The sequence below is a fragment of the Mesorhizobium sp. Mes31 genome (genome assembly GCF_024519675.1).
In the GTDB taxonomy this organism is placed as follows: Bacteria; Pseudomonadota; Alphaproteobacteria; order Rhizobiales; family Rhizobiaceae; genus Mesorhizobium.
The window spans coordinates 281875-339545 of the sequence record NZ_JALJRL010000006.1 but is presented as its reverse complement, the minus strand read 5'-3'; the positions used below and the strand labels follow the sequence as shown (position 1 = coordinate 339545).

Annotated in this window: 51 protein-coding genes, 1 tRNA gene and 1 riboswitch (2 of these 53 only partly in view); of the genes, 18 read left to right on the top strand and 34 right to left on the bottom strand. The window is 63.7% G+C overall.

What is annotated here, in order from left to right; genetic code table 11:
* The 10 genes from NR193_RS13420 to NR193_RS13375 form a co-directional block, all read right to left on the bottom strand.
* Positions 1–756, bottom strand: the start of a protein-coding gene (locus NR193_RS13420; protein WP_256751296.1) for an FAD-dependent oxidoreductase. It extends 1806 nt beyond the left edge of the window; 756 of the gene's 2562 nt are visible here — the first part of the coding sequence; its start codon is at positions 754–756; the stop codon falls past the left edge of the window.
* 151 nt (positions 757–907) lie between these two features.
* Entirely contained in the window at positions 908–1666 is a 759-nt protein-coding gene (locus NR193_RS13415; protein ID WP_256751295.1) for an FkbM family methyltransferase, read from the bottom strand.
* The gene (locus NR193_RS13410) at positions 1663–2895 is read right to left on the bottom strand and encodes a hypothetical protein (protein WP_256751294.1); all 1233 of its coding nucleotides are present in this window, start codon (positions 2893–2895) and stop codon (positions 1663–1665) included. The genes NR193_RS13415 and NR193_RS13410 overlap by 4 nt, the downstream gene beginning before the upstream one ends.
* Positions 2896–2913: 18 nt before the next feature.
* Positions 2914–4344 carry an aspartate aminotransferase family protein gene (locus tag NR193_RS13405; RefSeq protein ID WP_256751320.1) on the bottom strand — a complete coding sequence of 477 codons (1431 nt, stop codon included), beginning with the start codon at positions 4342–4344 and terminating at the stop codon, positions 2914–2916.
* Between the two features lie 105 nt (positions 4345–4449).
* The gene (locus NR193_RS13400) at positions 4450–5457 is read right to left on the bottom strand and encodes an NAD(P)-dependent oxidoreductase (protein ID WP_256751293.1); all 1008 of its coding nucleotides are present in this window, start codon (positions 5455–5457) and stop codon (positions 4450–4452) included.
* Positions 5454–5885, bottom strand: coding sequence for an EamA family transporter (locus NR193_RS13395; RefSeq protein WP_091575504.1), 432 nt, complete (start codon positions 5883–5885; stop codon positions 5454–5456). The genes NR193_RS13400 and NR193_RS13395 overlap by 4 nt, the downstream gene beginning before the upstream one ends.
* Before the next feature lie 124 nt (positions 5886–6009).
* A complete protein-coding gene (locus NR193_RS13390) occupies positions 6010–7362 on the bottom strand; it encodes an FAD-binding oxidoreductase (protein ID WP_256751292.1) in 1353 nt (450 codons plus the stop codon).
* A gap of 2 nt (positions 7363–7364) precedes the next feature.
* Positions 7365–8798 (bottom strand): UbiA family prenyltransferase, encoded by a 1434-nt coding sequence (locus tag NR193_RS13385; protein ID WP_256751291.1) that lies wholly within the window; start codon positions 8796–8798, stop codon positions 7365–7367.
* Positions 8799–9026: 228 nt separating this feature from the next.
* Positions 9027–9290 (bottom strand): hypothetical protein, encoded by a 264-nt coding sequence (locus NR193_RS13380; protein ID WP_256751290.1) that lies wholly within the window; start codon positions 9288–9290, stop codon positions 9027–9029.
* Positions 9291–9510: 220 nt separating this feature from the next.
* On the bottom strand, positions 9511–12000 hold the full coding sequence (locus tag NR193_RS13375; protein WP_256751289.1) for a mechanosensitive ion channel family protein: 2490 nt from the start codon (positions 11998–12000) through the stop codon (positions 9511–9513).
* Between the two features lie 196 nt (positions 12001–12196).
* Between NR193_RS13375 and NR193_RS13370 the strand changes: the two genes are divergently transcribed.
* The 5 genes from NR193_RS13370 (at position 12197) to NR193_RS13350 (ending at position 19152) form a co-directional block, all read left to right on the top strand.
* Positions 12197–13456 (top strand): sarcosine oxidase subunit beta, encoded by a 1260-nt coding sequence (locus NR193_RS13370; RefSeq protein ID WP_256751288.1) that lies wholly within the window; start codon positions 12197–12199, stop codon positions 13454–13456.
* 89 nt (positions 13457–13545) lie between these two features.
* A complete protein-coding gene (locus NR193_RS13365; protein ID WP_256751287.1) occupies positions 13546–13842 on the top strand; it encodes a sarcosine oxidase subunit delta in 297 nt (98 codons plus the stop codon).
* The gene (locus tag NR193_RS13360) at positions 13839–16832 is read left to right on the top strand and encodes a sarcosine oxidase subunit alpha (protein ID WP_256751286.1); all 2994 of its coding nucleotides are present in this window, start codon (positions 13839–13841) and stop codon (positions 16830–16832) included. The genes NR193_RS13365 and NR193_RS13360 overlap by 4 nt, the downstream gene beginning before the upstream one ends.
* Complete coding sequence (gene soxG / locus NR193_RS13355; protein WP_256751285.1) at positions 16825–17412, top strand: sarcosine oxidase subunit gamma family protein; 588 nt, start codon at positions 16825–16827, stop codon at positions 17410–17412. The genes NR193_RS13360 and soxG overlap by 8 nt, the downstream gene beginning before the upstream one ends.
* A gap of 297 nt (positions 17413–17709) precedes the next feature.
* Entirely contained in the window at positions 17710–19152 is a 1443-nt protein-coding gene (locus NR193_RS13350) for an MFS transporter (RefSeq protein WP_256751284.1), read from the top strand.
* Positions 19153–19182: 30 nt separating this feature from the next.
* Here the strand turns inward: NR193_RS13350 and NR193_RS13345 are convergent, their stop codons facing one another.
* Complete coding sequence (locus NR193_RS13345) at positions 19183–19887, bottom strand: nitroreductase (protein WP_256751283.1); 705 nt, start codon at positions 19885–19887, stop codon at positions 19183–19185.
* A 204-nt stretch (positions 19888–20091) separates the two neighbouring features.
* On the opposite strand from NR193_RS13345, the gene NR193_RS13340 reads away from it, so the two are divergent.
* From NR193_RS13340 to NR193_RS13320, 5 genes are all read left to right on the top strand, one after another.
* Positions 20092–20655, top strand: a complete 564-nt coding sequence (locus tag NR193_RS13340; protein WP_256751282.1) for a helix-turn-helix domain-containing protein — start codon at positions 20092–20094, stop codon at positions 20653–20655.
* A gap of 95 nt (positions 20656–20750) precedes the next feature.
* Positions 20751–23204 carry an FAD-dependent oxidoreductase gene (locus NR193_RS13335; RefSeq protein WP_256751281.1) on the top strand — a complete coding sequence of 818 codons (2454 nt, stop codon included), beginning with the start codon at positions 20751–20753 and terminating at the stop codon, positions 23202–23204.
* The gene (locus tag NR193_RS13330; protein ID WP_256751280.1) at positions 23201–24106 is read left to right on the top strand and encodes a homocysteine S-methyltransferase family protein; all 906 of its coding nucleotides are present in this window, start codon (positions 23201–23203) and stop codon (positions 24104–24106) included. Before NR193_RS13335 ends, NR193_RS13330 begins: the two co-directional genes overlap by 4 nt.
* Positions 24099–25280 carry a pyridoxal phosphate-dependent aminotransferase gene (locus NR193_RS13325; RefSeq protein WP_256751279.1) on the top strand — a complete coding sequence of 394 codons (1182 nt, stop codon included), beginning with the start codon at positions 24099–24101 and terminating at the stop codon, positions 25278–25280. Before NR193_RS13330 ends, NR193_RS13325 begins: the two co-directional genes overlap by 8 nt.
* A complete protein-coding gene (locus NR193_RS13320; protein ID WP_256751278.1) occupies positions 25277–27736 on the top strand; it encodes an FAD-dependent oxidoreductase in 2460 nt (819 codons plus the stop codon). Before NR193_RS13325 ends, NR193_RS13320 begins: the two co-directional genes overlap by 4 nt.
* Positions 27737–27906: 170 nt before the next feature.
* Here the strand turns inward: NR193_RS13320 and NR193_RS13315 are convergent, their stop codons facing one another.
* Genes NR193_RS13315 through NR193_RS13285 form a run of 7 tightly spaced genes read right to left on the bottom strand, consistent with a single transcriptional unit; the run spans position 27907 to position 34463 of the window.
* Positions 27907–28494 (bottom strand): NAD(P)H-dependent oxidoreductase, encoded by a 588-nt coding sequence (locus NR193_RS13315; protein ID WP_256751277.1) that lies wholly within the window; start codon positions 28492–28494, stop codon positions 27907–27909.
* Positions 28494–29075: an NAD(P)H-dependent oxidoreductase gene (locus NR193_RS13310; RefSeq protein WP_256751276.1), complete on the bottom strand. Its 582-nt coding sequence runs from the start codon at positions 29073–29075 to the stop codon at positions 28494–28496. The genes NR193_RS13315 and NR193_RS13310 overlap by 1 nt, the downstream gene beginning before the upstream one ends.
* A complete protein-coding gene (locus tag NR193_RS13305; RefSeq protein WP_256751319.1) occupies positions 29075–30472 on the bottom strand; it encodes an FAD-binding oxidoreductase in 1398 nt (465 codons plus the stop codon). Before NR193_RS13305 ends, NR193_RS13310 begins: the two co-directional genes overlap by 1 nt.
* Positions 30472–31773 carry a cytosine deaminase gene (locus NR193_RS13300; RefSeq protein ID WP_256751275.1) on the bottom strand — a complete coding sequence of 434 codons (1302 nt, stop codon included), beginning with the start codon at positions 31771–31773 and terminating at the stop codon, positions 30472–30474. Before NR193_RS13300 ends, NR193_RS13305 begins: the two co-directional genes overlap by 1 nt.
* Positions 31774–31777: 4 nt before the next feature.
* Positions 31778–32629, bottom strand: a complete 852-nt coding sequence (locus tag NR193_RS13295) for an ABC transporter permease (RefSeq protein WP_256751274.1) — start codon at positions 32627–32629, stop codon at positions 31778–31780.
* Positions 32616–33446, bottom strand: coding sequence for an ABC transporter ATP-binding protein (locus NR193_RS13290; RefSeq protein WP_256751273.1), 831 nt, complete (start codon positions 33444–33446; stop codon positions 32616–32618). Before NR193_RS13290 ends, NR193_RS13295 begins: the two co-directional genes overlap by 14 nt.
* 12 nt (positions 33447–33458) lie before the next feature.
* Complete coding sequence (locus tag NR193_RS13285; protein WP_256751272.1) at positions 33459–34463, bottom strand: ABC transporter substrate-binding protein; 1005 nt, start codon at positions 34461–34463, stop codon at positions 33459–33461.
* Between the two features lie 265 nt (positions 34464–34728).
* Between NR193_RS13285 and NR193_RS13280 the strand changes: the two genes are divergently transcribed.
* Together NR193_RS13280 and NR193_RS13275 are read left to right on the top strand one after the other, a co-directional pair.
* Positions 34729–35112 carry a RidA family protein gene (locus tag NR193_RS13280; RefSeq protein ID WP_256751271.1) on the top strand — a complete coding sequence of 128 codons (384 nt, stop codon included), beginning with the start codon at positions 34729–34731 and terminating at the stop codon, positions 35110–35112.
* A gap of 54 nt (positions 35113–35166) precedes the next feature.
* A complete protein-coding gene (locus NR193_RS13275) occupies positions 35167–35970 on the top strand; it encodes a creatininase family protein (RefSeq protein WP_256751270.1) in 804 nt (267 codons plus the stop codon).
* A 6-nt stretch (positions 35971–35976) separates the two neighbouring features.
* Here the strand turns inward: NR193_RS13275 and NR193_RS13270 are convergent, their stop codons facing one another.
* Together NR193_RS13270 and cobD are read right to left on the bottom strand one after the other, a co-directional pair.
* Positions 35977–36486: a tyrosine phosphatase family protein gene (locus NR193_RS13270; RefSeq protein WP_256751318.1), complete on the bottom strand. Its 510-nt coding sequence runs from the start codon at positions 36484–36486 to the stop codon at positions 35977–35979.
* A complete protein-coding gene (gene cobD / locus NR193_RS13265) occupies positions 36486–37541 on the bottom strand; it encodes a threonine-phosphate decarboxylase CobD (protein ID WP_256751269.1) in 1056 nt (351 codons plus the stop codon). The genes NR193_RS13270 and cobD overlap by 1 nt, the downstream gene beginning before the upstream one ends.
* Here cobD and cbiB point away from each other — a divergent pair.
* Positions 37540–38511, top strand: coding sequence for an adenosylcobinamide-phosphate synthase CbiB (gene cbiB, locus NR193_RS13260; protein ID WP_256751268.1), 972 nt, complete (start codon positions 37540–37542; stop codon positions 38509–38511). The genes cobD and cbiB overlap by 2 nt on opposite strands.
* 39 nt (positions 38512–38550) lie before the next feature.
* Here the strand turns inward: cbiB and cobO are convergent, their stop codons facing one another.
* The 4 genes from cobO to NR193_RS13240 are packed head-to-tail and all read right to left on the bottom strand — an operon-like array spanning position 38551 to position 40673.
* Positions 38551–39165 (bottom strand): cob(I)yrinic acid a,c-diamide adenosyltransferase, encoded by a 615-nt coding sequence (gene cobO / locus NR193_RS13255; RefSeq protein WP_256751267.1) that lies wholly within the window; start codon positions 39163–39165, stop codon positions 38551–38553.
* A gap of 1 nt (position 39166) precedes the next feature.
* A complete protein-coding gene (cobU, locus tag NR193_RS13250) occupies positions 39167–39682 on the bottom strand; it encodes a bifunctional adenosylcobinamide kinase/adenosylcobinamide-phosphate guanylyltransferase (protein WP_256751266.1) in 516 nt (171 codons plus the stop codon).
* Positions 39675–40478 (bottom strand): CbtA family protein, encoded by an 804-nt coding sequence (locus NR193_RS13245; RefSeq protein WP_256751265.1) that lies wholly within the window; start codon positions 40476–40478, stop codon positions 39675–39677. The genes cobU and NR193_RS13245 overlap by 8 nt, the downstream gene beginning before the upstream one ends.
* Positions 40479–40493: 15 nt before the next feature.
* The gene (locus NR193_RS13240) at positions 40494–40673 is read right to left on the bottom strand and encodes a CbtB domain-containing protein (protein ID WP_091575531.1); all 180 of its coding nucleotides are present in this window, start codon (positions 40671–40673) and stop codon (positions 40494–40496) included.
* Between the two features lie 35 nt (positions 40674–40708).
* Positions 40709–40905, bottom strand: a riboswitch (cobalamin riboswitch).
* A gap of 138 nt (positions 40906–41043) precedes the next feature.
* Between NR193_RS13240 and NR193_RS13235 the strand changes: the two genes are divergently transcribed.
* Complete coding sequence (locus tag NR193_RS13235; protein ID WP_256751264.1) at positions 41044–42219, top strand: aromatic ring-hydroxylating dioxygenase subunit alpha; 1176 nt, start codon at positions 41044–41046, stop codon at positions 42217–42219.
* A 139-nt stretch (positions 42220–42358) separates the two neighbouring features.
* On the opposite strand, the gene NR193_RS13230 is transcribed toward NR193_RS13235, so the two are convergent.
* Positions 42359–43558: an MFS transporter gene (locus tag NR193_RS13230; RefSeq protein WP_256751263.1), complete on the bottom strand. Its 1200-nt coding sequence runs from the start codon at positions 43556–43558 to the stop codon at positions 42359–42361.
* A gap of 235 nt (positions 43559–43793) precedes the next feature.
* Between NR193_RS13230 and NR193_RS13225 the strand changes: the two genes are divergently transcribed.
* A complete protein-coding gene (locus NR193_RS13225; protein WP_256751262.1) occupies positions 43794–44792 on the top strand; it encodes a heparan-alpha-glucosaminide N-acetyltransferase in 999 nt (332 codons plus the stop codon).
* Positions 44789–45265: an isoprenylcysteine carboxylmethyltransferase family protein gene (locus tag NR193_RS13220; RefSeq protein ID WP_256751261.1), complete on the top strand. Its 477-nt coding sequence runs from the start codon at positions 44789–44791 to the stop codon at positions 45263–45265. Before NR193_RS13225 ends, NR193_RS13220 begins: the two co-directional genes overlap by 4 nt.
* A gap of 11 nt (positions 45266–45276) precedes the next feature.
* On the opposite strand, the gene NR193_RS13215 is transcribed toward NR193_RS13220, so the two are convergent.
* The 4 genes from NR193_RS13215 to NR193_RS13200 form a co-directional block, all read right to left on the bottom strand.
* On the bottom strand, positions 45277–45789 hold the full coding sequence (locus tag NR193_RS13215) for an HXXEE domain-containing protein (RefSeq protein WP_256751260.1): 513 nt from the start codon (positions 45787–45789) through the stop codon (positions 45277–45279).
* A gap of 69 nt (positions 45790–45858) precedes the next feature.
* Entirely contained in the window at positions 45859–46245 is a 387-nt protein-coding gene (locus NR193_RS13210; RefSeq protein WP_112618641.1) for a MerR family DNA-binding transcriptional regulator, read from the bottom strand.
* A gap of 152 nt (positions 46246–46397) precedes the next feature.
* Complete coding sequence (gene mgtE / locus NR193_RS13205) at positions 46398–47816, bottom strand: magnesium transporter (protein ID WP_256751259.1); 1419 nt, start codon at positions 47814–47816, stop codon at positions 46398–46400.
* A gap of 196 nt (positions 47817–48012) precedes the next feature.
* Positions 48013–48097: transfer RNA gene (locus tag NR193_RS13200), tRNA-Leu, on the bottom strand.
* Between the two features lie 236 nt (positions 48098–48333).
* Between NR193_RS13200 and lipB the strand changes: the two genes are divergently transcribed.
* Complete coding sequence (gene lipB, locus NR193_RS13195) at positions 48334–49077, top strand: lipoyl(octanoyl) transferase LipB (protein WP_256751258.1); 744 nt, start codon at positions 48334–48336, stop codon at positions 49075–49077.
* A 20-nt stretch (positions 49078–49097) separates the two neighbouring features.
* Here the strand turns inward: lipB and NR193_RS13190 are convergent, their stop codons facing one another.
* The 4 genes from NR193_RS13190 to proS all read right to left on the bottom strand — a co-directional run bounded on the left by NR193_RS13190 (position 49098) and on the right by proS (position 54161).
* Positions 49098–50348, bottom strand: coding sequence for a site-2 protease family protein (locus tag NR193_RS13190; protein ID WP_256751257.1), 1251 nt, complete (start codon positions 50346–50348; stop codon positions 49098–49100).
* Positions 50349–50860: 512 nt separating this feature from the next.
* Entirely contained in the window at positions 50861–51553 is a 693-nt protein-coding gene (locus NR193_RS13185; RefSeq protein WP_256751256.1) for an ABC transporter ATP-binding protein, read from the bottom strand.
* Complete coding sequence (locus NR193_RS13180) at positions 51550–52836, bottom strand: lipoprotein-releasing ABC transporter permease subunit (protein ID WP_091575540.1); 1287 nt, start codon at positions 52834–52836, stop codon at positions 51550–51552. The genes NR193_RS13185 and NR193_RS13180 overlap by 4 nt, the downstream gene beginning before the upstream one ends.
* Positions 52833–54161, bottom strand: a complete 1329-nt coding sequence (proS, locus tag NR193_RS13175) for a proline--tRNA ligase (RefSeq protein ID WP_256751255.1) — start codon at positions 54159–54161, stop codon at positions 52833–52835. Before proS ends, NR193_RS13180 begins: the two co-directional genes overlap by 4 nt.
* Positions 54162–54378: 217 nt before the next feature.
* Between proS and NR193_RS13170 the strand changes: the two genes are divergently transcribed.
* Positions 54379–56892 (top strand): caspase family protein, encoded by a 2514-nt coding sequence (locus NR193_RS13170; RefSeq protein WP_256751254.1) that lies wholly within the window; start codon positions 54379–54381, stop codon positions 56890–56892.
* A 503-nt stretch (positions 56893–57395) separates the two neighbouring features.
* Here NR193_RS13170 and NR193_RS13165 read toward each other — a convergent pair.
* Positions 57396–57671, bottom strand: the 3' portion of a protein-coding gene (locus NR193_RS13165; protein WP_256751253.1) for a DUF1467 family protein. Its footprint extends 9 nt past the window's final position; only the last 276 of its 285 coding nucleotides appear in the window; its start codon lies off the right edge, out of view; its stop codon occupies positions 57396–57398.

Genomic DNA, 57671 nt, shown 5'->3' with positions numbered 1-57671 from the left:
CAGCAGCGGCCAGCCGATCTCCTTGCCGGTGCCGGCGAACTCATTATAGGGCCCGAAGAAAGTCAGCGGATGGTCGATCGGCATGACCGGAAGGTCCTCGCCGACCATTTCCGCGATCAGCCGGCCCCAGATGCCGGCGCAGACGATGACATAGTCGGCCTCGATCGTGCCCCGATCGGTCACCACGGCGCTGATGCGGCCGTCCTTGACGACGAGTGACCTCGCCGGCGTGTTGGCGAAGGACTTCAGCTTGCCGGAGGCTTCCGCCTGGTCGACCAGCTTGCCGGCAACGGTCTGCGAGCGCGGGATGACGAGGCCGGCGTCGGGATCCCACAGGCCGCCCTGCACCATGTCCTGTTCGATCAGCGGAAATTTTTCCTTGATCTCGGCTGGTTCGATCAGGCGCGCGCGGGTGCCGAAGGCCTTCGCCGAGGCGATCTTGCGCTTGATTTCTTCCATGCGGCTGTCGTCACCTACGCGAGCCACTTCGAGACCACCGATGCGGGCGTAATGGCCCATCTTCTCGTAGAAATCGATGGAATAGAGCGTCGTCCAGCAGGACAGGAAATCGTGGCTGGTCGTGTAGCAGAAGTCGGAGGCGTGCGCCGTCGAGCCGATGTCGGTCGGGATGCCGGACTTGTCGATGCCGACAATGTCGTCCCAGCCGCGCTCGATCAGATGATGGGCGATCGACGCGCCGACAATGCCGCCCAGGCCAATGATGACGACCTTCGCCTTTTTCGGAAACTCTGCCATTGCCCGCGACTCCAAAGTGCTATTGCGGGCAGCGTCGGCGCCCGTTTGATCGGCGCACAATATGCAGGCGACGGGCACGACGCTACCGCCTGTTTGCGACACGCCGCAGGTGCGGCGCGACCCGATATGGATCCGGAAAAATCGCTGCTTGTCAGGCGAAGGCCCAGATGTCCTCGGCCTGGAAGCCGACCTGGTAGCCCGCGGTCTTCATCTTGACCACGACCTGGCCGATCTCCGCTGCCGGCAGCGCGCCGACCTCGACCTTGATCATGCCTGGACGGTAGCGCTTGAGGTCGAGCTGCTCGAAGACGATCCAGTCCGCCCCTTCGCAATCGACGAGGAAGGCGTCGATATGGGTGATGCCGTTGCGGTCGAGAAGCGTCTGCAAGGTCTCGGATGGCACCTCGATATCCCTGAGATGCGGTGCGAACTTGTTGAAGTTCGCGTCGGCCTCGCCCCAGGCATTCTTGCCCGACATCAGATTGGTGTCGGTGACCGACGAGCAGCCTATGAACTCGATGGGCAGCGTACCCGCCTCGAGCGCGGCGGCATCGAAGGTATGAACGGTGATCGTCCCCTTCGTCTTGGTGACAGCCACCGGCTCGATGATAAACCGGCTCGTGTCCGGATAGTTGGCGCGCAGCCGTTTCTGATTGTAGGGGATAGGCTCGACCAGCACGGCGCGAGCGCCAGCAATCCGGTGCAGCCATGGCGTGACGTCATCGAACAGCGCACCGTCGCAGGCCCCGACATTGACCATCTGGAACGGCCGTCCCGCCCCATTGAGGCGCGCCTTCAGCGCTGCCTTGGCCAGGAACTTTGTCCCGCGCAGCGACGGTCCACGATCGAGTACGCCCTCGGGAAGACCAAGCGACAGGGCAATGCGCGCCAGGCTGGATAAAGAACTCATGACTTGTCTCCAGGATTGACGTGCAAGGCGGCGCGCTGCTGGCCACGGGCCACTGTCGCCCACAGTGCCATCAGCGGCGTCGCCAGCAGCAGGAATGGCGGGATCAGATGCGGGAAATAGATGCGCGTGTCGTGGATCGGGAAGACAGCGAACTTCGCCAGCGCGCCGAGCACCAGCGCCGCAAACAGGATGCCGGCACGACGGTCGAGGCGGAAGCCGGCGCGGCCGGCCGCATACCAGCCGGCCAGTGCCAGCACCGACACGCCGACCCAGCTGTTCAGGCTGACGGCGCGCAGCAGCGACGTGGCAAACGCCCGGAGATAGGCGGTGACCGAGAATGGCGGCTCGAACCCGTCCATGTTGTAATGCTGCTCGATGCTGGAGAACCACAAATGCGGCCACCAGCCGGGATGATGGGCCCAGTGCGAGATGGCGAAGTAGGCGACGAAGGAAGCGGCAAAGCCGGCCAGCGCGCCCCATGCCTTCTGCCGGAATGCGACCAGCAGCACCGCGAAAACGGCAAGAAAAATAATAGTGTCCGGCCGCGCCATGAAGGCGAGGAAGAGCAGGACCGCGGTCGCCACCTCGCGGCCCCGGACATAGGCGTAGAGCCCGCCGAGAAACAGCGCCGAACACAACAGGTCGGGCGTCGAGGCACGCGCCGCATCGCCGAAATCGGCCATGATCAGCACAGCGCCAACCACAGGCGCCAACGCCAATGCCTTCTGCGAGCGCAGCCAGAGCAATGCGATCGCGCCGAACAGCAGGACGGAGAACACGGAGACGAGCCGCATCGCCTCGACCGGCGACATCACCGAACTCATCGTCGACAGGATCTCGGCGTAGAGGAACTTGATCCGGTACATGCCAAGCAGTGAGCGGAAGTCGGCGGCATTGTCCGTCATGTGGCTGCGGAACCCGCCACCATCATCAGTCAGGGTTTTATAGTCGCCTGCAGAAACACCTGATTTGACGGTGTTGTAGGCGTAGTCATGCAGCGCCTGCGCATCGGGATAGGTACCCTCCTCGGCGACAGCGAGATAGGGCAGCATGTCCCAGTTGGCGTCCGGCATCACCCATGCCGTAAACGCCGTCAAAAGAATATAGAGCGCGAACGCCGCCGCGCCGATCGGCGCGGCCAGCCGCGCATAAGTCCCCTCGCCCCACGCCAGACCGGCATCGGTGAGCCGGTCGAGCGGGTTTTTCGCGGCGGGAGACCTGGTCAGCATTGCTCAGCGAACTTCTATTTAGCGGACTTGGCTTTTGACGAAATCCTTCACGATCGACACGATGCCGCGCGACAGCAGGCTGTCGAAGGCATCGACGAAGCGATCGACATGCTCGCGCTGGCAGATCAGCGGCGGCTCGAGCCGGATGACGTTGCGGTTGTATTCGGTGAAGGCGACGAGCACGTCATAGTCGCGCAAGAGCAGCGCGCCGACGAAGCCGGACAGGGAGCCCTTCAGCTTGTCGTCGAGCACGCTGACGATCGGGCGCAGCACCATCGGCAAGGTCTGCGAGAAATCGTGGAACTCCAGGCCGACCATGAGGCCCTTGCCGCGCACATCCTTGATGATCTTCGGGTACTTGTCCTTCAGCGCCTGCAGCCGCTGCAGCAGATAGTCGCCAGTGACGGCGGCGTTGTCGATCAGCCCTTCGTCATAGAGCACGTTGAGCGCCTCGATCGAGGTGACACAGGCCTCGCCCATGCCGCCGAAGGTCGCCATCGCATGGATCATCGCCGTCTTCGGCGTGCCATAGGCCTTCATGTAGACCTCGCGCCGGGCGATCATCGCGCCGACCGCCGCCTTGCCACCGCCAAGCGACTTGGCCAGCGCCGTCACATCGGGAATGACGCCGTAATGCTCGAAGGCATAGAAGCGGCCCGAGCGGCCATAGCCGCACTGCACTTCGTCGGCGACCCACAGCACGCCATACTGGTCGCACAGCGCGCGCAGCTTCTGCCAGTATTCGGCAGGCGCCTGGATGATGCCGCCGCCGCCCTGGATGGTTTCAAGCACGATGACGCCGACCTCGGGGTCGGAGCGGAACAGGCGCTCGACCGCTTCGATGTCGGCAAAGGGAATACGGACCGTATTCTCCGCCATCTTGAAGTCGGCGCGATAGAGCTGGCCGTCGGTAATGCCCAGCACGCCCTTGGTCTTGCCGTGGAAGGAATTCTCGGCATAGACGATTTTCGGCCGCTTCGGGCCGGCGGCGCGCTCGGCGAGCTTCACCGCGGCTTCCATGGCCTCGGAGCCGGACGAACCGAGGAACACCATGTCGAGATCTCCCGGCGAGCATTTGGCAATGTTGTGCGCAAGTGCCGCCGCATATTGCGACATGAAGGCGATGGCAATTTCCTGCCGCTTCTCCTCCTGGAATTTTTTCCGCGCTTCCAGGATACGCGGATGGTTGTGGCCGAAGGCCAGCGAACCGAAACCGCCGAAGAAGTCGAGGATCTTGCGACCATTCTGGTCGATGTAGAACATGCCTTCGGCGCGCTCGATCTTGATCTTGTGGAAGCCGAGCAGCTTCATGAAATGCAGCTGGCCAGGATTGAGATGCGCCTTGAACAGGTCGGTCATGCGGGCGACATCCATCGACTTGGCCTGCTCGACGCTGATCAGGTCGGGCTTGGCGATGGTGGCGGGCGACAGCGCCGGCGCGCTGACCATGGTGCGCGCATTCGTCTGCTCGGGCTTGGCCATGACGGTCATTTCAATCTCCTGTCTGCGCGCACGAGCAGGATCGTGCGCAACGAAAGCTGTTTCGCGAGCCCGCTATTCGGCGGGCACATGTTTGGCGGCGACGGCGTGGCCGGCCTTCTTGGCGCGGTACTCGCTGTAGGCGGCGATCAGCATGTCCTCGTCGCGATACTGCGGCACCCAGCCGAGTTGGCGTTCGGCCTTGGACACGTCGAGCACGCACTCCTCGTCGGCGATCAGATATTGCTCCGGGTCCATGATCGGCATGTTCATGAGGTCGAGCAGGTCGAGCGTGCGCTTGACCGCCCAGCCTGGCGTAGGCAGCAGGATCGACTTCGAGCCGGCATGCCGGATCAGGTCGCCGAGCAATTTCTTCACCGGCGGCGGGTTGAGCGAGCCCAGATTATAGGCTTCGTTGGGCACGCCGGCCTTCCAGGCCGCGCGGGCAGCTTCCGCACAATCGAAAACAGAAATGAACTGGTAGGGGTTCCTGCCCGAGCCGATCATCGGCACGGGCAGATTCCAGTCGATCAGCTTGAACAGTTTTTCGAGAATGCCGAGCCGGCCGGGGCCGATGATCAGGCGCGGGCGAAACAGCGAGATCGACATGCCGCGCTTGCGCCATTCGGCGGCCAGTTCCTCGGTCTTCTGCTTCGACCAGCCATACTCGCCAAGCGGCGCGATCGGGTGCTCTTCGGTCATCGGCTGGGTGACCGTATGGCCGTAGATCATGTCGGTCGTATAGTGGACGAGCTTGGATGCGCCGGCTCTGTCCATGGCCTGCATGATGTGCTCGGTGCCGTGGAAATTGACCGGAAAGAAGAAATCATGCCGCTTGGCGCGCACCTGGATCGGCGACAGCATCTTGGCCGACAAATTGTAGACCATGTCGTCCGGCTTGATGCCGACACAGGCCACCGAGGCAGCCTCGGTCACGTCGCACTGGACGAAACGGACGGCGCGGTAGTGCGGCAGGTCGCTCTTGACGATGTCGGCGACAACAACCTCCTCACCATCGGCCACAAGCTTCGGGGCAAGGTGGCGGCCGACGAAACCGTCGCCGCCGAAAATCACATGTCTCATCGAACGGTCTCGCTGTGAATCTTGTCGGACGAAAGGGAAGCCGTTTCCTCGTCATGCCCGCGGCCACTTTGCGCGATCAGCACCGTGCCGACGCAGATGCAGGCGATGCCGGCGATACGCCAGCCATTGAGATCCTCGCGGAAGACGAAATAGGCGAAGATGGCGACGGCGACATAGGCGAGGCTGAGGAACGGATAGGCGAAGGAAAGCTCAACCTTGGACAGTACATAGAGGTGCGAGGCCATTGAGATGACGAAGGTGCACAGGCCAAGGAACACCCAGGGGCTGAAGACGATCTGCAACAGCTTGATGAGCGGGTTGACGCCCTCGAACGAGATCGGCCCGAGCGACATCATGCCTTGCTTCAGCATCAGCTGCGCTGCGGCATTGGTCATGACCGTAAAGAGAATGAAGACGATGTATTTCATGTTTTCCAAGCCACCCCTTCACGCTTCCTATTACAAACCCGCAAATATTTCGTGAAGTCAAAAGACTGTTTTGAGTGAACGGCAGGATTATCAATACGCTAACCAAGATTATTTCAAATTCTATCTATTCCGCTGCTTCGACAGCACCACGCCGCGTGTCGAGCTTCTTTGCCGTCCGCGCCCAGAAGCTTGACATGAAGGCTGGATCGCGAAGCGCCTCCAGCCGTGGCCATTCCGGAAAGGACGAAGCGAAGATATCGGCGCCCATGCGGGCGTCCTTGTAGGGATTGACCGCGCCGCCGGCCTCGACCGTGATGCGGTCGAGTTCCCGCAGCAAGGCCAGCGTCGCCGCTCCCCTGTTGGGGAAATCAAGCGTCAGTGTGTATCCGGGACGCGGGAATGAAAGCAGCGCCGGCGAGCGGACGCTGCCGAAGCGTTTCAGCACGGTGAGGAACGACCCCTGCCCGGCTCGCCTGGCGGCAGCGAGAAGCGCCGGCACGACGGTGCGCGCGGCCGCTTCCGGTATCACGCTCTGGTGCTGGAAAAGCCCTTTCGGCCCGTAAAGCCGGTTCCAGTCGCGCACGCCGTCAAGCGGAAAGAAGAAACTGTGATAACCGACCTGGCGCGGCGCCGTCGACCGCCCCTTCTTCCAACGGTAGGCGGCGTTGAATGCGGTCAGGAACGGCCGATTGAGTACATTGAACGGCGGCTGGACCGGTATCGAGAGATTGCCGCCGGCACGCGAGGCGGCATGCGAGCCGTGCTCGGCATGATTGCCGGTGAACAGCAACCCACGGCCGCTGTTGCGGCCGCCGGCAAGCTGGTCGATCCAGGCGACCGCATATTCATTGGCCTGATCGGCGGCCTCGGCCAGGCCGAAGAATTCGCCAAGGTCGCGAAACGGCGTCGCCTTCTCGACGATGTCGAGTGAAGGAACACGCATCAACCGGATAGAGGCTGACAGGATGAGGCCGGTCAGTCCCATGCCGCCGATCGTCGCCCGAAACAGCCGTGGATTGTCTGTCACCGAGCAGCGATGGGTCTTTCCATCGGACCGTAGCAGCGTGAAGGTCTCGACATGGCAGCCGAAAGTGCCGCGCCGATGATGGTTCTTGCCATGGACGTCATTGGCGATGGCGCCGCCGAGCGTGACGAATTGCGTGCCCGGAAGAACCGCCGGGAAGAAGCCGTAAGGCGCGGCATGGGCGATAATCTCGGACAGGAGCACTCCGGCGTCCGCCTCGAGAAGACCCGTCTCGGCGTTGAAGGCTCCGATACGGTTCAACGGCCGCATGTCGACGACCGTGCCGGCCTCGTTCTGGCAGGAATCGCCGTAGGAGCGCCCATTGCCATAGGCCAGCAGCGACGCCGGCTTGGCCTGGCCTGCCCTCAGCAGCGCAATGCCATCCTCGGCGCCGATCGCTCGTGGCGCTGGCGGTGTGGCAAGGCCAAAACTCTGGAGCCGTTCGCCAGCCATGCCTACCAGCCCCCGATGACCAGCAGCACAGCGCCGATCAGCACGACGATCTGGCTGCGCCAGTCACGGATGATGAAGACGACCGGGTCGTCATGCATCTCGTCGCGGCGGGCGAGGATCCAGACGCGCATGGTGAGATAGAGCACGATCGGCGCCAGCGGCCAGATCAGCCACGGATGCGGATAAAGCTCGCGCACCGAAACACTGTCCATGTAGAGCGCCAGAACCAGCGCCGAGGAGAAGGCCGAGGCCATGCCGGCCTGGGCGACGATCTCCTGGTCCTCGGTGCGATAGCCGCGGCCGGCAATGCGCTCGCCTGGCGGAATGGCGGTGGTGCGCAATTCGACAAAGCGCTTCACCAGCGCCAGCGAGAGGAAGAAGAAGATAGAGAAGGCAAGCAGCCAGAACGAGACGTCGACGCCGGTCGCGGCCGCACCCGCCAGGACGCGGATCGTATAGAGGCCGGCGAGCGTCAGCACGTCGACCAGCAGCATGCGCTTGAACGACAGCGAATAGGCCGTCGTGACGACCATGTAGCCGCCGAGCACAGCCAGGAATTCCACCGGCAAAAGCAGCCCGGTGCCGATGCCGATCACCAGAAGCACGACGATCGAGCCAAGGCCGAACGGGATCGACAGGGCGCCGCTCGCAAACGGCCTGTTGCGCTTGGTGACGTGCTTGCGGTCGAGCGCGAGGTCGAAGAAATCGTTGAGGATATAGATGGCCGACGCCACCGCGCTGAACGAGATGAACGCCAGCAGGCATTCCCAGATCATGTTGGAGTTGAAATATTCGTGCGAGAGCACCATCGGCACCGCGATCAGCGAGTTCTTCAGCCACTGATGGACGCGCAGCATCTTGACGATGGTCCGCAATGTCGGCTTCGGCGCCGGCATGGTCTCGGCGCCGTGTGCCGCCTGCCAGCGAGCGGCATGACGGTCGGGCGCCACGACGATCGCCGCGCGCGCGGCATCGAAGACCTGGAGGTCGTGGCGGCTGTTGCCGGCATAGTCGAAACCGCCGTCGCCATACGCCGCGATCAGCGAGGCGCGCTTCATGCCCGAAGTGAGATTGTCGAGACCGTCGGTTGCCAGCACCCGGTCGAAAATGCCGAGATGGTTCGCGATGGCGTCGGCGAACTTGCGTGGCGTGCCGGTCGCCAGCACGATCCTGCGGCCTTCGGCGTGCTCAGCACGAATGCGGTCGAGTAGCGGCTCGCGATAGGGCAGCGACGCCGGGTCGATGTCGATGCGTTGGGCGATCGCCTGCTTCAGCCGCGCCGGTCCGCTAGCGACCCAGAAAGGTACGAGGAAGATATAGAGCGGGTTCTTCTTGAGAAGGATGAACAGTCCTTCCCACAACAGGTCGGTCGCGATCAGCGTGCCGTCGAGATCGACCGCAAGCGGTATTGCGTTCCTGTCCGAGCGCGCATCCATGTCCGTCCTGCCCTGCCAGCGTATGATCCGGGAAACCGGAATCTCGTTGCGCGCCGCGTTTCGGCGTCTTGAAAGCTGGTATAGCGGGGGATGGCGTAGCGAACGTTAAAACGTCCGGTTGCAGGCGGCTGCCGCGGCTGTATTTCCGGCGTCATTGTTAAACAACTGCTACCGGAAACGATAAAAGGCCGAGCGAATGCCCGGCCTTCCCTGTCGTACCGTCGAGACTTACTTGATGCGGGCGACGCCGCCCGAGATCTCGACCGTTTCAGAGCCGGTCAGGGCTTCAAGGTCGCCGTTGGGCAAGGTGACGAAGCAGCCATTGGCGCAGAACTCGACGGTTTCACCGGCGGCCAGCGCAAGGTCGGTCTTGCTGCCGCCCTCCGTCACGACCAGCGTGCGGGTCTCGGCGTCCTTGTTGACCGCGCTCGCGGCATTGGCCGAGCCGATGGCAGCGACCAGGGCGACGGCAGCGACGAGAGACTTCCACATGTTGCAATATCGGTGTTCCCACCGCCTCTGTTGCATTTCGCAAGGCATTTTCGCCTTTGCATAGGAGCTTATATGAGATGGAAGCTGAACCGCAACTGAATGCCGCGTTCATGCCGCAATCGGCTTTGGCATCCTCCAATGCCGGTCAAGGCCCGGCGAGACCGATCTTCGCAGCACATAGTCCGCGCTGATCGCGAACAGCTGACAAAGGAACAGAAGCCTAGTCGGGATCCGGTTTACGAACCTTGCGCCCGGTCTTGGCCAGCCGCTTCTTCTCCGCCTCGGCTTCGGCCTTCACCTGTTCCTGTTCAGCGAAGTCGGCCTCGATCTTGTCGTCGTCGATCGGCCAGGCCTTGGGCTTCTTGATCTCGACGACGGCGCGCGGCGTCGAGGGAATTTCGATGTGCTCGTCGTTGAATTTTTCGAGGACGGCGAAGCGGACGTCGTTCTGCACGATGTTGCCGTTCATCACGTCGGCCAGGAAAACCCTGATTTCGAATTCGAGCGCGGCCGCGCCAAAATTGGAAAACAGCACGAAGGGTTCGGGGTTCTTCAGCACCAGCGGATGATTGCGCGCGATCTCCAGCAGGATGGCATGGACCTGCTTGACGTCGCTGCCGTAGGCGACACCGACCTTGATGTCGATGCGGCCGAGCTTGTTGCGATGCGTCCAGTTGCCGACGGAATTGTTGATCAGGTTCGAATTGGGCAGGATCACCGACTGACGCTGGAAGGTCTCGATCTCGGTCGCGCGCACGCTGATCTTCTTGACCGTGCCGCTGACATCGCCGGCGACGATCCAGTCACCGACCTTGAATGGCCGCTCGGCCAGCAGGATCAGGCCGGAGACGAAATTGGACACCACATTCTGCAGGCCAAAGCCGATACCGAGGGAGAGAGCACCGGCGACCAGCGCGAGGCTGGAGAGATCGATGCCAGCGGCTGAGATACCGACGAGCGCCGCAAGGGCAACGCCGGCATAGCCGACCGCCAGCCGGATAGAGTTGCGCACCCCGGTATCGACCTTGCCGCGCGCCATCACCGACCCGTCGAGCCAGCCCTGGAACCAGCGCGTCAGGAAATAGCCGATGATGAAGACGACGATGCCGGAGAGGATGCCGGTGACCGAAATCGTCACCGACCCGATATTGATCCCGGTTGCCAGCTTGTAGGCCCACGCCTGGATGTCGCCTGGCTGGAACCCCCACATCAGCAGGATCAGCGGCAGGAACACAAGCACGATCATCAGATTGATGGCGACGCTGACGACGAGGCCGAGCTGGTCGAGTGCCGTATCCTCGTAGCTGGAATTGGCCGACAGCCACCGCCCGACCGAGGTGTTGGCGAAAGCGCCCTCCTCGCCGATCGCCCGCGCTGACAGGAAGCCGATATAGGCGGTGATCAGGGCGGTGCCGGTAACCACGACCTGCAGCGACACGAACAGGGCAAGGCCAATATAGCCGAGCAGCGCCGTTATGATGGTGAACAGACCAAGCGCCAGGGACAGGTAGCGCAGCCATGCCGGCCATGGCCGCCAGCTTCCGTCGCGCGCCTTGAACGGGCGCAGCATCGCCATCAGGATCAGGATGATGCCGACGATGATTGTGGCGACGAAACTGCGGGCGATGGTCAGCGACAGCGGCGAGCCCATCTTGTCGTTGATGACCGACAGGAAAGTGTTGACGCTGATGACCACGGCCATGGCAGTAGCCAGGCGAACCAGCCAGCGCGCGGGCCCCGTTTCGACCGGGATAAGGCGCCAGTTCGGCAGCCGCGGCGATAGCGCCGCATTGGTCAGCCGGTTGACGCAGAACACCACCCCGATGACCGTCGCCAGCGCATTGAGGAACAGGCCTATGTCGCCGCGCAGCACATTGTAATAATTGAAAAAGAAGATGGTCGAGCCGAGAAAGGCGCCGACTGCCAGGGTCGGCAGCAATGTCGACCAGAAGGCCACCGACAGGCGGCTGAGATAGGACGGGTCTTCGTTGGCGGGGTCGGCTTCGAATACCCGCCCGAACAGGCGCCGGCCGCCGACCAGCAGCACCAGCGCTAGCCCGAGCGCCACGAAGGTTGCCGCGAGGATGGCCTGGAACTTGAACTTGACGGCGAAGCTCAGCCAGGACGACACCGCCTTGTAGAAATTGCCGAACTCGTCACTGGCATCCGAAAAGACCTGCGGACTTAGCGCATCGGACAGCACATAGCGCTTGGTGAGCAGATTGCGGAACAGCTCGCTGCGCATGTTGCCGATCTTGTCGATCAGCCCGCTGATGCGGATCGACAGATTCTGCGCGGCGGCGACGACCGCGTTGATCTCGGCCTTTTCCGACGCCAGCGCCTGGCGTTCGCCCGTCACAATGTCGGGCTCCTGCGGCTGGCCCGCCGCCGGCGGCGGGCCCAGCACCTCGATGCGATTGTTGATGTCGGTGAGGCGCGAACGGAACGCCAGTGCACTGGTCAGCGCCGCCCGCGACAGGTCCTCCAGTTGCAGACGGATATCCACGAGTGAGGCATCGTCATCACCGTCCTGCTGTATTTTCTTCTCGAGATCGTCAGTCTTGGCTGTCAGGCCCTGGATGACTTTCTGCTGATCGGTGATCAATCCGGCGGCGCCCTGGCCCAGCGCTTGCGCCATCGCGTCGAACGAAGGCGACGCCGAAACGACGAGCGTGAAAACCAAAATGAGGCGAAGCAATCTCAAAAGCATGATTTGTCGGCGACTCACGGGCGCAAAAAGCAGTTTGAAAGCCTGTCCTTGATAAAGACGGCCATATCATGGGGCAAGCCGTCGCATTGGGTCGTTGCCAAAGGCGTCGGCCAGTCGAAAGGCGATGGCGCAATACTGGCTTTGCGGATGCGGCCTGCCCTATAGTCTGCCGCATCGCCCGAACCGGATGACAATGATGGCAGAATACTCGGCCTTTTCGCTGCTCGCGAACGCGCTCAAGGGAAACAAGGACTGGAAGCCGGCCTGGCGCAAGCCGGATCCGAAGGCGTCCTACGATGTCATCATCATCGGTGGCGGCGGCCATGGGCTGGCGACCGCTTACTATCTCGCCAAGGAACACGGCATCACCAATGTCGCCGTGCTGGAAAAAGGCTGGCTCGGCTCAGGCAATGTCGGCCGCAACACGACGGCTGTGCGCTCGAACTATCTGCTGCCCGCGAACACCCGCTTCTACGAACACTCGATGAAGCTGTGGGAGAACCTGTCGCACGAGCTCAACTACAACGTCATGTTCTCGCAGCGCGGCTGCCTGAACCTGGCGCACACGCCGGCCCAGTTCGACGACTATGCAAGGCGCGGCAACGCCATGCGCCATCTCGGCGTCGACGCCGAATTGATGACGCCAGCGCAGATCAAGCATCTGATCCCGGCGCTCGATATCTCCGACAGCGCACGCTTCCCGGTGATCGGCGGCCTGATGCAACGGCGCGCCGGCACAGCCCGCCACGATGCGGTGGCCTGGGGCTATGCGCGCGGCGCCGACCGGCGCGGCGTCGACATCATCGAGAATTGCGAGGTTACCGGCTTCCTGCGCGATGGCGACCGCGTCACCGGCGTGTCAACCTCGCGTGGCGACATCCGCGCCAAGAAGGTAGCGGTTGCCGTGGCCGGCAGCACCGGACGCGTCATGCAGCTGGCCGGCATCGAGACGATGCCGATCGAGAGCCACGTGCTGCAGGCCTTCGTCACGGAATCGCTGAAGCCCTTCATCGACACCGTCGTGACGTTCGGCATGGGCCATTTCTACATGTCGCAGTCCGACAAGGGCGGCCTTGTCTATGGCGGCGACCTCGACGGCTACAACAGCTACGCCCAGCGCGGCAATCTGCCCATCGTCGACGAAGTGATGAGCGAGATGCTGGCGCTGTTCCCAGGCCTTGCCCGCGTGCGCATGCTGCGCTCCTGGGGCGGCGTCTGCGACATGTCGATGGACGGCTCGCCGATCATCACCGCCGGCCCCCTTCCCGGCATGTATCTCAACTGCGGCTGGTGCTATGGCGGCTTCAAGGCGACGCCGGCTTCCGGCTGGTGCTTTGCCTGGACCATCGCCAAGGATCAGCCGCACGACTTCAACGCCCCCTTCACGCTCGACCGCTTCCACCGCGGGCTGGTCATCGATGACAAGGGCCAGGGCGCGAACCCGCGGCTGCATTAGACCATGGTCCGGAACCGAAAGACCGCGCTAGCGAAAAGTGGAAAACCGGCTTTCCGACCGATCACGGTCAAACAAGAAGATAGAATTCAATGCTGATCACCTGTCCGTATTGCGGCCCTCGCGATGTCATCGAGTTCACCTATCAGGGTGACGGCAACCGCGAGCGCCCCGACCCCGCCTCGCAGAATTTCGAAGCGTGGAACGCCTATGTCTACGACCGGCTGAACCCGGCCGGCGACCACAACGAGATCTGGCAGCATTCCGGCGGTTGCCGCGCGCATCTGCGGGTCGTGCGCAACACGCTCACGCATGAGATTTCCAGTGTCGCCTTCGTGCGCGGCGATCACACATCGAGCGCGCGTCGCAAGGCCGAGGGCACGTCATGAGCCCGCGCCGCACCGACACCGGCGGCCGCGTCGACAGGCTGAAAACCATCCGCTTCACCTTCGACGGTGTGGCCTATACCGGCCATGCCGGCGACACGCTGGCATCGGCCCTGCTGGCCAAGGGCGTCAGCCTTTTCGGGCGCTCGTTCAAATACCACCGCCCGCGCGGCCTGCTGACGGCGGGTGTCGAGGAACCCAACGCCCTGGTGACGGTGTTGAAGGGCGAGGTTCGCGAGCCCAACATCCCGGCGACCATGGTCGAGATCCATGACGGGCTGGTGGCGATCAGCCAGAACCGTTTTCCGTCCCTTGCCTGGGACATCAACGCCGTCAACCAGCTCGGCGGCAAGCTCCTGTCGGCCGGCTTCTACTACAAGACCTTCATGGGACCGGTGGTCGGTCCGCTCAAAGGCACACGCTTCTGGATGGTCTGCGAGCATTTCATCCGCCGTGCCGCCGGTCTCGGCAGCGCCGGATCGGCGCGGGACCCGGCCCGTTACGAACGCATGAATGCCTTTTGCGACGTGCTGGTGGTCGGCTCCGGCCCCGCCGGGCTGATGGCCGCCAAGGCCGCCGCCGACCAAGGCGCCCGCGTCATGCTGGCCGATCTCGAGCCGCGTCTCGGCGGCTCGGCCAACTGGTCGGGCGAAACGATTGATGGCGCGCCGGCCTCCGACTGGGCGCGGCGCACCGTCGCCCAGCTCGAAGGACGCGACAATGTCCGGCTTTTGCCGCGCACCACGGTCTGGGGCTACTACGACAACAACACGCTTGCGGCACTCGAACGGGTCAGCGACCACAAGGAGCAGCCCGGCAAGGGTGAACCGCGCCATCGCTACTGGGCAATCCGCGCCAACTCTGTTGTTTTGGCCACGGGTGCTTTTGAGCGGCCGCTGGTCTTCCCGGGTAACGACAGGCCGGGCGTGATGCTGGCGCATGCCGCCGAGCGCTATGCCAATGAGTTCGGCGTGCTGCCGGGCGAGCGGATCGCGCTGTTCACCAACAATGACAGCGCCTATCGCGCCGCCCTTGCTCTGAAGAAGGCCGGCGCGGCGATCGTCGCCATCGCCGATGTCCGGCCGGAGCTTTCAGCCGAGATGCGCAAGCTGGCCGAGGAAGTCGAGGCCGAGATCCTTCCCGGCCATGCTGTCGTCGCCACCGAGGGCGGCAGGGCGCTCTCGGGCATCAAGGTTCAGCGTTTCGACATGATCACCGGGGCGCTCAGCGGTGATGAACGAAGCATCCATGCCGACTGCCTGCTGATGTCGGGTGGCTGGTCGCCCACCATCCACCTGGCCAGCCAAGCTGGCGCCAAGGCCGAATGGAATGCCGCGCGGCAAGCCTTCCTGCCGCCGAAGCCGACGCAGAAGTGGATTGGCGCCGGCGCCTTCACCGGCAGCTTTTCCACCGCCGAAGCCATCGCCGAAGGGCGCGCCGCCGGCCTTGCCGCCGCCGGTGGAACAGGCACGCCGACGGCATTGCCCACCGTCGAAGCCGCACCCGGAGATCCCGATCCGGCACCTGTCTTCGAGATCAGGGCCAAGGGCAAGAGCTTTGTCGATTTCCAGCACGACGTGACGGCGGAGGATGTCCGCCTGGCGCACCGCGAAGGCTTCGTCTCGGTCGAGCATCTGAAGCGCTACACCACGCTTGGCATGGCGACCGACCAGGGCAAGAGCTCCAACGTTCCCGGCCTTGCCATCATGGCCGAAGCGCTGGGCAAGCCGATCCCCGAGGTCGGCACGACGCGCTTCCGGCCGCCTTTTGCACCGGTGTCGATCGGCTCGCTGGCGGCGGAGCGCTTCGGCGACCTGAAGCCCGAGCGGCTGACGCCGATGCATGACTGGCATGTCGCCCATGGCGCAACCATGTATTCCGCTGGTCTCTGGTACCGGCCGATGATCTACGGGCTTTCAGGCGAAACGGTCGAGCAGGCCTATGTCCGCGAGGCCAAGGCGACGCGCGAGAGCGCCGGCATCGTCGACGTCTCCACATTGGGCAAGATTGCCGTACAGGGCCCCGATGCCGCGGTATTCCTCGACCGCGTCTACACCAACATGTTTTCGACACTCGCCGTCGGCAAGGCGCGCTACGGGCTGATGCTGCGCGAGGACGGCTTCGCCTTCGACGACGGCACCACCTGGCGGCTGGGCGAGCAGGATTTCCTGATGACCACCACCACGGCCAATGCCGGCAAGGTGATGCAGCACCTGGAATATTTCCTCGACGTCATCTGGCCGGAGCTGAAAGTCCACGTCACCTCGGTGACCGACGAATGGGCGGGCGCCGCGATTGGAGGGCCGAAGGCCAGGCAGATCCTCGCCTCTTGTGTCACCGGCACGGCAGTCGACAATGCCACCTTGCCCTTCATGGGCATCGTGCGCGGCGAAATAGCTGACGTGCCGGTGATGATCTGCCGGCTCTCCTTCTCCGGCGAAATGGCGTTCGAGGTTTATTCCGGCGCCGGCCATGGCACCCATGTCTGGGAGGCGCTGATCGAGGCAGGCAAGCCGTTCGGGCTGGTTACTTACGGGCTCGAGGCGCTGGGCACGATGCGCATCGAGAAGGGCCATGTCACCGGCGCCGAGATCGACGGCCGCACCACGGCGCGCGACCTGCATCTCGACTGGATGCTGTCGAAGAAGAAGCCGTTCATCGGTTCGGCGATGATGGACCGCGAAGGCTTGATCGCATCTGACCGCCTGGAGCTGGTCGGCCTGATCGCACTCGACAACCGGCCGCTCAACGGCGGCGCGCACATCGTCGAGGAGATTGACGAGGCCAATCCGCACGGCTCCATCGGCCACATCACCGCTTGCTGCTATTCGCCGGCGCTCGGCAAGCATATCGCGCTGGCGCTGGTCAAGGGCGGCAAGGCGCGGCGCGGCACGCGCGCCCACGTCTCCGATCCCTTGCGCAACCGCTTCGGGCCGGTCGAGATCGTCTCCAACCACTTCTTCGATCCGGAAGGGACCCGCATGCATGGTTGAGCGCCAATCCCCCCTCGAGCCTGAGTTTCACGTCGGCTCGCACGGCAATTTCGAGCATGGCGTCGAGATCATCCTGACCGAGACGCGGCCAGGCTCGATCGTGCAACTCGCCGCCTGGCCGGGCGAGGAGAAGAAGCTGATCGCCGGCATTCGCACCGTCACCGGGCTTGCGCTGCCCGATGGTGCCGGCGGTGGCTTGAGCGACGGCGTGAAGTCAGTGTTCGGCTTCGCGCCGGGAAAATTCACCGTCGCCGACGAAGCCGAAGGACTGGCCGCGGCATTCGCCAAGGTGGTGACCCCGGCCATCGGAACGGTGACCGATCTTTCGCATGGCCGCACCGCCATTCGCATTGCCGGGCCGAAGGCCGAGTGGGTGTTGGCGAAGTTCTTCGCCATCGACTTCGCGCTGCCGGCCTTCCCGGTTGGCGCCGGCCGCTCGACCACCCATCACGACGTCTTCGCCCAGATCCAGCGCACCGGCGCCGACCAGTTCGACATCTATGTGTTTCGCTCCTTCGCCCGCTCGTTCTGGAAGGCGCTCTGCCATGCCAGCGAGGAAGTCGGCTACGAGGTGCAATAGAGCAATTCCAGGAAAAGTGTGAAACAGTTTTCCCGGGAAAAGCGCTTGGCGCTTTCCCTGGGGAATTGCGTCAAACAAGGAGTTCGAGCGATTCGCCGCTTCCCTGAAAAGGTGAATTGCTCGAGGTGGCGCGGCCGGATGGTCGCTTCGCCTCTGCTTCTGGCATCAAGGCCAACCGGTTCTGCCGCTAGAGAATTCCGCCGCGGACGACCATGGTGGCAAAGCGTGGCCGTCTAGCCGGCCCAAGGGATAAATCCCGTCTCAGCGTCGGCACTTTCGTTTGGTTCGAACATCTCCATGACTGCAGAAATATCCGCCGGCGCCACGGATCGCGCCGATGTGTCGGCCAGAGCCATGTTCCTGCTGCCGCTGACGGTTGCCTGCGGCGTCTTCATGACCAGCCTCGACCAGAATGTCGTGGTGACGGCGCTGCCGGGTATTAGCGAAAGTCTCGGCCGCCCGCCCAGCCAGCTCGGCCTCTTGATCACCGTCTATGTCGCCAGCCTGATCATCTCGATGCCGCTTGGCGGCTGGGCCGCCGACCGCTTTGGCCTGCGCAACGTCTACTGTTTCGCCTTGCTGGTGTTCGCCACCTCGTCGGCCCTGTGCGGGCTGTCCGACAATATCTGGATGCTGGTCGGCGCCCGCGCGCTGCAAGGCTTCGGCGGCGCGCTGATGGGCACACTCGGCCAGGTCGTCATTCTGTCGACCTTTCCGCGCAGCCGCACGCTCAAGATCAACATGTACATCTCGCTGGCCGGTCAGTCCGGGCCGTTGGTCGGCCCGCTCGTCGGCGGCGCGCTGACCACCTACATCTCCTGGCGCTGGATCTTCTTCATCAATGTGCCCTTCGCGCTGACAGCGGCGGTGCTTGCCGCCTCGCTGTTTCCGACGATGAGCAAGCCGGTGCGCACGCCGTTCGATTTTCCGGGCTTCCTGCTGGTCGGCAGCGGCATGGTGCTGCTGGTCTTCGGCATGGACTCGCTCGCCGCGAAGGACGCGGCTGGCGGCATGATCGCGGCTGAGCTTGCGCTTGCGATCCTCATCCTGACGGCCGCCTCGTTCTACTGCCTGCGCGCCCGCAATCCCCTGCTTGACCTCAAGCTCTTGCGCATCCGCACCTTTCGCATCTCCTTCCTCACCGGCGGCGGGCTGGACACGATCGGCCTCAGCTCCGTCGTCTTCCTGCTGCCGCTGATGTTCCAGCTCGGCTTCGGCATGAGCGCGGTGCAGGCGGGATCGCTCACCTTCGTGGCGGCCATCGGATCGCTGGTGATGCGTCTGTTCATGCCGCGCATTCTCAACCGCTTCGGCTTTCGCCGCGTGCTGGTCTTCAACACGCCCATCGTTGCCTGTCTGGTGGCCGGCTTTGCCCTGATGCAGGCGACGACGCCGGTCTGGATCACGCTCACCTACATCTTCGTCTTCGGCGTCTTCCGCTCGATGCAGTGGGCCTCGACCGGCAACCTCGCCTATTCCGACATCGCGCCCGAACAGCTCGCCCGCTTCAGCGCGCTCTACTACATACTGTGGCAACTTGCGGTCGCGATCAGCGTCGGCCTGGCGGCCGCGACGCTGTCTTTCCTGGCCGGAGGTGGTCCGGCCATGGCCAGGGACTTCCGGATCCTGTTCGTGATCGAGGGTGTCATCACGCTCTGCGCGCTGCTGGCCTATCTCAAGCTGACGCCACGCGACGGCGCCCATGTCAGCGGTCACGGCATGCAGATGAATACGGAATAGTTGACGTCGCCGGTTCCGTGCGTAGCCGTTCTACTCGCTGAACGACACCCACTCTTCCAACGGCACGCGGTCGGTGCGGAAGGCGTTTTCGGGCTTGGAAATGTCCTCATGGCCAAGCGCCATGCCGCAGACGACGATCTCCTCGTCGGGAATGTTGAGCACCGGCCTGATCTGCCGGTGATAGGGCGCGAATGCGGCTTGCGGGCACGTGTGCAGGCCTCTGCCCCGCGCCGCGACCATGATGTTCTGCAGGAACATGCCGTAGTCGATCCATGAACCCTGGTTGAGCCGGCGGTCGATGGTGAAGATCATGCCGACCGGCGCGTCGAAGAAGACGAAGTTGCGGTCGTGCTGGGCACGCATCTTGTCGACCTCCCTGCGGCCGATGCCGAGCGCCCCATAGAGGCCAAACCCGTTGGCGCGCCGGCGGGTCAGATAGGGCTCGAAGAACTGGGTGGGATAGTAGCGGTATTCGTCCCAGTCGGCCTTTTCGGCGCGAATGCCGGAATTGAGAATGGCGTCGGTGATCCGCTGCTTGGTCTCGCCCTTGGTGACGTAGACCCGCCATGGCTGCATGTTGGTGCCCGATGGAGCCCGGGCCGCAACCGACAGAATGTCTCGGATGGTATCGTCATCGACCATGTCGGGCAGGAATGCCCGCACCGAGCGGCGCGACAGGATCGCTTCGTCGACGATCTCGGCATCACCCGCGATTCCGGGGTTATTCTCCAGCATGGGCCGTCCCTTACCCTTTGTCTCGCTCGGACGTCCCCACTCGCCGCTCGCGGCCGAGCCTTTGCATGAACCACCAAAATCGTGCAAGCAAATCTTGAGCATCTGTGAAAATCTACTTGATTTTTTCATGAGCTTGATTTCTCATGAAATTTGACCGTTCTTTTTCATGAAGTGAGCGTTTTGCCTTCACCTACCGCGAGAACATTGCAGGGGCCTGACGAACGCGTGCTGGCCGGCGATATCAGGGCGCTGCGCAAGGCGCGTGGGCTGACGCTTGCGGAGATCGGCCTGAAGCTCGGCCGCTCGGTCGGCTGGGTCAGCCAGGTCGAGCGCGGCCTCTCGGCGCCATCGCTCAGCGACCTCAGAGCCTTCGCCGAACTGTTCGGCGTGCCGGTCAGCCTGTTCTTCAGCCATGACGTGCCTGTTGAGAGCGAGCGCGGCGTGGTCGTGCGCGCCGGCAGCCGGCGCACGCTTGGCACAAGCGAATCCGGACTGGTGGAGGAGCTTCTGTCGCCTGATCTCGGCGGTAGCTTCGAGATGCTGCGTTCGGTCTTCGCACCGGGCGCGGAGCTGAAGATCGAGGCGCTCCGGCCCACCGAGGAGGCCGGATACGTCGCATCCGGAACGTTCGACATCGAAATTGCCGGCATCTGGCATCGGCTCGGCGAAGGCGACTCCTTTCGCTTCGAGGGCAAGCCTTTCCGCTGGCGCAATCCGGGTGCCGATCCGGCGGTTGTCATCTGGGTGGTTTCGCCGCCGGTTTATTGAGTGCATGTCGCCCAAAGCGTGCGGCGGCTTTGGGACAACGACATGCATCAAAACAAAAATAGAAGCGCAGCGCGCTGAAGGTACGGGAGAAGAACATGGCCGGTTTACCGAGCACGGCGCGCGTGGTGATCATCGGAGGCGGTGCCGTCGGCGCGTCCTCGCTCTATCATCTCGCCAAGGCGGGCTGGACCGACTGCGTGCTTCTGGAAAAGAACGAACTGACCTCCGGCTCGACCTGGCATGCCGCCGGCAATGTGCCGACCTTCTCCTCGTCCTGGTCGCTGATGAACATGCAGCGCTATTCGACCGAGCTCTATCGCGGCCTGGCCGAAGCGGTCGACTATCCCATGAACTATCACGTCACCGGCTCGCTGCGGCTCGCCCACTCGGTCGAGCGCATGCAGGAATTCCAGCGCGCCAAGGGCATGGGCCGCTATCAGGGCATGGACATAGACGTCGTCGGCGTCGACGAGATCAAGCGCCGCTATCCCTTCATCGAGACGCACGACCTGCAAGGCGCGCTCTACGACCCAAGCGACGGCGACATCGATCCGGCGCAGCTCACCCAGGCATTGGCCAAGGGCGCGCGCGACATGGGCGCCAGAATCATCCGCTTCTGCCCGGTCACCGGAGTGCGCCGCGAGAACGGTGAATGGGTGGTCGAAACCGCGCAAGGCGAGATCCGCTGCGAGATCGTCGTCAATGCCGCCGGCTACCGCGCCGCCGAAGTCGGCCGGATGTTCGGCCGCGACGTGCCGATGATGGTGATGAGCCATCAGTACATCTTGTTCGAGGAGATTCCCGAACTGGCCGCATGGTCCAGGGAACAGGGCAAGAAACTGCCGCTGCTGCGCGATGTCGACACCTCCTACTACCTGCGTCAGGAAAAGAACGGCATGAATCTCGGCCCCTATGAGCGCAATTGCCGCGCGCATTGGGCGACCCATAACGATCCGATGCCGGAAGACTTTTCCTTCCAGCTGTTCCCCGACGATCTCGACCGGCTGGAACATTATCTCGCCGATGCCGTCGCCCGCGTGCCGATCCTGGGCACGGCAGGCCTGTCCAAGGTCATCAACGGCCCGATTCCCTACACGCCGGATGGCAATCCGCTGATCGGCCCGATGCCGGGCGTCCCCAATGCCTTCGAGGCCTGCGTCTTTACCTTCGGCATCGCCCAGGGCGGCGGCGCCGGCAAGGTGCTGGCCGAATGGGTGACGCAAGGCCAGACCGAATGGGACATGTGGTCGTGCGATCCGCGCCGCTTCACCTCCTTTGCGTCCGAGCCGGACTACTGCGTCGCCAAGGGCATGGAGATCTACGGCAACGAATACGCCATCCAGTTTCCGCGCCATGCCTGGCCGGAGGGCCGCGACCGCAAGCTGTCGCCGATTCACGACCGCATCAAGGCGTTCGGTGGCCGCTTCGATGCCTATAATGGCTGGGAGCGCGCCACGTGGTACGCGCAGGACGGCGACGACATCTCCGAGGAAGCCACGCTGACCTTCCGTCGCGACGGGCCATGGCAGCATCGCGTTCGCGAAGAGTGCCTCGCAGTGCGCGACGCCGCCGGCATTTTGGACCTGCCGGGCTTTTCGCGCTTCAACCTCGAGGGTCCGGGAGCCGCCGAGTGGCTGAGCCTGCAGGTCACCGGCCTGGTGCCCAAGCCCGGCCGCATCGGCCTCGTCTATTTCGCCGACGACAAGGGCCGCATCGTCACCGAAATGTCCGTCGTGCGCCACGACGAGAATGTGATGACGCTTATCACCGCCGCGGTCGCGCAATGGCACGATTTCGAATGGCTGAAATCGCGCATGCCGAGGGATGCGGCCTTCAAGCTGATCGACCGGACCGAGGAATTCTCCACCCAGATCCTAGCCGGTCCAAACGCGCGAAAAATCCTCGCCGATGTCTGCGAAGCCGACCTCACATTGCCATGGCTGACGCATCAGGAAACGAAGATCGCCGGCCTCTGGGCGAAGCTTGTGCGCGTCTCCTTCGCCGGCGAACTCGGCTGGGAGATCCACACCAGGGTCGACGACACCGCCGCCATCTTCGACGCCGTCTGCGCCGCAGGCCAGAAGCATGGGCTGAAACCGTTCGGCATGTACGCGCTCGACTCACTCAGGCTCGAAAAAGGCTACCGCACCTGGAAGGGCGACCTCTCGACCGACTATTCGATCCTGCAGGGCGGGCTGGAGCGCTTCGTCAAATGGGACAAGCCCGACTTCCGCGGCAAGGCGGCACTCCAGAACGAGAAACAGCAAGGCGTGACGAAGCGTTTCGTCACGCTGGTTGTCGAAAATCCCGGCGATTGCGACGCGCCCTACATGTCGACGCTGTGGCATGACGGACAGATCGTCGGCGAGACGACGTCCGGCGGCTGGGGGCATCGTGTCGACAAGTCGATCGCGCTCGGCATGCTGCGCGCCGATCTGGCGGAACCGGGAACGAGCGTCGAGGTCGAAATCTTTGGCGAGCGTTTCAAGGCGGTCGTGCAGAAGGACGAGCCGCTATGGGATCCGAAGAACGAGAGGCTGCGCGCATGAAGAAAGTCGTCCTCACCGATGGCGGCATGGGCCAGGAACTGGTTCGGCGCAGCAAGTCCGAGCCGACGCCGCTATGGTCGGCCAGGGTGCTGATCGATGAACCCGATCTGGTGCGCGACCTGCACGCCGAATTCATCCGTGCCGGCGCCCGCGTTATCACCATCAACACCTATTCGGCGACGCCAGAGCGCCTGGCGCGCGAGGGGGCCGAGGACCTGTTCAAGCCGTTGCAGAAGCGCGGCATCGAATTGGCCCGGCAGGCCCGCGACGAGGTCGGCGACACAGCGATCGCCGGCTGCCTGTCGCCGCTTTTCGGCAGCTACGCGCCCGCGCTGATCATTTCGTATCAGGACACGCTCGACATCTACCGCCGCATCGTCGCCGAACAGGCCGACGGGGTCGATCTGTTCCTGTGTGAGACCATGGCGTCGGCCGATGAGGCGCGCGCGGCAGTCACCGCCGCATCGGAAAGCGGCAAGCCGGTATGGGTGTCGTGGACACTGGCCGATCACGGCAAGCCGCGGCTGCGCAGCGGCGAGACGATAGCCACCGCGGCAAACGCGCTCGACGGCTTGCCCGTAGCGGCGCGGCTATTGAATTGCTGCCGGCCGGAGGCGATCGCCGCGGCCTTGCCTGAACTGATCGACCTCGGCGGCCCGGTCGGCGCCTACGCCAACGGCTTCACCTCGACAGAGGCGCTCAAGCACGGCGGCACTGTCGATGTGCTGCACGCCCGCCACGACCTCGGGCCAGACGCCTATGCCGCGCAGGCGATTGGCTGGATAGAGGCCGGCGCCGACATCGTCGGCGGCTGCTGCGAAGTCGGACCGCCGCATATCGCCGCCCTGCGCGACCGGCTCGAACAGGCCGGCTATGAGATTTCGGGAGATATACATGCCTAGACCATCATCGCGCATTTCCGGCATCGTGCCCTCGGGCAAGGATGGCTGGGAAGTCCATTTCGCCGCCTGGACGCGCAAGGAAGCCGGCGAGGACATCATCATGCTGTCGGTTGGCGACCACGACTTCGACACGCCTTCGGAAACGATCGAAGCCTGCGTGAGCGCGGTTCGCGGCAGCAATCACCACTACACCCCGCTTCCCGGCCTGCCGCGCCTGCGCAAGGCGATGGCGGCAGCCTCGACCGCTTGTACCGGCGTTGCGACCAACCCCAACCAGGTGATCGCCACACCGGGCGGCCAGGCCGCGCTGTATGCCGCCGTGCAGGCCGTTCTCGACCAGGGCGACCACGCCATTGTGGTGGCGCCCTACTACGCCACCTATCCCAACACCTTCAGTGCGGCCGGCGCCGATTTCACCGTGGTCGAGACGCCCGCCGAGGACGGCTTTCAGCCGCGCGCCGACATGATCCGCGCGGCAATTCGGCCGAACACCCGCGCCATCCTCATCAACACACCGAACAACCCGACGGGCGCGGTCTATTCGCGACAGCGGCTGGAAGAGCTGGCGCAAATCTGCAGGGAGCACGATCTCTGGCTGCTTTCGGACGAGGTCTACTGGACGCTGGGTGGCGGCGAGCATGTCTCGCCGCGCTCGCTGCCCGGCATGGCCGAGCGCACGCTGGTCATCAATTCGATGTCCAAGAGCCACGGCATGACCGGCTGGCGCATGGGCTGGCTGACGGGTCCGGAGGAGATGATCACGCTGCTGGTCAATCTCAATCTGGTGACCACCTACGGCCTGCCGGCCTTCATCTCGATCGCCTGCGCCGAGGCGCTCGAGAACGGCTACGGCGTCAAGGAGATCGCCGAACGCTATGCGGCGCGCCGCACTGTCCTGCTCGACGCCGTGCGCGGCATGAACAATGTCAGCGTTCACGGTTCCGAAGGCGGCATGTATGTCATGCTCGACATATCAGCCGTCGAATCCGACGACGAGAAATTTGCCTGGGCCTTGCTCGACAAGGAAAAGGTTGGCGTGATGCCTGGCTCCAGCTTCGGCGAGGCGGCCGCGGGCCACATCCGCATCAGCCTCTGCCAGCCCGAGCCGGTACTGCAGGAAGCAGCGCTGCGGCTGCGACGCTTCGTTTCCAGCTATCGCCGCGAGGCCGCATGAACACCCCTGCCCCCAAGACCATCCCCACCAAAGCCCGCGCCGTCATCATCGGCGGCGGCGTCTCCGGCTGTTCGGTCGCCTATCACCTGGCCAAGCTCGGCTGGACCGACATCGTGCTCCTGGAACGCAAGCAACTGACGTCGGGCACGACCTGGCATGCCGCCGGCCTGATCGGCCAACTGCGCGGTTCGCAGAACATGACGCGGCTGGCGAAATATTCGGCAGACCTCTACGTCAAGCTGGAAGCGGAGACCGAGGTCGGCACCGGCATGCGCCAGGTCGGCTCGATCACCGTGGCGCTGACCGAGGAGCGCAAGCACGAGATCTACAGGCAGGCGTCGCTCGCCCGCGCCTTCGATGTCGATGTGCGTGAGATTTCACCCAATGAAGTCAAGCAGATGTACCCGCATCTCAATGTGTCCGACGTGGTCGGCGCCGTGCATCTGCCGCTCGACGGCCAATGCGACCCCGCCAACATCGCCATGGCGCTGGCCAAGGGCGCGCGCCAGCGCGGCGCCACCATCGTCGAGAATGTGAAGGTCACCAAGGTCCACACCAAGGCCGGCCGCGTCACCGGCGTATCCTGGGCACAGGGCGAAGAACAAGGCACCATCGAAGCCGACATCGTCGTCAACTGCGCCGGTATGTGGGCGCGCGAACTCGGCGCGCGGAACGGCGTCACCATCCCGCTGCATGCCTGCGAGCATTTCTATCTCGTCACCGAGCCGATCCCCGGCCTCAGCCGCCTTCCGGTGCTGCGCGTACCGGACGAGTGCGCCTACTACAAGGAAGATGCCGGCAAGATGATGCTCGGCGCCTTCGAGCCGGTGGCGAAGCCCTGGGGCATGGACGGCATCCGCGAGGATTTCTGCTTCGACCAGTTGCCCGAGGACATGGACCACTTCGAACCGATCCTCGAAATGGGCGTCAACCGCATGCCGATGCTGGCCACAGCCGGCATCCATACCTTCTTCAATGGCCCCGAAAGCTTCACGCCGGACGACCGCTATTATCTGGGCGAGGCGCCGGAGCTCTCCGGCTACTGGATGGCGACCGGCTACAATTCGATCGGCATCGTCTCTTCCGGCGGCGCCGGCATGGCGCTGGCGCAGTGGATCAATGATGGCGAAGCGCCCTTCGACCTGTGGGAAGTCGACATCCGCCGCGCCCAGCCGTTCCAGAAGAACCGCCGCTATCTCAAGGAGCGTGTCTCGGAGACGCTCGGACTGCTCTATGCCGACCATTTCCCCTACCGCCAGATGGCGACGTCGAGGAATGTCAGGCGTTCGCCCCTGCACGAGCATTTGAAGGCGCGCGGCGCCGTGTTCGGCGAGGTCGCCGGCTGGGAGCGCGCCAACTGGTTCGCTCGCGAGGGACAGGAGCGCGAATACCGCTATTCCTGGAAGCGGCAGAACTGGTTCGACAACCAGCGCGAGGAGCATCTGGCGGTCCGCAACAAGGTCGGCCTGTTCGACATGACCTCGTTCGGAAAGATCCGCGTCGAGGGCCGCGACGCCTGTGCCTTCCTGCAGAAACTCTGCGCCAACGACATGGACGTGGCGCCGGGCAAGATCGTCTACACCCAGATGCTCAACCGGCGCGGCGGTATCGAGAGCGACCTGACGGTCTCGCGGCTGTCGGACACCGCCTATTTCCTCGTCGTGCCGGGTGCCACGTTGCAGCGCGACCTGGCCTGGCTGCGCAAGCACTTGGCCGACGAATTCGTCGTCATCACCGATGTGACGGCGGCCGAAAGCGTGCTCTGCCTGATGGGACCGGACGCGCGGAAGCTGATCCAGAAGGTCAGCCCGAACGATTTCTCCAACGAAGCCAATCCGTTCGGGACGTTCCAGGAAATCGAGATCGGCATGGGACTGGCCCGCGCCCACCGTGTCACCTATGTCGGCGAACTCGGCTGGGAGCTCTATGTCTCGACCGACCAGGCGGCCCATGTCTTCGAGGCGATCGACGAGGTCGGCGCGGATGTCGGCCTGAAGCTCTGCGGCCTGCACACGCTGGATTCCTGCCGCATCGAAAAGGCGTTCCGGCATTTCGGCCATGACATCACCGATGAAGACAATGTGCTGGAGGCAGGTCTTGGCTTCGCGGTGAAGACGGCCAAGGGCGACTTCATTGGCCGCGATGCGGTGTTGAAGAAGAAAGAGGCAGGCCTGTCACGCCGGCTGGTCCAGTTTCGGCTGATGGACCCACAGCCCCTGCTCTTCCACAACGAGGCGATCCTGCGCGACGGCAAGATCGTCGGTCCGATCACCTCGGGCAATTACGGCCATCACCTCGGCGGTGCCATCGGGCTGGGCTATGTGCCGTGCCAGGGCGAGAGCGAGACGGAGGTGCTGGCCTCATCGTACGAAATCGAGATCGCCGGTGAGCGTTTCGCGGCCGAAGCATCGTTGAAGCCGATGTATGATCCGAAGGCGGAGCGGACGAGGATGTAGCGCCTTCGACCCTCCTCCTTGTGGGGAGGGTCGGCTCGCGGTCGGAGCAAAGCGGAGACTGCGAGACGGGGTGGGGGTGCGCCCTACGAGACCCCCACCCCGCTTCGCAAAAGCCGCCCCAAGCGGCATTTGCTGCGCGACCCTCCCCACAAGGGGGAGGGTAAAGTCCCTCAAAACCGCTCCAGCTTCGCCCTCACCTTCGCCAAGAACGCCGCCCGGCTCCGCGGCGTCGAGGAATCCATCAGATAGTGCGCCAGGAAGAACGTCCGGCAACGCGTCGCGCACAGCGCCCGCATGCCGCGCAGCAGGGTCTTGCGGCCGGGTTGGCCGACGACGACGCTCCACCAGGTCGGCGCGCCGCAGGTTGTGATGACACCGACCTTGGTCACATGCGTCATCAGCGATTTGATCCGTCCCTTGCCAGCCGGCAGCTTGAAGGCGACGTCGGTCGCCCACACACGGTCGAGCCAGCCCTTCAGCATCGCCGGCAGCCCGTACCACCAGGTCGGATAGACAAACAGGATCGCCTCGGCCCAGTTGAGCAGCTCGAAATGCGGCTTCAGCGCCGGGTCCTGCGGCGCCTGGTCATTGTAGGAGCGCCGCTCGTCGCATCCCATCACCGGATTGAAGTTCTCGGCATAGAGGTCGAGCAGCCGCACCTCCCAGCCTCTTCGCGTCAACACCTCGACGGCGCTGTCGCGAATGGATGCGCAGAAACTCTCCGGCACCGGATGGCAGTAAACCACCAGCGCGCGCATCAGAATGCGTCCATGTTGACCGCGACCTTGGTCGTGAAGGCCTCGCGCGTTTGGTCGGTCGACAGGTTCATCGCATAGTGAGCGAGATAGGTCACCGGCGCGCCCGGTTTTACAGTGGCGCGCAGCATTCGCTTGATCAGTCTGCGCGGCGGATCGCCCATCAGCACAGCGCGGAACCGGCTGCCGCCATAGGTGGTGACCGCGGCGACCTTGCGAATGTTGTGCAGCGATGGCTGCACCTTGCCGTTGACCAGCTTGAAGGACACGCCGGGCAGGAAGACGCGGTCGAAAAAGCCCTTCAGGATCGCCGGAAAGCCATAATTCCAGACCGGATAGGAAAGCACCAGTGCATCGGCCCGCAGCAGGCGCTCGACGTAAGGCGCCACGGGGTCGGTGGCGCCGCGCAGATTGTGGTAGTCCAGCCTCTCCTTGCGCGTCAGCCGCGGATCGAAATCCTCGGCATAGAGATCGCAGTCGTCGACCGTATGGCCCGCTGCCGTCAGTCGCTCGACGATCATCCGATGCAGGCCGGCATTGAAGCTGGTCTCGACCGGATGGGCATAGAGGACAAGGATGTTCATCAGCCTGCCTTCTGCAGCCCCTTGAACAGGAATGTCCGGCCCGAGCGATAGTCGTAGTCCGGGTTTTCCCAGGCGATCATCTTGCCGGGATTGAGCAGTCCCTGCGGATCGGTCTCGCGCTTGAAGGCGAGCTGCACCTCGTCGGTCTGCTTCATGCCGCCCTCTTCCAGCGTGTAGCGGTGCGGGTTGAATATCCAGCAGCCATTGTCCTCATGGATGCGGATGATCTCGTCCAGCCGTTCCGCCGTGGTGAAGCGCACCAGGGGCAACCCCGCGACACCGATCGCGCCATCAAAGCGGATGAATTCGAGATGCGCCGGTACCTCGTCACCAAAGCGATCGACCATCGCCTTGACGTGGGCGAGATGATCCGGCGACGGATAACGCGCCTGCAGATAGGTAATGGTGGGGTCGACCCTGATGGCGCGCAGCGTCGTGTGGTTCCACGTCAGCTCATAGGCCGGCGGCAGCCCCTTGAGATCGGCCTCCTGGTCAGCACGGAAGACGATCTCGCCCTTGCCGCGCGCCGTGAAAGCGGCAAAGGCATCCATCGCGTGTGGCGCGATCATGCACACGACTATGCTCTGTTCGCGCCGGAAGAACCGCTGGTGCCGCTTGAAATAGTCGTAGGGGATAGGCGCGGCAATCGGTGTGATCAACTTCGCCAGTATGCCGTCCTGGACGGCGAGGTCGTTGCCGAAGCCTGCCGCGTCCATGAAATCGTCAAAGCCGACGATGACATCGATCCAGTCGTAGCTGGCGGTCAGCGGCATCTCGACCTCGGTGATGATGCCGTTGGTGCCGTAGGCGTGCATGACCTTCAGCACGTCCTCGCCGCTGAGATCCATGACGCGCGGCTCGGCCTCCATCGTCACCGTCCTCAGCCGGATGACATTGCCGAGATCACGCAAGCCACCCCAGCGGATCGAGCCGACACCGCCCGAACCGCCGGCGACAAAACCGCCGATCGAGGCCGTGTTGTAGGTCGATGGCGACATGCGCAGCTCCTGGCCGGAATGCGCCCGCGTCGCCTTGTCGATATCGGCCAGGATCGCACCCGGTCCGGTCACCACGCGCCCTGGCGCGATCGACTTGATCTCGTTCATCTCGGCGAGATTGAGCACCACGCCGCCCGAAAGCGGCATCGCCTGGCCGTAATTGCCGGTGCCGCTGCCGCGCGGCGTCACCGGCACGCCATGGCGATGACAGGCGGCAAGCACGCGGATCACCTCGGCCTCGCTCTTCGGCGTCACGATCAGGTCGCCGGTGACATGGTCGAGCTGCTGCTTCAGCACCGGGCTGTACCAGTAGAAGTCGCGGCTTTTCTGCTGGACGATGGCTGGATTGTCGTCGAGCTTCAGGCCTTCGAGATCAAGTTTGAGCGCCGAAACATCCATCATTCCACCATCAGTTCGTCGAGTTCGGCATAGTCGGGCAATTGCCGATCGATAGCACGGCCGCCGCGCACGACGATGCGATCCGATTCGGGGCGCGACAGCAATTCGGTCCAGCTTCGACCTTTGAACAGGATGAAGTCGGCATCGCCACCAGCCGCAAGCGTGCCGAAACCATCGAGCCGCATCACCCTGGCCGGCGTCATGGCGACCGCTTGCGGCCAGTCGGCAACCGGATGATCGAAATGCAGGATGCGCGTCGCCATGCGGTAGACCTCGAGCATGTCGAGATCGCCATAGGCATAGAAGGGATCGCGCGTGTTGTCGGAGGCGACGGCGACCGGAATGCCCCTCGCCTTCATCTCGTGCAGCAGCGTCACGCCACGCCAGCGCGGCGTCGTGTGGTCGGAACGCCGATCCTGCAGATAGAGATTGCACATCGGCAAAGACACGACCGCTAGCCCGGCCTTCGCCACCTTGTCCAACGTATCGAGCACATCGAGATCGGGCTGGCGCGCGAGCGAGCAGCAATGGCCAACGAGGATGTTGCCCTCGAAGCCGTTCCACAGCGCGGCCTCGGCGATCTTCTTGAGCGAGATCGCGGCAACGTCGTCGGTCTCGTCGGCATGGAAATCGAGATCGAGGCCATGCTGGATGGCTTGCGCGAAGACGTGGTCGAGCAGTTCCTCGAGGTCCGGGACCATATAGGTGACGACACCGAGAACACCCTTGGCGGCGGCGACCCTTTTTGCCAGCCTGTCGAACCATTTCCTGTCGCGCACGCCCTCGATGCCGAGCAGGCAGGCGGCCTGCAATTCTATGCGGCCGCGCCATGTCTCGCGCATCGTTTCGAACACCGGCCAGGAGATCTCCTCCTGCGGCGCGACGCTGTCGAGATGGGTGCGCAGCGCCCTGGTGCCGTGCGCGTAGGCTGAGCGCAAGGAAAAATCCATGCGCCGCGCCACGTCCTCGGCGCTCCAGCGGGCGGCGCGATCGGCGCCGGCGGCGTTCAGCGCGCCCATGAACGTACCGTCGGGATTGGGTTTTCGCGGCCAGATATGGCCCTTGTCGATATGCGTGTGGCAGTCGATGAAGCACGGCAGAACGATGCGGCCAGCGAGGTCGATCGCATCCGCAGGCGCTTTCGATCGGCCATGCGCGGTGATGCTGGAAATCTTGCCGTTAGCGACAGCGATGTCGGCAAGCGCGAAGCCGTCACGGTCGAAAGCAGCACCAAATCCCGGTGTCAGGGACGCGTGAAGCCGGGCGTTGGTGAGCCGATATGAACCTGTGTTCGGGATCAAGGCACTAGCGCTCCTGCTTCAGCGCGCTTTCGTGCCAGCGCCGCAGAATGAGATGCGAAATCAGCGACAGCACCAGGAAGATCAGGATGCCGGTAAGCGAGATCAGGAACAGCGCCGCGAACAGCCGTGGTGCATTGAGCCGGTAGCCAGCCTCGATGATACGCGAGGCGAGCCCCGACGACTGGCCAGTGGCGCCGGCGACGAACTCGGCCACCACGGCGCCGATCAGCGACAGGCCGCCGGCGATCTTCAACCCGCCCAGGAAATACGGCATCGCCGCCGGCAGCCGCAGATAGCGCAACTGCTGCCAGCGCGTCGCGCCATTGAGCTTGAACATGTCGCGCAGGTTGCGGTCGACGGAGTTGAGACCGAGCGTGGTGTTGGAGAGGATCGGAAAGAAGGCGACGATCCAGGCGCACAGCAGAAGCTTGGTCGTCTGGTTGTCGACATAGATGTTGATTAGCGGAAAGATCGCCACGATCGGCGTCACCTGCAGCACGATGGCGAACGGGAAGAACGACATCTCGACCCATTTCGATTGCGCGAACAGCACCGCCAGCCCTACTCCGCCAACGACAGCGAGAAGCAGACTGAGGAAGGTGATGCGCAAGGTGACCAGCAGCGAGGAGAACAGCAAGCCGGCATCGCTGTAGAGCGTCGACAGCACGACGCCGGGGCGCGGCAGGATGTATTGCGGGATCGCGTTCCACACGCAGATGCGATCCCACAGCCAGATCGCCAGGATCATGATCGCCAGCGGCAGAACCCATCGGCCGATCCGCTCGAGCCGCTCCTGGCGTACCCGACGCGCTTCCTCGGGATCGAGCTCGAGGACCCTCTCGTCAATGGCCGTCATGATGCGCGCCTGCTGTTGAATTGATGGCGTTGACCAGCACATCGGAGGTCTGCCGGCAAAGCGCCGCATAGTCGGGCGAGGTGCGAAACGCCTCGTCGCGTGGATAGGACGCCTTGATCGCGAGTTCGTCGAACACCCGGCCCGGCCGCGCCGCCATGACGACGACGCGGTTGGAGAGAAAGACGCTTTCAAAGACGCTGTGCGTGACGAAGACGACGGTGAAGCGCTCGTCCTGCCACAGTTCGAGCAGATCGTTGTTCAGCTTGAAACGCGTGATCTCATCGAGCGCCGCGAACGGCTCGTCCATCAACAGCACCCGCGGTTTCGTCACCATGGCGCGCGCGATCGAGACGCGCATCTTCATGCCGCCGGAGAGCTCGCGCGGCACCGCGTCCTCGACGCCGGTCAGGTGCACCCGCGCCAGCATCTCCATCACCGCCGGCGCCGCCTTGGCGCGGCTGACGCCCTTCAGCCGGAGCGGCAGCCAGACATTGTCGAAGACGCTGGCCCAGGGCAGCAGCGTCGGCTCCTGGAAGACGAAGCCGATGTTCGAGCGGTCGAGCGAGCCGCCGCCACGCCAGTCGAGCACGCCGGAGGTGGGCGTCGACAGGCCTGCAATCAGCCGCAATGCCGTCGACTTGCCGCAGCCGGACGGTCCGAGCAGGCTGAGGAAATCGCCTTCGCGGATCGTCAGGTTGACGTCGCTGAGCGCCGTCACGCCATTGGAAAAGACCTTGCCGACGCCATGCAGCGCCAGCAACGTCGGAACCACGCCGGACGCGCTCGCCGTCGTCTGCGCCACCTTTTCCTGCATCATGCCGGGACCGGCCTATTTCTTCAGCTCGAGCCCCACACCCTTGTTGACGAAGGTCAGTGTGTAGGCCTTCTTGATGTCGATGCCTTCAGGCGTGACCTTGGCCTTGACCATCTTGTCGTAGAAGCTCTTGATCCGTTCGTCGGTCATGGCGCCGATACCGAGCTTGTCGGTGTCGCCGGAATCGGCAAGGCCGAACTTCTTCATCTGCTCGATCGAGAAGGCGATCTGGTCGTCCGTCATGTCAGGATTGTCTTTCTTGATCATGTCGTTGGCGGCCTTGTTGTCGCCGTAGAGATATTTGTACCAGCCCTTGGCCGAGCCATCGACGAAGCACTGGACCACCTCCGGCTTCTTGTCGATCGTATCCTGCATCACTTCGATCGTCGTCGAGTAGGTGTCCCAGCCATAGTCGGCGAGCAGGAACTGGTTCGGCACGAAGCCACCTTCCTTCTTGACCGCGAACGGCTCGGAGGTGACGTAGCCCTGCTGGATCGACTTCTTGTTGGCGAGGAAAGGAGCGGTATTGTAGGTGTAGGGCGCGCGCTTGGCGGCGTCGAAGCCGAGCGCGGTGACCATCCACTGGAAGAAGGTCTGCACGCCTTCGTCGCCCAGAATATATTGCTCCGCATTCTTCAGGTCTTCCCACTTGTCCAGCCCCTCGCCGGGGTGGGACATGATGACCTGCGGGTCTTTCTGGAAGTCGGCCGCCACCACCCGCATCGGAATGCCTTGCTGGACGGCATCGAAGGCCGACAGCAGATTGCCGCCCATGTAGAAATCGATCTTGCCGGCCAGCAGCATCGGCCGGCCGCTGACCTGCGGGCCACCCTGCATGATGGTGACGTCGAGGCCGCAAGCGGCGTAGGTGCCGTCCGCCACGGCCTGATAATATCCACCATGTTCCGGCTCGGCCAACCAGTTGGTGCCGAAGGTGACTTTTTCATTCGCCGCTGCGCCGAGCGTGCTGGCCGCAAGCAGGGCCACCACTGCCACCGAGATCTTCTGTTTTCCGTACATCGACACCACCCTTTGTTTGCTCCGGCACGCCACGCGCCAGGCTCGACACCAAAGATTCAAGAAGCAAGACACATGCCACCGGCGCCTCGTGCCGGGACCGCCCGCGTGAACGACATTGCCATGCCGGGGGCGGACGGGTCATGCTGTACGGAAGGCATCGTGCCTATTTTTTGAACGCCTGTCCACAATCGCCCCAGCGACATGCACCGCCATCTTGAAGGTGCACAGCATCCAGTCTTAGGCTACCGGGAAACCGGAGATTGCCATGTTCAAATTCCTCACCCCGAAGTCGATCAAGCCGCCCTTTGCCCGCTACAGCCACGGCGTCGAGGTGCCAGCCGGAAAGCGGCTGGTGCTGTGCTCGGGCCAGGTCGCCATCACGGCGGACGACCAGATTCCCGAGGACGCAGGCGCGCAGGCAGAGCTCTGCTTCAAGAACATCGCCGCGATCCTCGCCGAAGCCGGGCTGGGGCTCGGGGATATCGTCCGCATCAACGCCTACGTCACCGACCGCGCGCATCTGCGGCCCTACATGGACGTTCGCGACCGGCTGTTTACCAGCCCGGCACCAGCGTCGACGCTGATGATCGTCTCCGGCTTCGCCCGGCCCGAATTCAAGGTCGAGATCGAGGCGATCGCGGCAGGGTGATCGACAGGCCGCCCGTCCCGCGCTAGGTCTGGCCGTTCATCGAAGAGGCATGACATGACCGCTGCAAAAAGACGCGTCTGGTGGGGTGACTACCGGACTACCGAATACGCCTCGATCGATCCGGAGGCGACGATCGCCGTGCTGCCGCTGGCGGCGATCGAACAGCATGGTCCGCATCTGCCGGTCTCGACCGACACCTCGATCATGAACGGCATGCTCGACACGGTGATCGCCCGCCTGCCCGACGATCTCGACATCCGCATCCTGCCGGTCCAGGCGGTGGGCAAGTCGAACGAGCATCTTCACGCACGGGGTACCCTCACTCTGCCGGCACCGACATTGATCGAGGCCTGGACCGAACTGGGCCTGTCGATCGCACGAGCCGGCGTGCGCAAGCTGATCGTCGTCAACTCGCATGGCGGCAATGAGGAGATCATGGGTATCGTCACGCGCGAATTGCGCGTGCGCGAAAAAATGCTGGCGGTGAAGACCAGTTGGCAACGTTTTGGCCGGCCGGCCGGCATGTACACCGAGCTTGAAGACCGCCACGGCATCCATGGCGGCGATGTCGAGACCTCGCTGATGCTGCATTTCCGGCCGGACCTCGTCGACATGGCCAAGGCCGATAATTTCGTTTCCAACGTCGCGCGGGCCGAAAAGGAATTCACGCTGCTGCGCCACACCGGCACCCATGCCTTTGCCTGGATCGCCAGCGATCTCAACCCCAACGGCGTGGTCGGCGACGCCAGCATCGCGACGGCCGAGAAAGGCCGGCTGACATCAGAATATCAGGCCGATGGGTTCATCAGCCTGCTCAGGGATGTGCGCAAGGCGAAGCTTGCCGAGTGGCTGAAGTAACTGCTTTCAGCTGTCGATCGTGAGGGCAAAGGGCGTACCTTCAAAGGCATCGGCGCCGCGCCCTATCGCCTGGATCGCCTCGATCATGCGGCCCTCGCGACCGAGCAACGCGTCGGCCACTGCGATCAGCCGCGGATTGGGTGTCGCCGATGGCGACAGCGCCCGCAACGTCTGGGCCAGTTCGGCCTCGTCGCGTTTCGGCGCCAGCGCGGCCGCGATGATATAGGCCGAAGCGGTCGAGCGGCTGATGCCGGCATAGCAATGCACGACCATCGGCCTTGCCCGGTCCCAGCGGCGCCCGAAATCGAGCAGGTTGCGGACATGCTCCTCGCCCGGCATGGTCATGCCGTCCTGCGCCACAGCGATGTCATGCATGACCAGATGCAGATGGTTTTCCCTGGCGATCGAAGCTGGGCGCACCACCTCGGTTCCCGCCGCCAGCAGGGACAGCAGCCGCTCAGCACCGGTCCTCGCAACCGTTTCCTCGACTTTTGCCAGCGAACAGACATGGATCATCATCGTGCGATCTCCCTGGCGCCATCGTCGCGCTGTGACGCCCAGCCGGCAAGAGCGGATTCGAGCCGCTGCCATTCCTCCTGACTCCCCGGCAGTCCGGCGCGCAGCACGTTTGGTCGGCCAGGGAAATGCCGAAGCAGGATGCCGCACCCGCCAAGCGCGGAAAACAGATCGGCGGCATCCGGCAGACTGACATAGCGGAACAGCGTGGTGCCGCCCGCGACGGGAACGCCGAAGCGGCCGAACAGCGCATCGAGTCGCCTCGATGCATCCGCCAGGGAGGCCCGCATCGCGTCCTGCCAGCCTGTGTCGGCAAGCGCGCGGATGCCGTATTCCAGCGCCGGGCCGGCGACGGCCCATGGTCCCAATTGCATGTCCAGCCGTTTGATAGTCGGCGCGTCGGAAAGCGCAAAACCGAGCCGCAGCCCGGCCAGGCCAAAGAACTTGCCGAACGAGCGCAGCACGACGATGCCGCCCTGTTCGACATCACCGGCGAGGCTGTGCTGGCGCGGGCCGACATCCATGAACGCCTCGTCGACGACGAGCAGCCCGCCCTTGGCGCGCATTCCGGCGGCCAGCGCCAGCAGCCTGTTGCGCTCGATGACCCGTCCATCCGGATTGTTGGGATTGACGACGATGGCAAGGTCTGCTCCCGCCAGAGCCGCGAAATTGTCGATTTCCGTCACCGTGTGCCCGGCGATCGCCGCTGCCCTTGCATGTTCGGCATAGGTTGGGCCCAGCACCACCGCCTTGCCGGGCGCGATCAGCGATGCGACGCGCGGCAACAGGATCTGCGTGCCGGGGGCTGCCACGATGTTGGCCGGCGAAGGCGCGCCATAGGCGCTGGCCGCGACCTCGACCAGGTCGCGGGCGCGCGCCGCTTCCGGCAACCGCAACAGGATGGTGGCGGGCAAATCGAAAAGCGGATAGGAGTGCGGATTGATACCGGTCGAGAGGTCGACGAAAGGCAGCATGGCGTTGGGGAAAAGCGCCCTCGCCCGGCCAAGGCTTCCGCCGTGATCCACCGCCGCCACCGCTCCATCAAGAAGCTTCATGTCAGTCCTGATCGCCTTCCTGTCATTGGCCGTCGAATTCGTCCTGGGCTACCCGGACTGGCTGTTTCGTGCCATCGGCCATCCTGTGACGTGGTTTGGCAGGCTGATATCCTTTCTCGACCGCACGCTCAACCACGCGACTGATCCCGACGCGCTGCGTCGCCGGCGTGGTACCCAGGCGCTGCTGGTCATCGTCCTGGTGCCGGCGGTGATCGGCCTCGCCGTACAGATCCTGCTGCTGTGGTTCATTCCCATGGGATTGATCATTGCCGCCATTCTGGCGACGTCGCTTTTGTCGCAGAAGAGCCTTTACGAACATGTCGAGGCCGTGGCCGACGCGCTCGACACCGGTGGCTTGGCTTTGGGTCGCGTTGCCGTCTCGCGGATCGTCGGCCGCGATCCGGAAGCGCTCGACCGGGCCGGTGTCTGCCGCGCGGCGATCGAGAGCCTGGCCGAGAATTTTTCCGACGGCATCGTCGCCCCCGCCTTCTGGACCGGCGTCGGCGGCCTCGCCGGCGGCGCCGCCTACAAAGCGGCCAACACCGCCGATTCGATGATCGGCCACCGCACCCCGCGCCACGAGGCTTTCGGCTGGGCGGCGGCGCGCTTCGACGATTGGATCAACCTGCCGGCGTCACGGCTGACGGCACTGCTGATCGTGCTGGCGGCTTTCCTGGTCAGCGGTGCCGATCCCCGCGGCGCCTGGCACGCGGTGTGGCGCGACGCGAAAAAACACCGCTCACCCAATGCCGGCTGGCCGGAAGCGGCGATGGCCGGCGCGCTCGGTCTGGCGCTCGCCGGGCCGCGCAGCTATGGCGGCGTGCTTGTCGACGACGTCTTCATGGGCGAAGGCGGGCAGCGCGACGCCGACAGCATAGACATAAGGCGGGCGCTGAAACTCTATCGCGTCGCCGACTATCTGCTGATCGCGCTGTTCGGGGTGATTTCCATCATCGTCATTGCGGCGTGATCCCCTTTTACCCTCCCCCTTGTGGGGAGGGTAAGTGCGCTAGAACTCAATCCCCTGCTGCGCCTTCACACCGGCCGAGAAATGGTGCTTCGTCACGCCCATTTCGGTGACGAGGTCGGCAGCCTCGACCAGCGCCGGCTTGGCGTTGCGGCCGGTGACGACAATATGCAGGCCCTCGCGACGGGCCTTGAGCGCCGCAACCACCTTGTCGAGATCGAGGTAGTCGTAGCGCAGCGCGATGTTCAATTCGTCGAGCACCAGCAGGCTGATCGACTGATCGGCCATCAGCTCGGTCACCTTGGCCCACGCAGCTTCGGCGGCGGCAATGTCGCGCTTCAGATCCTGTGTCTCCCAGGTAAACCCCTCGCCCATCGCATGCCAGACGACGCGGTCGCCAAAGGCGGCAAAGGCGTCTTTCTCGCCGGTGTGCCATTTGCCCTTGATGAACTGGACGACGCCGACGCGCTTGCGATAGCCGAGCATCCGCAGCGCCAGCCCAAAGGCGGCCGTCGTCTTGCCCTTGCCTGGGCCGGTGTTGACGATGAGCAGGCCCTTCTCGATCGTCTTGGCCGCGACCTCGGCATCCTGCACCGCCTTGCGCTTGGCCATCTTGGCGCGATGGCGTTCTTCTTCCTTTTGGTCGATCTCGGTCATGTCATTTCACCTTGAGCGGCAGCCCCGCCACCATCAGCAGCACCGTATCGGCGACCGCGGCGACCTGCTGGTTGAGCCGGCCGGCGGCATCACGGAAACGGCGTGCCAGTGCATTGTCCGGCACGATACCTTGCCCGACTTCATTGGAAACCACGAACCACGGCCCGCGTGGCCGCGAGAGCACAGCCGCCAGCCGCCGGCATTCCAGGTCGAGATCATGTTCGGCCAGCATGTGATTGGTCAACCACAGCGTCAGGCAGTCGACAAGCACCGGCTGATTGTCCGGCAAGGCCCCGAGCGCGCCAGTCAGATCGAGCGGCGCGTCGAGGGTCGTCCAGCCTTCGCCGCGTCGCGACCGATGCAGCGCGATGCGTTCACGCATCTCGTCGTCATAGGCCTGCGCCGTGGCGATATAGGCCCAGGGCGAGCGCAAGGCCGTCGCCAGCGTTTCGGCGTGCGCGCTCTTGCCGGAGCGCGCACCACCGATGATGAAGGTCAGCTTGCTGCGATCAGGCAAAGCTGTCGCGCAGGCTGGTCGCGGTGCCGGTGAAGCGGCCGCGCACCACGCCGACAACCACGCCAAGCACCAGCCAGAACACCAGATTGGTCAGCGTCACCGCCACCACGAACTGGTGGTGCAGGCCCTCCGGGATCGCTGTCTCGAAGCTGTCGGGCTGTGGCGCGCCGACGATATGCGGTGCCACGATCAAGGCCACACCCAGGATCGCCAGCGGCAGCGACTTGCGGAAGGCGATCAGGCCAAGACCGGCCGCGGTCGCCGCAACCGTTGCCCACCACCAGATCTGGCGCTGGGTGAGGTCGGCCGCCGGCATGGCCGGCAGTTCCGGCGGCAGGCCGAGGCCCGGCGCCAGCGTGAACACCGCAAAGCCGGCCAGTCCCCAGAACACGCCCTGACGCCAATTGCCGATGCCTCCGGCGAATTCGGAGACCGCGACCAGGATCAGGGCGAAGCCGATTCCGGTGACGATATTGGCAAGCACACTGAAGGCGAAACGCTCGAAGCCGTCGGCCGGCGCCCAGCCTTCGTCTTCCGCCGCCGGAGCGGCTGCTTGCGCCGGCGCCGGCGCGGCGGAACTCATGGCATTCCCCGCCGGGGCGGCCATGCTCATGGCATTGGTATCCGTTGCGGCCGGTGCGGCGTGGTCATGGTGATGGCCGCCGCCGGCCTGTTCGTAGACTTCCGCCTTCAGGATCAGCGGCACGGTGGCGTAGGCCTGCATGCTGGCGAGAACGACGCCGGCCACGAGCCCTGCGATCGCCGCGATGAACACGACGTTGCGAAACAGGTTCATGATGTCAGGCCCTTGTCAGTGGCAGGGAAACGCCATCGAGTGGCGATAGTCGTGGGCAGCATTGTGGACCGCATCGATATGCGAGAAGCCGACAAAGCCCATCACGAAAATGCCGAGAAACGCAGCAAGAGCGAGCTGCATGAAGCGCGACTGCGAGGAGACGGAAGCGCCGAGAGAGACGGAAGCGGTATTCATGTCTTGTCCTTTCGCCCTCCACCCGAGGGCATCGAAGTCAGTTTCCTGTCGCCGGCAGGTCTCCTGGCTCGCGGTTCAGCGCCCTTCTCCACCTTCCCGAAGAGAATTCTTCAGTGGCATATGGAGAGGACTACCGCACACAGTTGCGGGGGCAGCCACGGCATTGGGCGAAACTCGCCCGCACCGCATTCCCTCTTGGCTCCAAAATGGAACCGACGACATCGGCGACTATAGGCAGAATCGTCGCCTCCAGCAAACCAAATTCCACCGCCAACCATTGTGAATGCGTCGTGCCACCAGGCCGTCCACCGTGCGGCAATTGACAATTTTCCTGGTCGGGTGTCGGCTGGCGCGTCAAAGGACGCCAGCCATGCAGCCCAGCCCGAGCCAGCACGATCGCTATAACGGCCTCACCCGGGCCGAACCGACGCTGCCATCGTCAGCCTATTGGGATGCGGACAGCTATCAGCGCGATCTCGAGGCGATCTGGTACAGAAGCTGGCTGCTCGTCTGCCGCGAAGCCGACCTTGCCCAACCGCTTTGCTTCCGCACCTTCCGCGTCGGCACGCAGGAAATCGTCCTGTTGCGGGACGAGACCGGCGAACTGCGCGCCTTCCACAACACCTGCCGGCATCGCGGCTCGCAGCTATGCCAGGAAAGCCAGGGGCGCCTGAAGGCGCGGCTGATCACCTGCCCCTATCATGCCTGGTCCTACTCGCTGCGCGGCGATCTTGTGCGCGTGCCGTCGAAATCGCTGCCGGACGGCTTCGACAAGGCCAACCATCCGCTCTACCGCGTCGCGCTGTCGGTGTGGCGCGGCTTCGTCTTCGTCAATTTGCAGGAGGATGCCACCACCTCGGCGCAGGCATCCTTCGATCCCGCCTCCGGCGATCTCGGCAACTGGCCGCTGGAGACACTGGTGAGCGGCCATGTGCTGCGCAAGGTGATGAACTGCAACTGGAAGATTTTCTGGGAAAACTTCAACGAATGCCTGCATTGCCCGGGCGTCCACAAGGACCTGTCGCGGCTGGTGCCAATCTATGGCCGCGGCCTGATGAGCCGGCACGACGACCCCGAATGGGGCCGCCACGCCGACAATGACGCGCCGGAGTTTTCCGGCGGCTTGCGTGTGGGCGCCGAGACATGGTCGCGCGACGGCCAGGCGCGTGGGCCGGTCTTCACCGGCCTCACCCCAAGCGAACGCGCCGCCGGCCAGACCTATGCCGCCAACCTGCCGTCAATGTTCATTGTCGGCCATGTCGACTATGTCAGGACCGTGCGGCTGGTGCCGCTTGGGCCCGAGCAGACCGAGCTTGTTGCCGAATGGTTGTTCGCGCCCGAGGCGCTCGCCGCGACCGACATCGAAAACATCATCACCTTCGGCACCCAGGTGCTGGAGGAGGATGCGGCAATCTGCGAGGTCAACCAGAAGGGCCTGCGCTCGATGCGCCACAAGTCCGGCGTGCTGATGCCCGAGGAATATGATCTGCACCGCTTCCACAACTGGGTCCGGGAACGCCACGCGGCGCGCGAGGCAACCGCCTAGTCGGCCTTCAGAATTCGCTCCGGCGAGTCATATGGAGTGGTTTTCGAGAACCGGCGCGCAGCGGGTTTTTGGGCCTGTGAGCACCGGAAGCGGAGAAAATCGCGACAGATGTCCGCCGGAGTAGAATTATCAAGGTCGACTAAAGCGACTTCGGCAGATACCGCCAGGTCACAAAGCCGCAAACCGCCGCCAGCAGGCCGAGCGTGACGAATACCGAGCCCAGCCCGAAGAAAGCCAGCACCACCGAATAGACCAGCGGCGGCGTCAGTTCGGAAAAATCGAGATAGGTGCGGTAGACCGCCGCCATCTGCGCCCGCTCGTAGGAGCGCACCGAGCGCATGAAGGCGGTCGAGCCCAGCGCGTCGAGTGCAATGGTGAAGAAAGCGCCGCACAGCAGGAAGGCACCGGTGAGCAGCGGCGCGGTTTCGCCCACCGCGCCCGCCGCCATGAGCATCGCCGACATGGCGAAATAGGCAAATGTCATGGTCCTGCGGCCGCCAAAGCGTTTTCCCGCCTTGCCCCAGAAGATGGCCATGAACAACAGTGCATTGCCGGCAGAAACCAAGAGGCCTCCGGCCAGCTTGCCCTCGCCGGTGATCACCATGAACAGCGGCCCATAAACGAAGAACGTCGTCCAGAAGCAGGAACGGCCGAAGGCGATCAGCCATGCCAGCCTCAACCTTGGTTGCGCGACGAAGCGGCCGATATTGGCGAGTGGGTTGGCGGGCCGGGTCTTGCCCGGGCGGATCGAGGGGTTGTCGCCAAGCCGGTAGGTCCAGAACAGCGCCAGCAAGGCAAGAGCGAACACGGCCACGGCACCATGCGCGGCATAGATGCCGAAGCGCGTGTAGAGGAAGATGCCGAGCGTCGGCCCGCCCGTCCAGGCGAACATCGACCACGCCATGCGCAGCGATTCGGCCTGCATGAAGTCGGTCTTGCGGATGTGGTCCATGATGTAGAGGTTGAGCGTGATCGACAGCGCGCTGGCGCCCATGACGCGGCACAGCATGCCGGCCAGTTGCCCGGCAAGCGTGTGCGTGACGAAGAACAGCGAGCCGATGGCCAGCAGGCACGCACCGGCGGTGTAGACCCAGCGTCGGGCAAAGCGGCGGATCAGCATCGGCATGAATAAGGTCACCGACAGGCCAAGCAGCGCCACGATGGTGTAGAGGATCGAGACGATCTGCTCGTTGTGGAGGATCTCGTAGGCCTGAATCGGGATGACGCTCGAGACCGTTGCGCGGGCGAAGGATTCGACGGCATAGAGCGAGGCGAAGGTACGCGCATCCGCGGCCTTGAGGGCCGGAAGCCAGATCGGATGGCGCACATGGGTGGACATTGCTTCCCCAAAGCAGAATCGCGGCGTCAAATCTGCCGCTGCGGTCCATCTCCCGGTAACAGGAAACCGACGCCTTCCCGGTAAAATGCGAAATCGGTCAAAGGCTTTCCGGCACTGGCCCAAAGCCGCGCCTGATCCAGCGTCCACTGCGCCGTCCATACCGAAGCTCCCGACCTTCTTTTGTCCGGTGCAACCGTGATAGTCGTCTTGCGGGGCTGAATCAGATCGCGAGACCATGACCATCCACACGCCGACCGCACCCGTTCAGGATCAACCGAAGCGCATCGTCGCCATCGACGTCGTGCGCGGCATCGCGCTCATCGCCATGGCGAGCTACCATTTCACCTGGGATCTTGAATTCTTCGGCTACACCGATCCTGGCCTGACCGCCTTCGGCTGGTGGAAGATCTACGCGCGCTGCATCGCCTCGACCTTCCTGTTCCTGGTCGGTGTCAGCCTGTACCTCGCCCATGGCCGGCGGATCCGCTGGAACGGCTTCTGGAAGCGTTTCGCCATGGTCGCCGGAGCGGCGGTCGCCATTTCGGTCGTCACCCGCATCGCCACGCCGGACGGCTTCATCTTCTTCGGCATCCTGCACGAAATTGCACTTGCAAGCCTGCTTGGCCTGCTGTTCCTTCGGCTGCCGGCGCTGCTGACGCTTGTCGTTGCCGCGCTCGTCATCGCGGCGCCCGTCTATCTGCGCCTCGAGGCCTTCGACCATCCGTGGCTGTGGTGGGTGGGCCTCTCGGCAACCAGCCCGCGCTCCAATGACTACGTTCCGCTGTTCCCATGGTTCGGCGCCGTGCTCCTCGGCATCGCCGCGGCGAAACTCGCCTCCGCCTCCGGTGTACGGGCGCGGCTGGCAAGCCTCACGCCGGGTCGCTGGGCCAATCCGCTGGTCTTCATCGGCCGGCACAGCCTGGCCTTCTATCTGATCCACCAGCCGCTGCTGATCGGCTCTGTCTGGCTGTTTTCGCAAGTGATGCCGGCCAAGGTCGAAACCCCGCAGGTGAATTTCCTGAAGACCTGCCAGTTGTCGTGCGAGCAGTCGCGCGACACCGAATTCTGTTCGAGCTATTGTGTTTGCATGCTCGATACGCTCGAGGGCGAGGCCTCCCTTGATCGGCTCTACAACAACGACCAGACTGCGGACTGGAAAGCGCATCTGTCCGATCTTGCCGGAATGTGCACCGCCAAGACCGAAGACAAGATGACGGAGGGAGGGGCACAATGACCGACAGCCAACCGAAGCCTGGGCTGATCCCTTGGCCGCCGGTGATCTACGCCGCGGCAATCGCCGTCAGCGTCATTCTCGGCATGCTCTATCCCCTGCCCTGGATCGGCGACCTGCTCGGCGACATCCTGTTCGCCGCCGGCTGGGTGGCGCTGTTCGGCGCCGCCGCCCTTTGGGTCACCGCGATCCGCACCATGATGCGGGCCAAGACCACGCTCAGCCCCACCGCCTTGCCGGATCATCTGGTCACATCAGGCCCGTTCGGCATCACCCGCAACCCGATCTATCTCGCGCTGACGCTGATGCTGATCGGCGTCGCCTTCGTCTCCGGGATCGCCTGGTTCTTCCTGTTTGCCTTCATCGCTGCTTTCGCTACGCAGAAGGTCGCGATCGAAGGGGAGGAAAAGATCCTGGCGGCGAAGTTCGGCAAGAAATACCGCGACTATGCCAAACGCGTGCGGCGCTGGATCTGAATAGCGGCGGATCAGTCCGAAGCCTTGCCTGGCGCGCCTGCCGTGTCCGGAAGCAGTTTCCGGCCGACATAGAACAGCACCGGGATCAGCAGCACGATGGCCAGCAAGACGGCGGGCGCTGTCAAGGCGAAGCCGGTCGCCGAAATATATCCCTCGCGAAATGCCTGACGCAGCAGAGCCGCGGTGACCGGCAGGTTCAGTGCGAGAGCGGTCGCGGTCCCCGGCATATAGCGGCGTGTGACCATTGTGACGAGGAGATGTGGAAAAGCCACGTTGAGCAGCATCGCAAGCGCATAGCCCGACAGGACGTAGGCGCCGAAACTCTCCCGCCCCTGCACGGTGGCGAGCAAAGCCGCAACGCCAGCAAGAACAACCAGCACGAACACCGCGAAGCGGAATTCGTTGGCGCCGACGGGGCGGTGCCAGCGCCCCGCCTGCTCGGACCAGGCGGGCAGGAAAACCGCCTCCTCCAGATTGTGGACGGTGACAGCGGCGGCAAACAGCCAAGCGAGAGTGATGAACATGACGTGATCGATCGCCGGTTCAAGCCTTCACGGTTTCCTGGCGAGGAGACATCGGAGCAACCGCACCGGTCAGGTGTTGACGCCGAGCTCCACCAGCCGCTCGACGCACGACTCTTCGGCCTGGTCGAGTTCGGCCAGCGTCTCCTCGAGGTCGCGGCGCTTCTGCCGCAGATCCTCGCGCTTTTCCTCGATCCGCTTGATCATCAGCTTGAGTTGACCGACCTCGCCCGGCGGCTCCTTGTACATCTGGATGATTTCGCGGATCTCGTTGATCGAGAAGCCGAGCCTCTTGCCGCGCATGATCTGGCGGATGAGGTGGCGATCGGAGGGGCGAAACAGCCGCGTGCGGCCACGCCGCACCGGCTGCACCAGCCCCTCGTCCTCATAGAAGCGCAGCGTCCGCGTCGACACGTCGAATTCGCGGGTCAGCTCGGTGATCGTATAGTATTCCCGCATTGTCACTCCAAATGCCGGAATCCCGGGCGATCGCAATGCGGCGCTCCCTTCTGTCCCGAACCAAACCCATGCCACGCCGGAATCGACATGGCACCCCGTACAAGCCTCGCACGGCATTTACGTAAAAGTCAATTGACGGCGCTACCCATGCTTCAGGACACCCCGAACCACCACGTGGCAATGCCAAGGAAGGCGAAGAAGCCGACGACATCGGTGACCGTGGTGACGAAGACCGCCGAGGCGACCGCCGGGTCGACCTTGAAACGGTCGAGCAGCAGCGGGATCAGAATGCCGGCCAAGGCGGCCGCGAACATGTTGATGATCATCGCCGCGGCAATGATGCCGCCCAGATTGTTGTCATGGAACCAGGTTGCGGCGACGATGCCGATCAGGATGGCGAACACGATGCCGTTGATGAAGCCGACGCCCATCTCGCGGCGGATGATGCGGCCGGCATTGTAGATATCGAGATCCTTTGTCGCCAGCGCGCGCACCGTCACCGTCATCGTCTGCGAGCCGGCGTTGCCGCCCATGCCGGCCACGATCGGCATCAGCACCGCCAGCGCCACGATATGCTCGATCGTGCGGTCGAACAGGCCGATCACCGAAGCCGCCAGGAAGGCGGTCAGAAGATTGACCAGCAGCCAGGGAACGCGCGACCGTGAGGTCGAAAAAATGCTGTCGGAAAGCTCTTCGTCGCCGACACCGCCCATGCGCAAGAGGTCTTCTTCCGCCTCCTGCTGGATGACGTCGACGACGTCGTCGATGGTCAGCACGCCAACCAGCCGCTCGTTCTCGTCGACGACGGCGGCCGACAACAGGTCATATTGCTCGAATTCCCGCGCCGCCTCTTCCTGGTCCATGGTGGCCGGAATGGCGTGCCGCGTCTCATGCATGACCTCCTCGACCTTGACCGCGCGCTTGGTGCGCAGGATCTGGTCGAGATCGATGGCGCCGAGCAGCTTGAAGGTCGGATCGATGACGAAGATCTGGCTGAAGCGCTCAGGCAAGTTCCTGTCCTCGCGCATGTAGTCGATGGTCTGGCCGATCGTCCAGAACGGCGGCACCGCGACGAATTCGGTCTGCATGCGCCGGCCGGCCGTCTCTTCCGGATAGTCGAGCGAGCGGCGCAGCCTGATCCGCTCGGTGAACGGCAGTTGCGACAGGATCTCGTCCTGGTCTTCCTTTTCGAGGTCTTCGAGAATGTAGACGGCGTCGTCGGAATCGAGCTCCTGCACCGCCTGCGCGATCTGGGCGTTGGGCAGGTTGTCGACGATCTCCATGCGGATCGCCTCGTCGACCTCGGTCAGCGAGGAGAAATCGAAGTCGGCGCCCAACAACTCGACCAGCAGGCGGCGCTGTTCGGGATGCAGCGCCTCGAGCAGGTCGCCAAGCTCCGACTGGTGCAGATCGTCGACTTCATGCTTGAGCGTGAGCGTGTCGCGATCGGCGATCGCCGCGCCGATCTGGGCCAGGAAGGACGAAAGGACGACGCCGTCCTCGCCATAGATGTCGGCGTGGTGCTCGTCGGCTGCCCTGGCGCCGGTCGTCCGTTCGTCCTGGCCTTCCACCAGCGCCTCCCGCCATCGCGATCCCGGAAAAGGTGCCTGTCAGGTCTAGAGCATCGGACCCAAAAGTGGAAACCGGTTTTGGGAGAATCCGAGGCTCAAAAAGAAGGTGGCGTAACGCGCGGGAATATCAAGCTAAATGGGCCCAGCACGCCGTTGGGCCGGAGGCTGACACAAATCAGATTCTGGGAAGAGAGAATGGTGCGGTCGAGAAGACTCGAACTTCCACGGGTTGCCCCACAGCGACCTCAACGCTGCGCGTCTACCAATTCCGCCACGACCGCACGTGGTAGGAGCCGGAACCGACCGGCTCGCGGCGTGTAGCAAATCGTTTCCGGCGAAACAAGTGCACGGCAAGCAATAATCTCCGACGATTGGCATAACACTCCACAGGATTGGAAAGCATGGCCGGAACTGGACGTTTCGGCCTGATACCGCCATATGGAAGGCAAATGCATGTCGCCCAAAAGCGCAAGGCGGTTTTGGGGGTACGATATGCATAAGCAAAAAGCGACAAGCCATGCCAGAACGCAGCCAGATCGCCACGTCGTTCCTGCCATTACCCGGTTCAGCACCGGTCGAATGGCGCATCGAGCCCGGCCTCACCGCCTATCCTGATGCGCTTGCCTTCATGGAGGCTCGCGCCGAGGCGATCCGAAGCGGCACCGCCGGCGAAATGGTCTGGCTGGTCGAGCACCCGCCGCTCTACACCGCCGGCACCAGCGCCCGCATCGAGGACCTGATCGACGCCAACCGCTTCCCGGTGTTCGCGGCGGGGCGCGGCGGCGAATACACCTACCATGGGCCGGGCCAGCGGGTCGCCTATGTCATGCTCGACCTGAAACGGCGGCGCGAGGATGTCCGCGCCTTTGTCGCCGCGCTCGAACAGTGGATCATTGGCACGCTCGCCGCCTTCAACGTGCATGGCGAGCGCCGCGAGGACCGCGTCGGCGTCTGGGTGGTGCGGCCGGATCGCCCTGCCCTGCCGGACGGCTCGCCGGCCGAGGACAAGATCGCGGCAATAGGCATCCGGCTGCGGCGCTGGGTGAGTTTTCATGGCATCGCCATCAATGTCGAACCCGATCTCGACCATTTCGGCGGCATCGTGCCGTGTGGCGTGCAGGACCACGGCGTCACCAGCCTCGTCGACCTCGGCCTCCCCCTGACAATGGCTGACCTCGACCTGGCGCTGAAATCCGCCTTCGAGGACGTTTTCGGTCCCGCCACGGCTTCGCATTTGGAAGTGGCCCGCAAGGCCGGTTGACGCTTCCGGTTTGGGACTGGTCAGGTCAGCTGCGCGGACGCCCACAGCACGCCATAGCCATGGATGGCGAATACCGCCAGCAGCGCTGCCGCCATGGCGAGGCGATCGATAGTGCGGATCGGCTTCAGCTCGTGGCGCGGCTTGACCCCGCTGCCCACGGTCAACAGGCTGAGGATTGAAAAGATCGCTCCTGCCGCGAGCAGAAAGCCGGAGGAGAAGCCGGCCTGCCGGCCAAGCGCCAGGAAGGCAGAGAGCAGGAAGAACGAAGCCAGCGCCAGCGCGATCGGCCCCGGACAGATCTGGCGCAGCACCTGGCCGCCGTCGAACTTCCAGACCGGCACGAGATTGGCGATGTTGAACAAGGCGACGCAGCCAGCCAGCGTTGCCAGCAGCATGGCCGCCAGCCGATGTCCTTCCGCGCCGGCAAAGGTACTGGCGGCGATAACGACCGGCACCAGGAAGGCGGAAAAGCCGGCGCCCATCAACGCCACGAAGGCCACCTCGAAACGACTGTCATAGGGCCGGCCGCCAATGGCGATGCCACCGAGCAGCGGGATGAAGATCATCCGCGCCTTGCTGTGCCCCATCAGGCGAAACGCCGCCATGTGGCCGAGTTCGTGCAAGGCCACGACCGACGTCAGGATCGCGGCCAGCGCCAGCCCGCCTAGGTGAAGGCCGAAGAACGGCCACAGAATAAGCGCCGAAAGACCCGCGAAGCCGACCTGGCTCAGCGGATGCTCGAACCAGCCGCCCTTGCGATACTGTCCGGTCCTGGCCCAGCGCTGCAGCTTGCCGAGTTCGCGGCGCATGGCGAAATAGCGAAACACCAGGAAGGCAACGCCTCGATAACGATCGGTCTGTCTGAGCGTCACCCACGTGCTGCCGCCCTCGGAAACGAGTTCGACGCTTTCGCGGTAGTTCGCCCAGAACGAGGCATCGAGTGCGGTATCCTCGATGACGCGCATCGAGAAACGGCTACCCTCGACAACCTCCTCGAACAGCGACTTGCGTTCGATCGGCTTGCCGTCGCGGCCTTCCCAGGACAGCACGATGCGGGCCGTGCCCTCCCCGTCCAGCGCCTCGGCGGAAAGAATCTCGCCGGACCAGCCGGCATCACTGCCCAGCGGCCAAAGCGCCTGCCAAAGGCGGTGGCGGTCCATCGCCACCAGGCGGCTCAGCCTGACCGTGCGCAAACCAAGCGGCACGGTCATCAAAAGAAAGATCAGCCCGAGATTGCTGGCCACGAGGATGGCCGTGACGATGGGCGGCACGTGACATTGCTCCTTGCCTCAGCAGGGATACCCTAACGTCACGAGGGGCAAGAAAAGCTTAACGGCGGAACGGTCTTTGCCCGCCCCGGAGCAATTCATCGTTTCACGGAAACGCAGAACTGCTCGGTCCTTTTATTTTGGCGCTTTTCCCGGGAAAACCGTTTTACACATTTCCTGGAATTGCGCAGCAACAGCGGTGGCTGATGCCGTCAGCTCACATGGCTCCGATCCAGATCGCCATGGAAATGAGAAAGGTGCTCATGCAGACCAGCGAGACGACATCCTGAACCAGATCGGTCATAACTCTCTCCTGTTGTTGATATGTTCTCAATTTGTTCTAATTTTGTGCTATTGTCAACGACCAGAATCCGGCCGCATCCGGAATTTCCGGGCGATCAGATCGGCAGGGTTAAGGAAAGGTTGACGGGCGTGCGGCGAGTACCCGGTGGAGCGCAAACACGCTCTCGGGGCGGACTATCGGCGAGCCCGCCAGGATATGTCGAGACTGAAGATCAGCCCGAGCCGAGGGGCACGACCTTGCCGTCGGCGAGCGTGACGCGCCGGTCCATGCGCGACGCCAGTTCGTGATTGTGGGTGGCGATCAGCGCCGCGAGGCCCGATTGCTTGACCAGTGCGCCCAGTGCGTCGAACACATAGGAGGCGGTGACCGGGTCGAGATTGCCGGTCGGCTCGTCCGCCAGCAGCACCAGCGGCGCGTTGGCAACCGCACGCGCGATGGCAACGCGTTGCTGCTCACCACCGGAGAGTTCGGATGGCCGGTGCGACGCGCGCTTGCCGATCTGCATGTAGTCGAGCAGCTGCGCCGCGCGCTCGGCCGCCTCCTTGCGCGGCAGCCCCTTGATCAGCTGCGGCATCATGATGTTTTCCAGCGCCGTGAACTCCGGCAGCAGGTGATGGAACTGGTAGACGAAGCCGACATCGTTGCGGCGGATCGACGTGCGTTCGTCGTCGGAGAGCCGTCCGCAGGCGCGACCGGCCAGAATCACGTCGCCGGCGTCAGGGCGCTCCAGCAGACCCGCGGTATGCAGCAACGTCGACTTGCCGCTACCGGACGGCGCCACCAGCGCCACCATCTCGCCGCGCTTCAGCGAGAAATCGGCGCCGTTGAGAATGGTGAGCTTGCGCGGACCCTGGACGTAGTGCCGCTCAACGCTCTTCAGCTCGATAATGGCCTCGGCCATCATTCATACCTCAAGGCTTCGACAGGATCGAGCCGGGCGGCCCGCCACGCCGGAAACACCGTTGCCAGGAAGGACAGCCCAAGCGCCATGATGACGACGTAGGTGGTCTCGCGCGGATCCATCTTCGCCGGCAACTGGCTGAGGAAGTAGAGCTCCGGGTTGAACAGCACCTTGCCGGTCATCCAGGAGAAAAACTGGCGGATCGATTCGATGTTGGTGCAGATGACGATGCCGAGCAGGACGCCGGCGAGCGTGCCTGTCACGCCGATCGCAGCCCCCGTCATCAGGAAGATGCGCAGGATGGCCCCTCGGGTAGCGCCCATGGTGCGCAGGATGGCGATGTCGTGCCCCTTGTCCTTCACCAGCATGATCAGGCCGGAGATGATGTTGAGCGCCGCCACCAGCACGATCAGCGTCAGGATCATGAACATGACATTGCGCTCGACCTGCAGGGCGGAAAAGAAGGTCTCGTTGCGCTGGCGCCAGTCGACGAGGTCGATCGGCCGCTGCGCCGCCTCCTCCACCTTCGGCTTCAGCGCGTCGACGTTGTCGGGATTGTCGACATAGATCTCGATCGTCTGTGCCCGGCCGTCCATGTTGAAATAGAGCTGCGCCTCCGAAAACGGCATGTAGACGATCGAACTGTCATACTCCGACATGCCGACTTCGAAGATCGCGGTGATCGGATAGCCCTTCATGCGCGGCGTCGTGCCCAGCGGCGTCACGTCGCCGTCGGGCGATATCAAGGTGATGGTGTCGCCGAGCGCCAGGCCGAGATTCTCGGCCATGCGCTTGCCGATGGCGACGCCCTCGCCCGTATCGAAACCGGCGATCGAACCCTGCTTGATGTTGCCGGCGACGATGGCGATCTTGCCCAGATCCTCGCCGCGTATGCCGCGCACCAGCGCGCCGGTGCCGCCACCGACATTGCCTTGCGCCAGCACCTGGCCGTCGATCAGCGGGATAGCGTATTTGACGCCGGGCACGCCGTTGATTCGGCCGGCGACCTGCGCATAGTCCTCGAGCGGCGAATCGAGCGGCTGCACGATCAGATGGCCGTTCACGCCGAGGATGCGCGTCAACAGCTCCGCCCTGAAGCCGTTCATCACCGCCATGACCACAATCAGCGTGGCGACCCCCAGCATGATGCCGAGGAAGGAGATCGAGGCGATCACCGAGATCACCGTCTCCTTGCGCCGCGAGCGCAGATAGCGCCATGCAACCATGCGCTCGAAGATGGAAAAGGGTCCGGCGCCCGCCGATCTTGCCGCCACCGCCTCGCTCATGCGGCGACACCGAAGCGCTTTTTCGCGGCGGCGACAGGCAGCGTTTCGCGCTCGCCGGTCTTGCGATTCTTGATCTCGATCTCGCCGGCGGCAACGCCGCGCGGCCCGACGATCACTTGCCACGGCAGGCCGATCAGGTCGGCGGTGGCGAACTTGCCGCCAGGCCGCTGGTCGGTGTCGTCGTAGAGCACGTCCTTGCCGGCGGCGACGAAAGCGGCATGCAGTTCGTCGCAGACGCGGTCGCACTCGGCGTCGCCCGCCTTCATGTTGATCAGCCCGATGTCGAACGGCGCCACCGCTTCCGGCCAGATGATGCCGTTGTCGTCATGGCTGGCTTCGATGATCGCCGCCACCAGCCGCGACGGCCCGATGCCGTAGGAGCCCCCGGACACGAAATGATCCTTGCCGTCGGGCCCGGTCACCTTGGCTCCCATCGGCTTGGAATATTTGTCGCCGAAATGGAAGATGTGGCCGACCTCGATGCCGCGCGCCGAAACCTTGTCGTTTTCGCCGATCTGTTCCCAGGCCGCCTCGTCATGCATCTCATCGGTGGCGGCGTAGGGCGTCGTCCACGTCTTGACGATGTCGCCGATCTCGGCGTCGTTGGCGAAGTCGGTAGTCTCGCCGGGCACATCGAGCGAAAGATAGTCGCGATGGCAGAAGACCTGGCTCTCACCGGTGTCGGCGAGGATGATGAATTCGTGGCTGAGGTCGCCGCCGATCGGCCCCGTGTCGGCCCGCATCGGAATCGCCTGCAGCCCCATGCGCGTGAAAGTCCTGAGATAAGACACGAACATGCGGTTATAGGCCGCCTTTGCGCCCTCGAAGTCGAGATCGAAGGAATAGGCGTCCTTCATCAGGAATTCTCTGCTGCGCATGACGCCGAAGCGCGGCCGCACTTCGTCGCGGAACTTCCACTGGATGTGGTAGAGATTCAGCGGCAGGTCCTTGTAGGATTTCACGTAGGCGCGGACGATCTCGGTGACCACTTCCTCGTTGGTCGGGCCGTAAAGCATGTCGCGGTCCTGGCGATCCTTGATGCGCAGCATCTCCTTGCCATAGTCGTCATAGCGGCCGCTTTCGCGCCACAGATCGGCTGATTGGATGGTCGGCATCAGGATTTCCAGCGCACCGGCGCGGTTCTGCTCCTCGCGGATGATGCGGCAGACCTTGTCCAGCACCCGCTTGCCGAGTGGCAGCCACGAAAAACTGCCTTGCCCCTGCTGGCGGATCATGCCGGCGCGAAGCATCAACCGGTGCGAGACAATCTCGGCCTCTCGCGGATTTTCTTTGAGTATAGGCAGGAAATAGCGCGACAAACGCATGGACTGTTCCGTGAGAGAGGATGGCCCCGCCGGAATCGGCGCGACGCAGGCTGCTTGCCCCGGCTTCATAGCCATTTCATGACGGAATGGAAACCCGGCGAAGGCGGCACATCGATGCCTTCACGCCCGCAATCGTTCAGTTCCTGGATCTTGTCGCGCCCGGCTTGCTTGCGCCGACAAGCCGTGGGAGTCTGTCAGCTGCGGGTGGATTGGATCATTGCGTTTTTACCTGGCAGTCATCCTGGCGATCTTTTTCGTCTCGGCGGCCCATGCCGAGCGGCGAGTCGCGCTCATTCTGGCGGCCGACGACTACCGGAATGTGCGTCCACTGAAGAACGCGGTAAACGACAGCCGCACGATCGAATCCGCGCTGAAAAAGCTCGGCTTCGACGTCACCACCGAAGCGAACCGTGACTTGAAGCGCATGCGCCGGGCGCTGGAGGACTTTCGCGACGATGCGGCCGGCGCGGATGTCGCGCTGATCTATTTCTCCGGTCATGGCGTCGAGATCGCGGGCGACAACCGGCTGCTGCCGGTCGATGCCGATCCGTCATCGCTGGATCGATTGAAGGCCACAACCCTTCCGCTTGAAGAGGTGCGTGAGACAGTGACCGCGGTCGGCAAGATCGGCCTCGTGGTGCTCGATGCGTGCCGCAACGATCCTTTCGGCCAATCTGGGGGCAGCGAATCCGGAGACAGCAAATCTGGCGAAGGGCGCGGCGTGCTATCCATCGCGCCAGAGGTGAAAGCCGAGGCCAAGCCGGGGCTCGGACGCATGGGCAGGGCGGAAAACGTGCTGTTCGCCTTCTCCGCGGCGCCCGGACAGACGGCATCTGACGGCGCATCCGGCAACTCCGAATTTTCCGCCGCATTGGCCAGGTTCCTGCCCACGGACGGGCTGGAGATACGCTCCGTGCTGACGCTCGTGCAGCAACAGGTCTACGACCTGTCGCGCGGCAAACAGCTTCCCTATGTAGAGAGCGGCTTGCCGCAGCTTTTCTTCGCCGCACAGACCAGCAAGGACGCCCTGCCCGAGCGCGATCGGCTGCTGCTCGCCATGGCCGACGTCACGCCGGACTTGCGCGTCGAGGTCGAGGCGGTGGCGGCCAACGCCGACATGCCGCTAGCGCCGCTATACGCCGCGCTTATCACCTCCGACGGCAAGGCGATGGAGCCAAGGCGGCGCCGGCAGAAACTCCAGGAAGCGGCCGACGCTTTCACGAAGGTCCGGGCCGATTTGCGCAACTTCGCCTCCTCCGATCCGCAGGTTACGGCGCTGCGCCAACAGGCCGAAGCGCAATTGGCACTTGGCTCGTTCGACGAGGCACGTGCGCTGCTTGGCAAGGCGGCGGATATCGACGGCAGGTCGCGCGACGATCTGAAAACCCGTTTCATCGAGCGTACGCTGTCGGAGGCAACGACGCATTATCTCGCCGGCGGCGCTTCGCGGGCGCAACTGCGTTACGACCTCGCCATCGAGGACTACCGCAAGGCAGTGGCGCTCTACGCTGATGTCGAGGGTTTCCACATACCCGACGACGCCCGCTACCAGCAGACACTGTCCTGGGAACTGATCGGCACGCTGGAAACGACCGTCGGCCATTTGCAGGAAGCCGGCAAAGCCTTTGATTCCATGGTCCAGTCCGCTGAGAAACGCGCGGCTGCCGAGCCCGACAAGATCGACCACCAGCGCGACCTTGCCGTGGCTGAAAACAAGGTGGCCGACGTCAAGAAGGCGACGGGCGATACCGCCGGCGCGATCGCGCTTTACGAGCAGGCGCTCGCCACAATGAAGGCGATCCTCGAAAAGGAGCCTACGCTTGGCTATCTGCGCGACTACGCCGTCTGCTTCAACCGCATCGGCGACGCCATGCGGGGGTCGGGCGACGGACCTAGCGCGCTGGCGAATTACCGTTCAGCGCTCAAGGTTGCCGAATTCCTGGTCGAGAAGGCGCCGGACGATGATGGCTTTCGGCGCGACCTTTCCGTCAGCCATTCCAAGGTCGGGCTGGCGCTCAGGCTGACCAACGACCTGGAAGGCTCGATCGCCGAATATGAAGTGTCCTTGCAGATCACCGAGGCGCTGACGAAGAAGATGCCGGACGACGCCGAACTGCAGCGAGACATCACCGTCAGCCTCACCGCCATCGGCGACCTGCAACGGCTGACCGGGCACAACGAAAAAGCTTTCGAACCCTACCAGCGCAGCGTCGATATCGCGCGGAAGCTGGTGGCACGGGACCCCGGCAATACACTATGGCGGCGTGACCTCGAGCTTGCGCTGGGCAAGGTGGCCGACGGCCACGCCGAGGCTGGCGACCTCGATGGAGCGCTCTCCAACCGCCGTTCCGGGCAGGCCATTGCGGAATATCTGGCCGAACTCGATCCCGACAATGCCGAATGGCAGCGCGACCTTGCGGTTGGCCACAACCGGATCGGCGACGTGCTGATGAGCAAGGGGGACAAAATCGGCGCCGCAGCCGAATACCAGGCCGGTTTCGTGATCGCCAACACGCAGTCGCAAGCCGATCCGGGCAATGCACAGCGCACGGTCGATGCCGCCTACAGCCGCTATAAGCTGGCAGTAGCTGGCGTAGACCCGTCGACAAATCTCAAGGCCGCGCTGGCCATGCTAACCGGCCTGAAATCGGAAGGACGCCTGCCGGGTGCCAACGAAGGCTGGATCGGCATGGTCGAGAAGGCGATGGCTGAGGCCGGCTTCGCAAAGTAGGTTCCAGCCGACGGTGCGAGAGAGCTCGACCTCTTCGGGCTCGGCGCTCGAATTCTTTACGCGCGCCAATTCAGGAAGGGTGGTAAAGCTCTCCCGATCCTATTGGTCGTTTCCCAAGCAACGCCTGCCGCACTATTGTGCAGTGCAGCACGAGAATGCCCGTTTCAAGGCAAAATTCTTCGTGACATTTTCATTCGCGTTAGGCTAATGTGCCCTGATAACCGAGAGGGTAGAAAAAAATCTGCTCTCCTACGCGGTCAAAGTCTTGGGAGGATGCGATCTAGGCGCGGTTACTCGCTGCCGCCGGAAACCGGAAACAGATCGGACGCGTTTAAATTGCAAGGCCTCGTGCCTTGCATTTTTTTTGTGCAATCACCTGCTTAGCGCAACGCGTTGCCAAACTACTTTACCTAGCGTCAGCGCTTATCGAACCGGAGGAACGGTACGGCGTCCCAGAGCGAAGCCCTCGGCTCCACCATACAGAAATGCCGTCGTCGGACGGCCTATTTTGCTGGAGTCTGGCCGAAGTCCGGCACGATGTGCGGGATGTCGTTGAGGCTGTATCCCAGCCCATGCGTCAGGCCGTAGAAAATGCCCATCAGAACCGCCGTGGCGATGGTGGTGCGCACGACGGCGCGCAGCATATGGGGACCGCGCGGCGCGCTTGGAACCGTGCCCAGCGTCACGTCATGATCGTCATCCTGCGTCCTGATGCTGAAGGGCAGCACGGCAAAAAGCACCACCCACCAGGTCGCGAAGAACAGCGCGGTGAACGAAAC

Coding starts and splice junctions, on each gene's coding strand:
- NR193_RS13385 (WP_256751291.1), bottom strand. CDS start 8,798: ATGGATGCGCGCTCGGACAGGAACGCAATACCGCTTGCGGTCGATCTC.
- cobD (WP_256751269.1), bottom strand. CDS start 37,541: ATGAAGCTTCTTGATGGAGCGGTGGCGGCGGTGGATCACGGCGGAAGC.
- NR193_RS13270 (WP_256751318.1), bottom strand. CDS start 36,486: ATGATCCATGTCTGTTCGCTGGCAAAAGTCGAGGAAACGGTTGCGAGG.
- NR193_RS13380 (WP_256751290.1), bottom strand. CDS start 9,290: ATGTGGAAGTCTCTCGTCGCTGCCGTCGCCCTGGTCGCTGCCATCGGC.
- NR193_RS13315 (WP_256751277.1), bottom strand. CDS start 28,494: ATGCGCGCGCTGGTGGTTTACTGCCATCCGGTGCCGGAGAGTTTCTGC.
- NR193_RS13240 (WP_091575531.1), bottom strand. CDS start 40,673: ATGAATACCGCTTCCGTCTCTCTCGGCGCTTCCGTCTCCTCGCAGTCG.
- lipB (WP_256751258.1), top strand. CDS start 48,334: ATGCCAGAACGCAGCCAGATCGCCACGTCGTTCCTGCCATTACCCGGT.
- NR193_RS13245 (WP_256751265.1), bottom strand. CDS start 40,478: ATGAACCTGTTTCGCAACGTCGTGTTCATCGCGGCGATCGCAGGGCTC.
- NR193_RS13275 (WP_256751270.1), top strand. CDS start 35,167: ATGACCGCTGCAAAAAGACGCGTCTGGTGGGGTGACTACCGGACTACC.
- NR193_RS13335 (WP_256751281.1), top strand. CDS start 20,751: ATGGCCGGTTTACCGAGCACGGCGCGCGTGGTGATCATCGGAGGCGGT.
- NR193_RS13365 (WP_256751287.1), top strand. CDS start 13,546: ATGCTGATCACCTGTCCGTATTGCGGCCCTCGCGATGTCATCGAGTTC.
- NR193_RS13375 (WP_256751289.1), bottom strand. CDS start 12,000: ATGCTTTTGAGATTGCTTCGCCTCATTTTGGTTTTCACGCTCGTCGTT.
- NR193_RS13400 (WP_256751293.1), bottom strand. CDS start 5,457: ATGAGACATGTGATTTTCGGCGGCGACGGTTTCGTCGGCCGCCACCTT.
- NR193_RS13280 (WP_256751271.1), top strand. CDS start 34,729: ATGTTCAAATTCCTCACCCCGAAGTCGATCAAGCCGCCCTTTGCCCGC.
- NR193_RS13235 (WP_256751264.1), top strand. CDS start 41,044: ATGCAGCCCAGCCCGAGCCAGCACGATCGCTATAACGGCCTCACCCGG.
- cbiB (WP_256751268.1), top strand. CDS start 37,540: ATGTCAGTCCTGATCGCCTTCCTGTCATTGGCCGTCGAATTCGTCCTG.
- NR193_RS13415 (WP_256751295.1), bottom strand. CDS start 1,666: ATGAGTTCTTTATCCAGCCTGGCGCGCATTGCCCTGTCGCTTGGTCTT.
- NR193_RS13220 (WP_256751261.1), top strand. CDS start 44,789: ATGACCGACAGCCAACCGAAGCCTGGGCTGATCCCTTGGCCGCCGGTG.
- NR193_RS13325 (WP_256751279.1), top strand. CDS start 24,099: ATGCCTAGACCATCATCGCGCATTTCCGGCATCGTGCCCTCGGGCAAG.
- NR193_RS13210 (WP_112618641.1), bottom strand. CDS start 46,245: ATGCGGGAATACTATACGATCACCGAGCTGACCCGCGAATTCGACGTG.
- NR193_RS13360 (WP_256751286.1), top strand. CDS start 13,839: ATGAGCCCGCGCCGCACCGACACCGGCGGCCGCGTCGACAGGCTGAAA.
- NR193_RS13350 (WP_256751284.1), top strand. CDS start 17,710: ATGACTGCAGAAATATCCGCCGGCGCCACGGATCGCGCCGATGTGTCG.
- proS (WP_256751255.1), bottom strand. CDS start 54,161: ATGCGTTTGTCGCGCTATTTCCTGCCTATACTCAAAGAAAATCCGCGA.
- soxG (WP_256751285.1), top strand. CDS start 16,825: ATGGTTGAGCGCCAATCCCCCCTCGAGCCTGAGTTTCACGTCGGCTCG.
- NR193_RS13310 (WP_256751276.1), bottom strand. CDS start 29,075: ATGAACATCCTTGTCCTCTATGCCCATCCGGTCGAGACCAGCTTCAAT.
- NR193_RS13215 (WP_256751260.1), bottom strand. CDS start 45,789: ATGTTCATCACTCTCGCTTGGCTGTTTGCCGCCGCTGTCACCGTCCAC.
- NR193_RS13320 (WP_256751278.1), top strand. CDS start 25,277: ATGAACACCCCTGCCCCCAAGACCATCCCCACCAAAGCCCGCGCCGTC.
- NR193_RS13305 (WP_256751319.1), bottom strand. CDS start 30,472: ATGGATGTTTCGGCGCTCAAACTTGATCTCGAAGGCCTGAAGCTCGAC.
- NR193_RS13330 (WP_256751280.1), top strand. CDS start 23,201: ATGAAGAAAGTCGTCCTCACCGATGGCGGCATGGGCCAGGAACTGGTT.
- NR193_RS13405 (WP_256751320.1), bottom strand. CDS start 4,344: ATGGTCAGCGCGCCGGCGCTGTCGCCCGCCACCATCGCCAAGCCCGAC.
- NR193_RS13290 (WP_256751273.1), bottom strand. CDS start 33,446: ATGATGCAGGAAAAGGTGGCGCAGACGACGGCGAGCGCGTCCGGCGTG.
- NR193_RS13345 (WP_256751283.1), bottom strand. CDS start 19,887: ATGCTGGAGAATAACCCCGGAATCGCGGGTGATGCCGAGATCGTCGAC.
- NR193_RS13390 (WP_256751292.1), bottom strand. CDS start 7,362: ATGGCTGGCGAACGGCTCCAGAGTTTTGGCCTTGCCACACCGCCAGCG.
- NR193_RS13370 (WP_256751288.1), top strand. CDS start 12,197: ATGGCAGAATACTCGGCCTTTTCGCTGCTCGCGAACGCGCTCAAGGGA.
- NR193_RS13410 (WP_256751294.1), bottom strand. CDS start 2,895: ATGCTGACCAGGTCTCCCGCCGCGAAAAACCCGCTCGACCGGCTCACC.
- NR193_RS13225 (WP_256751262.1), top strand. CDS start 43,794: ATGACCATCCACACGCCGACCGCACCCGTTCAGGATCAACCGAAGCGC.
- NR193_RS13285 (WP_256751272.1), bottom strand. CDS start 34,463: ATGTACGGAAAACAGAAGATCTCGGTGGCAGTGGTGGCCCTGCTTGCG.
- NR193_RS13395 (WP_091575504.1), bottom strand. CDS start 5,885: ATGAAATACATCGTCTTCATTCTCTTTACGGTCATGACCAATGCCGCA.
- cobO (WP_256751267.1), bottom strand. CDS start 39,165: ATGACCGAGATCGACCAAAAGGAAGAAGAACGCCATCGCGCCAAGATG.
- NR193_RS13180 (WP_091575540.1), bottom strand. CDS start 52,836: ATGAGCGAGGCGGTGGCGGCAAGATCGGCGGGCGCCGGACCCTTTTCC.
- NR193_RS13185 (WP_256751256.1), bottom strand. CDS start 51,553: ATGATGGCCGAGGCCATTATCGAGCTGAAGAGCGTTGAGCGGCACTAC.
- NR193_RS13295 (WP_256751274.1), bottom strand. CDS start 32,629: ATGACGGCCATTGACGAGAGGGTCCTCGAGCTCGATCCCGAGGAAGCG.
- NR193_RS13230 (WP_256751263.1), bottom strand. CDS start 43,558: ATGTCCACCCATGTGCGCCATCCGATCTGGCTTCCGGCCCTCAAGGCC.